Source organism: Undibacterium sp. Xuan67W (assembly GCF_049340165.1).
GTDB lineage: Bacteria > Pseudomonadota > Gammaproteobacteria > Burkholderiales > Burkholderiaceae_D > Undibacterium.
The window spans coordinates 1-57,671 of the sequence record NZ_JBMPPN010000005.1 but is presented as its reverse complement, the minus strand read 5'-3'; the positions used below and the strand labels follow the sequence as shown (position 1 = coordinate 57,671).

At 48.6% G+C, this 57,671-nt stretch carries 48 protein-coding genes, 1 other RNA gene and 1 pseudogene (1 of these 50 running past the window's edge); 28 read left to right on the top strand and 22 right to left on the bottom strand.

Annotated elements, in window-relative coordinates; all coding sequences use genetic code 11:
* The 5 genes from ACO0LE_RS06180 to ACO0LE_RS06160 form a co-directional block, all read left to right on the top strand.
* Positions 1 to 833, top strand: partial view of a UvrD-helicase domain-containing protein gene (locus tag ACO0LE_RS06180; RefSeq protein ID WP_422959547.1) — the final stretch only. It extends 2,563 nt beyond the left edge of the window; the window shows 833 of its 3,396 coding nt (coding positions 2,564-3,396); the start codon falls outside the window, past its left edge; the stop codon is at positions 831 to 833.
* Between the two features lie 57 nt (positions 834 to 890).
* Positions 891 to 1,109: a DUF904 domain-containing protein gene (locus tag ACO0LE_RS06175; protein WP_422959546.1), complete on the top strand. Its 219-nt coding sequence runs from the start codon at positions 891 to 893 to the stop codon at positions 1,107 to 1,109.
* A gap of 11 nt (positions 1,110 to 1,120) precedes the next feature.
* On the top strand, positions 1,121 to 1,432 hold the full coding sequence (locus ACO0LE_RS06170; RefSeq protein ID WP_422959750.1) for a cell division protein ZapA: 312 nt from the start codon (positions 1,121 to 1,123) through the stop codon (positions 1,430 to 1,432).
* A gap of 76 nt (positions 1,433 to 1,508) precedes the next feature.
* Positions 1,509 to 1,687, top strand: a non-coding RNA gene (ssrS, locus tag ACO0LE_RS06165) — 6S RNA.
* Between the two features lie 118 nt (positions 1,688 to 1,805).
* Positions 1,806 to 2,258 (top strand): EVE domain-containing protein, encoded by a 453-nt coding sequence (locus ACO0LE_RS06160; RefSeq protein WP_422959545.1) that lies wholly within the window; start codon positions 1,806 to 1,808, stop codon positions 2,256 to 2,258.
* A gap of 43 nt (positions 2,259 to 2,301) precedes the next feature.
* On the opposite strand, the gene lgt is transcribed toward ACO0LE_RS06160, so the two are convergent.
* From lgt to ACO0LE_RS06145, 3 genes are all read right to left on the bottom strand, one after another.
* The gene (gene lgt, locus ACO0LE_RS06155) at positions 2,302 to 3,105 is read right to left on the bottom strand and encodes a prolipoprotein diacylglyceryl transferase (protein ID WP_422959544.1); all 804 of its coding nucleotides are present in this window, start codon (positions 3,103 to 3,105) and stop codon (positions 2,302 to 2,304) included.
* Positions 3,099 to 3,998 carry a LysR family transcriptional regulator gene (locus tag ACO0LE_RS06150; RefSeq protein ID WP_422959749.1) on the bottom strand — a complete coding sequence of 300 codons (900 nt, stop codon included), beginning with the start codon at positions 3,996 to 3,998 and terminating at the stop codon, positions 3,099 to 3,101. Before ACO0LE_RS06150 ends, lgt begins: the two co-directional genes overlap by 7 nt.
* 149 nt (positions 3,999 to 4,147) lie before the next feature.
* Entirely contained in the window at positions 4,148 to 4,384 is a 237-nt protein-coding gene (locus ACO0LE_RS06145; RefSeq protein ID WP_422959543.1) for a TIGR04438 family Trp-rich protein, read from the bottom strand.
* Between the two features lie 132 nt (positions 4,385 to 4,516).
* Between ACO0LE_RS06145 and ACO0LE_RS06140 the strand changes: the two genes are divergently transcribed.
* Complete coding sequence (locus tag ACO0LE_RS06140) at positions 4,517 to 4,825, top strand: c-type cytochrome (protein WP_422957061.1); 309 nt, start codon at positions 4,517 to 4,519, stop codon at positions 4,823 to 4,825.
* 259 nt (positions 4,826 to 5,084) lie between these two features.
* Here the strand turns inward: ACO0LE_RS06140 and ACO0LE_RS06135 are convergent, their stop codons facing one another.
* Positions 5,085 to 6,230, bottom strand: coding sequence for a branched-chain amino acid ABC transporter substrate-binding protein (locus ACO0LE_RS06135; protein ID WP_422959542.1), 1,146 nt, complete (start codon positions 6,228 to 6,230; stop codon positions 5,085 to 5,087).
* A 146-nt stretch (positions 6,231 to 6,376) separates the two neighbouring features.
* Here ACO0LE_RS06135 and ACO0LE_RS06130 point away from each other — a divergent pair, with 146 nt between their 5' ends.
* Positions 6,377 to 6,886 carry an Lrp/AsnC family transcriptional regulator gene (locus ACO0LE_RS06130; RefSeq protein ID WP_422959541.1) on the top strand — a complete coding sequence of 170 codons (510 nt, stop codon included), beginning with the start codon at positions 6,377 to 6,379 and terminating at the stop codon, positions 6,884 to 6,886.
* A 530-nt stretch (positions 6,887 to 7,416) separates the two neighbouring features.
* Here the strand turns inward: ACO0LE_RS06130 and ACO0LE_RS06125 are convergent.
* The 7 genes from ACO0LE_RS06125 to ACO0LE_RS06095 form a co-directional block, all read right to left on the bottom strand.
* Positions 7,417 to 8,721, bottom strand: a complete 1,305-nt coding sequence (locus ACO0LE_RS06125; RefSeq protein ID WP_422959540.1) for a D-amino acid dehydrogenase — start codon at positions 8,719 to 8,721, stop codon at positions 7,417 to 7,419.
* A gap of 144 nt (positions 8,722 to 8,865) precedes the next feature.
* Positions 8,866 to 9,237, bottom strand: coding sequence for a hypothetical protein (locus ACO0LE_RS06120; RefSeq protein ID WP_422959539.1), 372 nt, complete (start codon positions 9,235 to 9,237; stop codon positions 8,866 to 8,868).
* A gap of 12 nt (positions 9,238 to 9,249) precedes the next feature.
* Complete coding sequence (locus ACO0LE_RS06115) at positions 9,250 to 9,675, bottom strand: DNA polymerase III subunit chi (protein ID WP_422959538.1); 426 nt, start codon at positions 9,673 to 9,675, stop codon at positions 9,250 to 9,252.
* Positions 9,676 to 9,802: 127 nt separating this feature from the next.
* Positions 9,803 to 10,444, bottom strand: a complete 642-nt coding sequence (locus ACO0LE_RS06110) for a glutaredoxin family protein (protein WP_422959537.1) — start codon at positions 10,442 to 10,444, stop codon at positions 9,803 to 9,805.
* A 15-nt stretch (positions 10,445 to 10,459) separates the two neighbouring features.
* Positions 10,460 to 12,523 (bottom strand): M3 family metallopeptidase, encoded by a 2,064-nt coding sequence (locus ACO0LE_RS06105; RefSeq protein WP_422959536.1) that lies wholly within the window; start codon positions 12,521 to 12,523, stop codon positions 10,460 to 10,462.
* A gap of 75 nt (positions 12,524 to 12,598) precedes the next feature.
* Complete coding sequence (gene folD, locus ACO0LE_RS06100; RefSeq protein WP_422959535.1) at positions 12,599 to 13,444, bottom strand: bifunctional methylenetetrahydrofolate dehydrogenase/methenyltetrahydrofolate cyclohydrolase FolD; 846 nt, start codon at positions 13,442 to 13,444, stop codon at positions 12,599 to 12,601.
* A 377-nt stretch (positions 13,445 to 13,821) separates the two neighbouring features.
* On the bottom strand, positions 13,822 to 14,352 hold the full coding sequence (locus ACO0LE_RS06095) for a helix-turn-helix domain-containing protein (protein ID WP_422959534.1): 531 nt from the start codon (positions 14,350 to 14,352) through the stop codon (positions 13,822 to 13,824).
* Positions 14,353 to 14,973: 621 nt separating this feature from the next.
* On the opposite strand from ACO0LE_RS06095, the gene tagH reads away from it, so the two are divergent.
* The 8 genes from tagH (at position 14,974) to ACO0LE_RS06055 (ending at position 27,392) form a co-directional block, all read left to right on the top strand.
* Complete coding sequence (tagH, locus tag ACO0LE_RS06090; RefSeq protein WP_422959533.1) at positions 14,974 to 16,224, top strand: type VI secretion system-associated FHA domain protein TagH; 1,251 nt, start codon at positions 14,974 to 14,976, stop codon at positions 16,222 to 16,224.
* Between the two features lie 15 nt (positions 16,225 to 16,239).
* Positions 16,240 to 17,043: a PP2C family protein-serine/threonine phosphatase gene (locus ACO0LE_RS06085; protein ID WP_422959532.1), complete on the top strand. Its 804-nt coding sequence runs from the start codon at positions 16,240 to 16,242 to the stop codon at positions 17,041 to 17,043.
* 41 nt (positions 17,044 to 17,084) lie between these two features.
* Entirely contained in the window at positions 17,085 to 18,788 is a 1,704-nt protein-coding gene (locus ACO0LE_RS06080) for a protein kinase domain-containing protein (protein WP_422959531.1), read from the top strand.
* Between the two features lie 11 nt (positions 18,789 to 18,799).
* On the top strand, positions 18,800 to 19,285 hold the full coding sequence (locus tag ACO0LE_RS06075) for a TssQ family T6SS-associated lipoprotein (protein WP_422959530.1): 486 nt from the start codon (positions 18,800 to 18,802) through the stop codon (positions 19,283 to 19,285).
* Positions 19,286 to 19,781: 496 nt separating this feature from the next.
* A complete protein-coding gene (gene aceE / locus ACO0LE_RS06070; RefSeq protein ID WP_422959529.1) occupies positions 19,782 to 22,478 on the top strand; it encodes a pyruvate dehydrogenase (acetyl-transferring), homodimeric type in 2,697 nt (898 codons plus the stop codon).
* 136 nt (positions 22,479 to 22,614) lie between these two features.
* On the top strand, positions 22,615 to 23,937 hold the full coding sequence (gene aceF, locus ACO0LE_RS06065) for a dihydrolipoyllysine-residue acetyltransferase (RefSeq protein WP_422959528.1): 1,323 nt from the start codon (positions 22,615 to 22,617) through the stop codon (positions 23,935 to 23,937).
* 14 nt (positions 23,938 to 23,951) lie between these two features.
* On the top strand, positions 23,952 to 26,039 hold the full coding sequence (gene lpdA / locus ACO0LE_RS06060; protein ID WP_422959527.1) for a dihydrolipoyl dehydrogenase: 2,088 nt from the start codon (positions 23,952 to 23,954) through the stop codon (positions 26,037 to 26,039).
* A gap of 231 nt (positions 26,040 to 26,270) precedes the next feature.
* Positions 26,271 to 27,392, top strand: a complete 1,122-nt coding sequence (locus tag ACO0LE_RS06055) for an HD domain-containing phosphohydrolase (RefSeq protein WP_422959526.1) — start codon at positions 26,271 to 26,273, stop codon at positions 27,390 to 27,392.
* A 57-nt stretch (positions 27,393 to 27,449) separates the two neighbouring features.
* Here the strand turns inward: ACO0LE_RS06055 and ACO0LE_RS06050 are convergent, their stop codons facing one another.
* Positions 27,450 to 28,241 carry a substrate-binding periplasmic protein gene (locus ACO0LE_RS06050; RefSeq protein WP_422959525.1) on the bottom strand — a complete coding sequence of 264 codons (792 nt, stop codon included), beginning with the start codon at positions 28,239 to 28,241 and terminating at the stop codon, positions 27,450 to 27,452.
* Between the two features lie 400 nt (positions 28,242 to 28,641).
* On the opposite strand from ACO0LE_RS06050, the gene ACO0LE_RS06045 reads away from it, so the two are divergent.
* From ACO0LE_RS06045 to ACO0LE_RS06035, 3 genes and pseudogenes are all read left to right on the top strand, one after another.
* Positions 28,642 to 29,658 carry a GGDEF domain-containing protein gene (locus ACO0LE_RS06045; RefSeq protein ID WP_422959524.1) on the top strand — a complete coding sequence of 339 codons (1,017 nt, stop codon included), beginning with the start codon at positions 28,642 to 28,644 and terminating at the stop codon, positions 29,656 to 29,658.
* Positions 29,659 to 29,844: 186 nt separating this feature from the next.
* Positions 29,845 to 30,683 (top strand): annotated as a pseudogene (locus tag ACO0LE_RS06040) (DUF2189 domain-containing protein).
* Between the two features lie 251 nt (positions 30,684 to 30,934).
* Entirely contained in the window at positions 30,935 to 31,798 is an 864-nt protein-coding gene (locus tag ACO0LE_RS06035) for a tetratricopeptide repeat protein (protein ID WP_422959523.1), read from the top strand.
* A gap of 65 nt (positions 31,799 to 31,863) precedes the next feature.
* On the opposite strand, the gene ACO0LE_RS06030 is transcribed toward ACO0LE_RS06035, so the two are convergent.
* A complete protein-coding gene (locus ACO0LE_RS06030) occupies positions 31,864 to 32,811 on the bottom strand; it encodes an alpha/beta fold hydrolase (protein WP_422959522.1) in 948 nt (315 codons plus the stop codon).
* Positions 32,812 to 32,850: 39 nt separating this feature from the next.
* Positions 32,851 to 36,231, bottom strand: coding sequence for a S41 family peptidase (locus tag ACO0LE_RS06025; RefSeq protein ID WP_422959521.1), 3,381 nt, complete (start codon positions 36,229 to 36,231; stop codon positions 32,851 to 32,853).
* A 325-nt stretch (positions 36,232 to 36,556) separates the two neighbouring features.
* On the opposite strand from ACO0LE_RS06025, the gene ACO0LE_RS06020 reads away from it, so the two are divergent.
* A complete protein-coding gene (locus ACO0LE_RS06020) occupies positions 36,557 to 38,338 on the top strand; it encodes a glycoside hydrolase family 44 protein (RefSeq protein WP_422959520.1) in 1,782 nt (593 codons plus the stop codon).
* Between the two features lie 85 nt (positions 38,339 to 38,423).
* On the opposite strand, the gene ACO0LE_RS06015 is transcribed toward ACO0LE_RS06020, so the two are convergent.
* From ACO0LE_RS06015 to ACO0LE_RS06005, 3 genes are all read right to left on the bottom strand, one after another.
* Positions 38,424 to 39,044: an FMN-binding negative transcriptional regulator gene (locus ACO0LE_RS06015; RefSeq protein ID WP_422959519.1), complete on the bottom strand. Its 621-nt coding sequence runs from the start codon at positions 39,042 to 39,044 to the stop codon at positions 38,424 to 38,426.
* A gap of 53 nt (positions 39,045 to 39,097) precedes the next feature.
* On the bottom strand, positions 39,098 to 40,309 hold the full coding sequence (locus ACO0LE_RS06010; RefSeq protein WP_422959518.1) for an acetylornithine transaminase: 1,212 nt from the start codon (positions 40,307 to 40,309) through the stop codon (positions 39,098 to 39,100).
* A gap of 276 nt (positions 40,310 to 40,585) precedes the next feature.
* A complete protein-coding gene (locus ACO0LE_RS06005; protein WP_422959517.1) occupies positions 40,586 to 41,611 on the bottom strand; it encodes a CDP-6-deoxy-delta-3,4-glucoseen reductase in 1,026 nt (341 codons plus the stop codon).
* Positions 41,612 to 41,634: 23 nt separating this feature from the next.
* Between ACO0LE_RS06005 and ACO0LE_RS06000 the strand changes: the two genes are divergently transcribed.
* Positions 41,635 to 42,570, top strand: a complete 936-nt coding sequence (locus ACO0LE_RS06000) for an NAD-dependent epimerase/dehydratase family protein (RefSeq protein WP_422959516.1) — start codon at positions 41,635 to 41,637, stop codon at positions 42,568 to 42,570.
* On the opposite strand, the gene ACO0LE_RS05995 is transcribed toward ACO0LE_RS06000, so the two are convergent.
* The 3 genes from ACO0LE_RS05995 to ACO0LE_RS05985 all read right to left on the bottom strand — a co-directional run bounded on the left by ACO0LE_RS05995 (position 42,531) and on the right by ACO0LE_RS05985 (position 47,952).
* A complete protein-coding gene (locus ACO0LE_RS05995) occupies positions 42,531 to 45,224 on the bottom strand; it encodes a CHASE domain-containing protein (protein WP_422959515.1) in 2,694 nt (897 codons plus the stop codon). The two genes, ACO0LE_RS06000 and ACO0LE_RS05995, sit on opposite strands and share 40 nt — an antisense overlap.
* A gap of 99 nt (positions 45,225 to 45,323) precedes the next feature.
* Positions 45,324 to 47,105 carry a GspE/PulE family protein gene (locus ACO0LE_RS05990; RefSeq protein ID WP_422959514.1) on the bottom strand — a complete coding sequence of 594 codons (1,782 nt, stop codon included), beginning with the start codon at positions 47,103 to 47,105 and terminating at the stop codon, positions 45,324 to 45,326.
* 22 nt (positions 47,106 to 47,127) lie between these two features.
* A complete protein-coding gene (locus tag ACO0LE_RS05985; protein ID WP_422959513.1) occupies positions 47,128 to 47,952 on the bottom strand; it encodes a methyltransferase domain-containing protein in 825 nt (274 codons plus the stop codon).
* A 280-nt stretch (positions 47,953 to 48,232) separates the two neighbouring features.
* Between ACO0LE_RS05985 and ACO0LE_RS05980 the strand changes: the two genes are divergently transcribed.
* Positions 48,233 to 50,278: a M13 family metallopeptidase gene (locus ACO0LE_RS05980; protein ID WP_422959512.1), complete on the top strand. Its 2,046-nt coding sequence runs from the start codon at positions 48,233 to 48,235 to the stop codon at positions 50,276 to 50,278.
* A gap of 147 nt (positions 50,279 to 50,425) precedes the next feature.
* Here the strand turns inward: ACO0LE_RS05980 and ACO0LE_RS05975 are convergent, their stop codons facing one another.
* Positions 50,426 to 50,926: a DNA-deoxyinosine glycosylase gene (locus ACO0LE_RS05975; RefSeq protein ID WP_422959748.1), complete on the bottom strand. Its 501-nt coding sequence runs from the start codon at positions 50,924 to 50,926 to the stop codon at positions 50,426 to 50,428.
* A gap of 284 nt (positions 50,927 to 51,210) precedes the next feature.
* On the opposite strand from ACO0LE_RS05975, the gene ACO0LE_RS05970 reads away from it, so the two are divergent.
* From ACO0LE_RS05970 to ACO0LE_RS05940, 7 genes are all read left to right on the top strand, one after another.
* Positions 51,211 to 52,476, top strand: coding sequence for a YjgN family protein (locus tag ACO0LE_RS05970; protein WP_422959511.1), 1,266 nt, complete (start codon positions 51,211 to 51,213; stop codon positions 52,474 to 52,476).
* Positions 52,477 to 52,484: 8 nt separating this feature from the next.
* A complete protein-coding gene (locus tag ACO0LE_RS05965) occupies positions 52,485 to 53,537 on the top strand; it encodes a M48 family metallopeptidase (RefSeq protein WP_422959510.1) in 1,053 nt (350 codons plus the stop codon).
* A gap of 173 nt (positions 53,538 to 53,710) precedes the next feature.
* On the top strand, positions 53,711 to 54,184 hold the full coding sequence (locus ACO0LE_RS05960; protein ID WP_422959509.1) for a DUF962 domain-containing protein: 474 nt from the start codon (positions 53,711 to 53,713) through the stop codon (positions 54,182 to 54,184).
* Positions 54,185 to 54,351: 167 nt separating this feature from the next.
* Positions 54,352 to 54,768, top strand: coding sequence for a glycine zipper 2TM domain-containing protein (locus tag ACO0LE_RS05955; RefSeq protein ID WP_422959747.1), 417 nt, complete (start codon positions 54,352 to 54,354; stop codon positions 54,766 to 54,768).
* 152 nt (positions 54,769 to 54,920) lie between these two features.
* Positions 54,921 to 55,526 carry a DUF4337 domain-containing protein gene (locus tag ACO0LE_RS05950; RefSeq protein ID WP_422959508.1) on the top strand — a complete coding sequence of 202 codons (606 nt, stop codon included), beginning with the start codon at positions 54,921 to 54,923 and terminating at the stop codon, positions 55,524 to 55,526.
* Positions 55,527 to 55,664: 138 nt separating this feature from the next.
* The gene (locus ACO0LE_RS05945) at positions 55,665 to 56,438 is read left to right on the top strand and encodes a transporter (protein ID WP_422959507.1); all 774 of its coding nucleotides are present in this window, start codon (positions 55,665 to 55,667) and stop codon (positions 56,436 to 56,438) included.
* A 47-nt stretch (positions 56,439 to 56,485) separates the two neighbouring features.
* Positions 56,486 to 56,581 (top strand): hypothetical protein, encoded by a 96-nt coding sequence (locus tag ACO0LE_RS05940; RefSeq protein WP_422959506.1) that lies wholly within the window; start codon positions 56,486 to 56,488, stop codon positions 56,579 to 56,581.
* A 317-nt stretch (positions 56,582 to 56,898) separates the two neighbouring features.
* Here ACO0LE_RS05940 and ACO0LE_RS05935 read toward each other — a convergent pair whose 3' ends face one another.
* Positions 56,899 to 57,435, bottom strand: a complete 537-nt coding sequence (locus tag ACO0LE_RS05935) for a hypothetical protein (protein ID WP_422959505.1) — start codon at positions 57,433 to 57,435, stop codon at positions 56,899 to 56,901.
* Positions 57,436 to 57,671: the final 236 nt, after the last annotated feature.

Below are 57,671 nucleotides of genomic sequence, written 5' to 3'. Positions count from 1 at the left end.
GCAAAGATCAGCGCGGTGCTGCAAGGGACGCTTTGTTCGCTCAGGAGGAGGCGCAGGCGGAGCAGGAGAACTGGAATTTGCTCTATGTGGCTGCAACCCGGGCTAAGAATCTACTGATACTAAGCGGTATCTCCAGTGAGAAGGGCAAAAAAAATAAGGCTGCCAAAAAAAATCCTGAGCCAGATGTCAGCTCTGACGAGGCGAATACAGGTATGCCGGGCCTTATTCAAGGTAGCTGGTACGAGAGGCTGAGTCAGGTCCCGCCAACCGAGTTACAACAATCGGAGAGCCTGCTGTCGCAAGCGCATGACGAATTCGACGTGGCATTGTTTAATCCGCCGGATCTGGCTTTGGCTGATGTTGAGGTCACTCCGGTGCTGACAGAGGTGCAGATTGAGGGAATTGCCTTGCACGCTTTGATGGAGCGGCTGACTAATCGGGTGCAGACCTGGCCACTCATTATCCCTGACACTGACGCAATTGCCTCGTGGTTACCTTGTCCAGGCGGCGTTGCTTCAACGATACGACTGCAGGCGCAGGCGATATTGTCCCAGCCCGAGCTTGAGAAGTATTTTAGACCAGAGTGCTATTTGTATGCACGCAACGAGATGGATGTTCTGTTTCAACAACAGACGTTGCGTTTGGACAGAGTCGTATTTTTTGAGCATGAAGTCTGGATACTTGACTATAAACGCGCTTTGCTCAGTAGTGAGCGCGAAGGCTACCGGGCTCAGTTGCAGGTTTATGCGGATGCGTTGCAGGGACTGGTCGGTACTAAAAGAATCAAGGCTGCTCTGATTTTAAGTGATGGTGACTTGATAGAAATGCTTTAGGGTCTGATTTCCATTTATAATTTAAAACCTAAAGTCTGGTCTAACCAAAGTGATGAGATGAATTCTGAATTTGAATTACTTGCTGAAAAAGTCGCACGGCTGGCAGAGCTGACGGATTTTTTACGTCGCGAAAATGCGGAGCTACGACGTGATATCGTCGCGCTGACTGAAGAGAATGGTGAATTGCATCAGCGCATGGATGAAGCGCATGGTCGTGTGACTGCCTTGCTCGCACATTTGCCTGCAGAGGACGATATAGACAAGGAAGCAGCATGAAGGAAACTACGGTGATACAACTTGACGTCAATATCATGGGGCAGGCTTACAAACTGAGCTGCAAGGAAGGCGAAGACAAAGCCTTGCTGACCGCTGTCGCTTATCTCAACGATAAAATGTCTGCGATTCGCGATGCAGGTAAGATCAAGGGAAATGACAGGATCGCCGTAATGGCCGCCTTGGGTGTAACAGCTGAGCTATTGTCGACCAAGTCACCGGAAGGTCCTCTATCCGGACTCTCTATTGCAGAAGTGAGGCAAAAAATTCACAATATGCATGAGGTTTTGGACAAGGCGCTGACACCCCAAGAAAATCTATTTTGAACCGTGCTTGTATTGGTTTAATCAATCAAAAAAACTTAAAAAAAGCTGTACGAAATCCCGGATAGGAGTAAACTTCAATTCCCTACCGTGTTCGCCAATGTCATATATTCCTTGAACCATTTATGTGCATAGGCTGTAGAAATTGTTTGATGGGTGTGAGCGTCGCTAGTCCGATGAACCCGAAATTGAACTGACTGTAGCCAACTTGAACCGCCAGGTTCAGGATGCCGGCATAGCGGCATTGGTGGGGACTTATTTTAAAGCACTGACAACGAAAGTTGCCAGTGTTTTTTTCATTAAGAAAATTGATTTTGCGCTTGCCGGAACGTATGCTGATACGCTTTTACTACGTTCACTCATTTGAGAGTTACTTATGGCTTATTGGCTGATGAAGTCGGAACCTGATGAAATCAGTATTGATGACGCGTTAAGCGCATCGACGATCCCTTGGTTCGGCGTAAGGAATTATCAGGCACGTAATTTCATGCGTGACGCGATGAAAATTGGTGATGGCGTTTTGTTCTATCATTCAAGTTGTGCTGAGCCGGGTATTGCCGGTATCGCTGAGGTTGCCAGTACGCCTTATCCTGACCACACGCAATTTGATCCTGACAGTAAATACTACGATCCCAAAGCAACACTTGAGACGCCGCGCTGGATGATGGTCGATATCTGCGCAAAGCGCAAAACACGCTTACTCTCTCTTGCCGAATTACGAAAAAACGAGGCGATGGCAGATATGGTCTTGTTACAGAAAGGTAGTCGATTATCGATTACTCCTGTGACTGTCTCAGAGTGGAAGCTCATTCAGAAACTGCTTGCCTGATCATACTTTCGCTACTTCGCACTCTGATGGATTGCTGGATCGGTTACTTGGATATTGCGGACGGTTTTTTATAGGCGATCCACAATAAAATGATGCCGCCGGCAATCATTGGCGCTGATAACATCTGACCCGCTGAAATCGTCACGCCGAATGCGCTGACCACATAGTCAGGTGTTCTGAAATACTCGGTGAAGAAACGGGTGCATCCATATAACAGCACAAACATCGAGCCGACCGCTAGACGGGGCCGCGGTTTGCTGGCAAACCACCATAGAACGATAAATAGCAAGACGCCATCAACCAGCGCCTGATAAATCGGCGAAGGATGGACTGGTTGTTCCAACCCCGGCCACATCATGGCCCAGGGCAAGTCTGCAGAGGCGATTCGTCCGGGCAGCTCATGGTTGATGAAGTTGCCTATACGGCCAGCGGCATAACCTAGGGGAACCAAGGGGGCAATAAAGTCATACACATCGGCCAAATGGCGACCGCTGCGGCGCGACCACAAGTACATCGCTATCAAGACTCCAATGAAGCCACCATGAAAAGACATCCCGCCGTGCCACACCATGAAGAGTTCTAAAGGGTTGCTGAATAATTCAGCGGGACGATAAAAAATGAATTCACCTATTCTGCCGCCAAGAATGACACCTAAGACACCGTAAAACAACATGTCGTCAATATCTTCCTTTTTCCATCCGATTACGGAGACATGGGGTAAGCGTATGCGCAAGCGCCCCAGTGCAACAAACTGGACAAAGGCGACGAGATACATCAGGCCGTACCAATGCACGGATAAAGGGCCTAATGTAAATGCTACCGGGTCAGGATTCGGGTGTATCAGCATGTTGTATCTTTCGTTCGTAGTAAGTTCAGAAACGCGCGTAATACCGGAGACGCGTTATCTTTGCGCCACGCTACTCCGATTTCTACTGCGGCGCTTAATTCGGGGAGATTCAGATAGGTGACACCCGCGCGTTTTAAATTCGAGACAGATTGTGGCACAAGCGCGATCCCCATGCCAGCCGAGACCAGGCCTATAATCGTTTGCATCTGTATCGCCTCCTGACCAATCTCTGGAGTAAGGCTGGCTTCACGAAAACAGCCGAGGATCAGGTCATGCAAAGCTGGTGCAATTTTTCTGGGGAAAATGATGAGCGGATGTTGCTTAAAATCTTGTAGCGAGGCGGATTTTTTATGTTGGCTTAAAGAATCTGGTATTGCCAGTATTAATGGCTCTGATAATACTTTCTGATAGTTAAGTGTGCTCGTCAGATAATCTGGTACCGGCGGAATCATCAAGCCGACATCAATCTCCCCTCGCTCTAAAGCCGAGAACTGCACATCACTGGTAGCTTCGCGCAACTCTATGGCGACAGCAGGGTGAGCATGGCGGAATTCCCTCAGGTAAGGCGGTAGCACACTGTAGTCGGCTACCGAGACGAAAGCCAATGACAGGTGACCACTGGCGCCATTCGCTGCACGTTGCACCAGCTGGGCTAAGTTTTGGGTCTGTAAGACGATGCGTCTCGCTTCCGGCAACAGAGCATGTCCTGCGGCTGTCAGCAGGATGCTTCTGGTGCTGCGGGTAAACAATGCTGCCCCCAGACTTGCTTCAAGTGCTTGTATAGCCTGTGAGAGCGGAGGTTGCGTCATATGCAGCTTGGATGCTGCACGGCCGAAATGCATTTCATCCGCCACGGCCAGGAAGTAGCGTAGTTGTCGTAATTCGAGATTCATATTCACCGCGTCTCAATGATGGGTGAATCATATATTTTGCTCAGGGTAGAGAGCAAGACAAATTATCTCTGGTTAAAAGCCAAGCTCGGATAGTTGTGTTGAAAATGGAGCTCATCTACAGCGACTACAGTAGCTAATGTGATGAGCGTCTATCGCTTACCGTTTTTTTTATTGTCGAATGCGCGTTTGACGCGCTCGTTTTTGATTTTTTCAAAATGTGCATGGTCCTTGCGTTTGTCGAGACCCAGCATGCGTTCAAAAAATTCAAACCATAAAAACGCAGCAAAGGCGAGTCCAACAATCCACCACCAGGATAAATTATCCAGGAAGCTGACCTCCAAATATTTAAGCAGTGACAGCAGGGCAATAACGATAATGATAGGCATAATAATTCCTTTGGGTAAATAGTAGAAGTAATTCGCGCCATGGTCAACCGCATGTTGTCTGAGATCGTTTGCTACTGACGAAACAAAACGCAGTAAAATGCGATATGTAGTCTTTAACCTGGAGAAAAAGCAATGAAATATTCTTTGTTGATAAGCGCCGTGCTGGCATTCGCTGCATCTGGTTCTGCAATGGCAAACGCAGATTTGGCGAAAGCAAAAAACTGTATGGCATGCCACGCAGTTGCTAATAAAGTAGTTGGCCCTGCGTATAAAGACGTAGCGAAAAAATATGCTGGCGATAAAACAGCAGAAGACAAGCTAGTTAAAAAGGTGATGGCTGGCGGTACTGGCGTTTGGGGTGCTATCCCGATGCCAGCAAATCCTCAGGTTACAGAAGCTGAAGCACGTACTCTGGTGAAATGGGTGTTGGCTTCTAAGTAATGCATGTTAGCTGAACAAGCTAAAGAAATGACATAGGTCAATATCAAGCTTAAACAGTTGAATATGATCTGACACGATCACTTCAGCAATAATGTAAAAGCCCGGCTCGCCGGGCTTTTATTGTTTGTGTCACAGACATAAAGACATAAGGAAACATCGCTTAATACAATGGCGATAGCGGAGTGAAAAATAAAAAAACGCGACGAGTCAAAGACAGTCGCGTTTTTTAAAGAAGGCCGGGTAAGCAGCCTGTCTGGAATTACTTCACAACTTGAACGATCTCACGTTTGCCGCCTTTGTATGTGTACAAAGTCAGAGTTCCGTCTTTGATGTCGCCTTTAGCATCGAATTCGATGTCGCCAGTGATACCTTTATGTTTGATCTTCGCCAGGAATGGCAGGTACTTAGCTGGTTCTGCAGATTTTGCCTGAACCATTGCGTCTGCCATCGTCATCACCGCATCATAAACATACGGTGCGTAGATTTGTACTTCGATACCGAATTTTTTCTTGTAAGCAGCTTTCCAGTCATCGCTGACTTTTTTCTGCGCTTCCAACACACCACCAGCTTCAGCACAAACTACTTGACCTTCGCCAATGCCGTCACCAGCGAGTTTGACCAAGTCAGCGGAGCAGATGCCGTCGCCGCCCATGAATTTAGCAGTAATGCCCAGGGCCTTCATCTGACGCAGCATAGGACCAGCAACCGCATCCATACCACCGAAGAAAATCACGTCTGGATTTTTTGCTTTGATTGTGGTCAGGATCGCGCTGAAATCAGTAGATTTGTCTGTTGTATGCTCAGTTACGACAACTTCAGCACCTTTAGATTTTGCACCTTTAATAAATTCAGCAGCAACACCTTCGCCGTACGCTGTTTTGTCATCAATTACAGCGACTTTTTTCGCTTTGTTGATTTGCACCGCATAGCGACCCAAAGTGCCGCCCAATTGGCCGTCATTCGCTACTACGCGGAACGCACCTTTGTAGCCTTGTTGTGTGTATTTTGGATTTGTTGCAGATGGGGAAATTTGAGGGATGCCAGCATCGTTGTAGATTTTTGAAGCTGGAATTGTTGTACCAGAATTCAAGTGACCGATTACGCCGTTTACTTTCGCATCAACCAGTTTCTGTGCTACGGTTGTACCTTGTTTTGGATCTGCGCCGTCATCTTCGGTCAACAGTTCGAATTTTACTTTTTTACCGCCGATCATCACGCCTTTAGCGTTCAGTTCTTCGATCGCCATTTTGGCACCGTTTTCATTGTCTTTACCCAGATGGGCAATCGCGCCGGAAATTGGACCTACGTGACCGATTTTAACAACTTGTTCTTGAGCAGCCGCAGCACCAGCGAAAGCGAAAGCAATTGCGCCAGCCAGTGGAATCATTTTAGTTTTGAACGACATGAACATACTCCTAAGGTTTAAAAAAGTAGGACAACATTACTGCATCTCTGACTTATTCAGATAACTGAATAGCCAGAAGGTACAACAGAAAAATTAATTCGCAAAGCTATTTTGTTTGTTTTTTTGGTAAATACGACGATTTTTATATGCCCCAATATCGAGCACTTGACAAGGTAGATCGCAAGCTTTTGAACTTGCTGCAAAAGGATAATCAGACCCCCACCAGAGTGCTTGCCGACAAGCTGCACATCTCGCAGCCTACATGTCTGCGACGCATCAAAGATTTGCGCGAAGCGGGCATCATTAGTGCAGAGGTCGCTATGGTCGATCCGTTTGCACTGGGATATGGCATGCTGGCTTTTCTCGAGGTGTCGCTGACGAATCAGTCTGATGAGCATATGCACGCATTTGAAGCAGGTATGAACAAAGAAGCCGAGGTCATGCAGTGTTATTTTGTGTCTGGCGAATACGATTATTTTTTGGTAGTACATGTGATTGATATGGATGCCTATTATCAATTTGTGCGACGCGTCATTTCCGGTTCTGGTAATGTCCGCCATTTCCATTCACGCTTCCCGATGAAGCGCGCTAAATTTGCAACACGCATTGTGTTCGACGAAAAAGCGACCGAGCTGCCGGTTCGGGTTGCTAAATAAGCGGCTTCGGAATCGCGCCAGTGATCACTATTGCCGGGGACTTTTAACGCCTGTGCCTTCGTGTAGATAACGCAGGTGCACTGCAACCGGATGACAGAGATCACAGAAATCAATTCTTTAGTTCAGGCATGGTGCAGTCGTGAGGATGCGATATGTTGGTGTAGTGGTGTAGTGGTGTATTGATGAGTTGACGATGGATATAGTCGTTCATCAATATGAGCGGCAGTTTTTAGTATGGCTTTTGTAAAGTCCACCACTGAGATGCGATGTGGTGTAAGACAGGATCGCACTAGTCTTGACGCAGCAATATATCGTTATTGCGAGACTTTTAAATGGGTAATGAAACGATGTGATGCGGTTAATGTAGGCTTATTTAGAAATCGCCGAAACTGAATCCGCTGTTTTGATGCGGACTTGCAGAGGAAAGCCTGCTGCAAGCCGCATTCAGACTAGGAGTTCATGCCCGGCATCTGAAAAAATGAATTGTGGTGAGTTTTTTCAACGAAGTTGTTTTGAAATTTTTCCGTTGTTCAGACGGGTACCAACATGCCACCTGGATGACGCTTGTCCATGCCGGTGAATGCGAATTCAACGTCAGGAATCTTGCCCGAGACGATATCGGCAATCGCGCGTCCCGAGCCTGCTCCCATAGTCCAACCAAGAGTGCCGTGACCGGTATTGAGAAATAAATTACTGAATTTGGTTTTGCCAATATAAGGTACGTTGGATGGTGTCAGCGGACGCAAGCCTGTCCAGTAGGTTGGGTTGTCGTAGTCACAGGCGTTTGGAAATAGTTCGCGGGTGCGACGGGTAATTGCTTCACAGCGGGCCGTATTTAAATCGCGTCCGTAGCCGTTGACCTCACAGGTTCCAGCCACGCGCAGGCGGTCACCCAGGCGAGAAACCACCAATTTGTAGCCATCGTCAGTCAGGGAGATCGTGGGGGCCTCGTCGGGGTTGGTAATCGCATAGGTCGCTGAGTAGCCTTTGCCCGGATAAACCATCAGATTGATACCTAGCGGTTTGAGTAAGGGCTGTGAAAAACTGCCCATCGCCATGACGAAGGCATCTGCCCGCAATACCTTGTGGCGGCCAGCGGCATCAATGACTTCGACCCCGACTACTTTGGCACCGGCACCGCTACCTTCGGTCAGCAATCGTGTGACGCTGGTATTGTATTGAAAGTCGACTCCAGCCTCCGCTGCTTTGGTGGCTAAGCCGCTGGTAAATTTATATACGTCGCCGGATTCGTCAGTTTCGGTATAGTCGCCGCCGACGATTTTGTCACGGATACATGCTAATGCCGGCTCTATGCGGACAACTTCGTCAGCACTGATGGAGTCGCGCGGGCAGCCAAGGTCGCGCATCAGCTTGGCGGCGGGAAGAGAGTCGTCGAACTCTTTTTGTTCAGTATAAAAATGTAGAATACCTTTGGTCAGGCAATCGTAATCGATCCCTGTTTCTTTGCGCACAGCCTGCAAGGTCTGGCGGCTATATTCTGAAATGGCGACGATCTGGCGGATATTGTCTGCCGTACGGGCTGGCGTGCACTCGCGCAAAAAGCTCAGTCCCCATATCCATTGCAGCCATTCGGCACGCGGACGAAATAGCAAGGGCGCGTCCTCTTTGCCCAACCATTTTAATACTTTCAGTGGTGCTGACGGATTAGCCCAGGGTTCCGCATGCGATACCGATATCTGGCAGCCATTGGCGAAGCTCGTTTCTTGTGCCGCACCAGGTTGGCGTTCGATTACGGTGACGTCGTGTCCTTCTTTTTTTAAAAACCAGGCAGATGCGGTGCCGATGATACCTGCGCCTAAAACGATAACCTTCATGGGGCGAATCTCCTATTGTGCGATAGCGAGATTGTAGAAAGTTATTGAATGTTAATGTATTCAATAGCTGGCGGGATATTTTTATTTTTAGAAGAAAATATTTAAAACGTGTTGTTAAAACAAAAAAATAAAAGATTTAATGACTTATTTCGAAATTTTTGCTTTGGTGATTTCTTGCGTGACTGCACGGGTAATGACCTCCTCTATGGTTTTGTGTAAACCACCGCGGATGTCCAGTGCAAGACCTTCAACAGCGGTTTGCAAAACATCGGCCAGGCTATCTCTGACGCGGTGTTCCAAGACGAAGTCCACGCGTGCTAATACCTGGCGCAGTACGTTTTCCCGTAAGGTCTGTTCCAGTTTTTGCCATTCGTCTTCACTGATACTTTGTTGCGACATTTGATCAGATGCCGCCGTCGCTATCACTGCAGCGCTATTTTGTGTCAGATCAAACTCATTGCCCGGTTGAATAATTTCAGTAAGGACGGGGATGCTTGCATCGATTTGATTACTCATAATGAGGATGATTTACGTAGTTTTGGCGGTAGTGTGAGACAAGGTATGCCCCTGCTGCTGATAAAAGCGATAGCGTTCCCGGCCTGCCAGTTTCGCATTTTCGTCGATGGCGATGATTTCTATCATGCGCTCAAATTGATCAAAATGCGCAGGTGATACATCCGTCAGATTAATTAAAATATCGTGATGCGGTAGTGGCACCGTATCGTCGTGCGTGAGAATAACCGGCGTCTGCTCAGCCAGATGGTCACCAGCCATAACATGAGGCAAAAAATCGGCTTCTGAAAACGTCCAGAGTGCATTATTTAATGCCTCAAGCTGCGCCTTGTTGCTGTCAAACACTACAATCTTACATTGTGCCGCTCTGGCCTTGCGGATCAGGCGACAGGTGTAATTGAGCTTGTCCGGCACATTGCTATGAAAGTCGATGCGTGTCATTGGGTCTCATTGGGTGTCATTGAACATGATTGAGGAGGATTGAAGTTCAGTTCCAGACTACAGTGATATCGCTCTTTGTATTGTTTTTTCGTGTGACTGAAAATTTCATTCACTATGACGTGAAATGTCAGAACCGGAAACCAGATTCAGCGCTGGCAGGCGGTGGTGGCGGTGCTTTACGTTTTTTTCTATTAGGCGTTGCATTGTCTTCGGCGGTGTCGTTTTTTGCGGCAGGTGCCGGTGCAGGCGCAGCAGATTCTGCAGCGGCGTAACGATAATCTTTAGGCAGCTGATCGGTCTCCGGATAGCCTGCCTTGCTTAATGCCGCGCGCCATTCGCTAGTATCCAGGCCGCGGAATTTGACGTTGCTAATCACAAGTAAAGGTAGTTGCGTGTCACCGCTGACTTGTTTCAATTTGTCGGCATCTTCTGGCGTCTTGATAGTTTTCTCGGAAAAAGGAATGCCATTACCTTTCAGGAAGACCCGTCCCTCATTGCAAGGTGTGCAATTGGCGGCGGTGTATAAGGTGACCGGATTTTTTGCGACGGCTGCCGCCAGCTCTGGTGGTAAATTGCTCGCAGGGCTGCCGCCATCATAAGACTTGGATTGAACTTGTTTTATCGAGGAGGGCGGTGGGACGTCGCTATAGGTGACTTTGCCGTCAGGGCCTACCCATTTATACAATTGTGCCTGTGCGCTCGCTGCCATCAGCAGGCTGATGAGTAAAAAGCTTACTTTCAGTGCGGGATTGATTGATTGACGTTTCATCTGTTTCTCCAAAAATCAGGCTGCCATACCGTGATGGCGTAATAAAGCATCTACCGTAGGTTCACGGCCACGGAAGGCCTTGAAGGATTCCAATGCCGGGCGTGAGCCACCGACTTCTAATACTTCCGCCTGGAATTTTTGCCCTACGCTACGCGATAGTGTACTGCCTTCTGCCTTGCTTGCCTCTTCAAACGCTGCATAAGCATCGGCCGACAACACTTCAGCCCACTTATAGCTGAAATAACCCGCAGCATAACCACCAGCAAAAATATGCCCGAAAGAATGCTGAACACGGCTGAAATCCGGTGGTGTAAATACGGATACCTGTTCCCGCACCGTATTCAGAATTGCCTGCACGTCATGTTGGCTACCGGTGCCGACTTCATCATGCAGGCGCATGTCAAATAGAGAAAATTCAACCTGACGCAGGGTTTGCATACCCGACTGGAAGTTCTTGGCAGCGATCATTTTGTCGTATAGATCGCGTGGCAGCGGCGCACCGGTCTCGGCATGCGCCGTCATGCCTTGCAACACATCCCATTCCCAGCAAAAATTCTCCATAAATTGCGATGGCAATTCGACCGCATCCCACTCGACGCCAGAGATACCGGAGACTGATAATTCATCGACCTGCGTCAATAAATGATGCAAGCCATGACCAAACTCATGGAACAAGGTGATCACGTCATCATGTGTGAACAAGGCGGGCTTGGTGATGCCGTCAACAGTCACCGGCTCATTGAAATTGCAGGTCAGATAGGCAACCGGAGTCTGGATGCCATATGCCGTGAGACGGCGACCACGTACATCATCCATCCATGCACCACCGCGTTTGCCATTGCGTGCATACAGGTCGAGATAGAATTGGCCCACCAGCTTGCCGTCTTTTTCTATGCGATAAAATTTGGCATCCGGATGCCAGACCGGTGCGCTGTCTGACTTGATGTTGACTGCGAACAAAGTCTGGATCACATTAAATAAGCCTGCGATGACCTGCGGCTCAGCAAAATACTGCTTTAACTCTTGTTCGGAAAATGCATAACGCTGTTCACGCAATTTTTCTGAAGCATAAGTAGTATCCCACGCTTGTAGCTCTGCGATGCCCAGCTGCTCTCTGGCAAACTGGCGCAGTTCTGCCAGATCTTTTTCGGCGAACGGACGGGCCCGGTTCGCCAGATCAAGCAGGAAGGCGCTGACTTGTGCCGGTGTGTCCGCCATCTTAGCGACGAGCGAAACCTCAGCAAAATTCTGATAACCGAGCAGGCTGGCTTCTTCCTGGCGCAGCGCTAATAATTCAGAGATGATAGCGGTGTTATCCCATTCAGGATTGCTGCCTAATTCCGACGCTTTCGTCGCATTCGCGTAATAGATTTTTTCACGCAATTTACGATTGTCCGCATATTGCAGTACCGGAAAATACGAGGGGAAGTGCAGGGTAAATTTATATCCCGTCTTGTCGTCTTTTTCTGCTGCTGATCTGGCCGCTTGCAAGACGTCTTCTGGCAAGCCTTTTAATTCGGCGATGTCATCAACGAACAGTCCATAATCATTGGTCGCATCGAGTACGTTTTCGGAGAATCTGGTGGATAAAGCCGCTTGTTTTTCCTGTATCTCGGCATAGCGGATTTTTTTGTCATCAGACAGCTCTGCGCCGCCCAGGCGGAAATCGCGGATGGCATTATTGATGATCGTTTTTCTGGCTTGTGAAAACTGGTTGAACACTGGACTGGCTTGCAGCGTTTTGTATTTATCGAACAGCGCAAGATTCTGGCCGAGAGATGTCCAGAATTCGGTCAGCAATGGCTGATTTTCATTGTAGGCAGCGCGTAATTCCGGCGTGTCGACGACAGCATTCAAATGACCGACGATACCCCATGCGCGTCCGAGTTTTTCGGTCGCGTTTTCCAGTGGTTCAACAAAATTCTCCCAGGTGACCCGCGCCGCAGGAGCTTCCAGAGCAGCGACGACCGCACGGTTCTCTTCTAGCAAACTGGCAATTGCGGGGCTGACATGTTCTGGTCTGATTGCTGCAAATTGCGGTAAATCGCTAAAGTCGAGCAGGGGATTTTGTTGAGTCATCTGTTTACTTTCATAAAATCAAACGGGTCCGGAGATTGCCGTCGGTTGCATGCGATTAAATACAATTAAGTACGATTAAATACGTTCGGCAGCTTCGATTGTATTGACTAGCAACATCGTGATCGTCATCGGTCCGACGCCGCCCGGTACCGGAGTGATGTAGCCTGCCACTTCTTTGACGTTGGCATAATCGACGTCACCGCATAATTTGCCTTCATCGTCGCGGTTCATGCCGACATCGAGTACGACGGCGCCTGGCTTAACCATGTCGGCAGTCACAATATTGCGTTTGCCGGTTGCCACCACGAGAATGTCCGCATTGCGTGTATGTGCGCCCAGATCGCGGGTCTTGGAGTTACAGATGGTGACGGTAGCGCCCGCTTGCAAGAGCAGCATCGCCTGTGGTTTACCAACAATATTCGATGCGCCGACGACGACGGCATTCGCGCCGCGTACCGGATAATCGATGGACTCCAGCATTTTCATGACACCATATGGTGTGCAAGGGCGGAACAATGGCTGACCGGTCATCAGCAAACCAGCATTGCTGATATGAAAACCATCGACGTCTTTGTCGGCGGCGATCGCTTCGATAACTTTATTTGCGTCAATATGCGCTGGCAGAGGGAGTTGCACCAAAATTCCGTTGATCTTGCTATCGTTGTTCAGGCGGTCGATGTGCGCGAGTAAAGCCACCTCACTCAAATCGGCATCGTATTTTTCCAGTACGGAATAAAATCCGCAGTCCTCACAGGCCTTCACTTTGTTGCGCACATACACTTGGGATGCCGGATTTTCTCCGACCAGAATCACTGCCAGACCGGGTTGTTTACCTTGCGCAGTCAATACGGCTGCGCGTTGTGTGACTTCGGTGCGAATTTGTTGGGAGAGCTGGGTTCCGCTAATGATGTGGGCTGTCATGATGGGCTTTGCAAAAGAAGATCAAGGCGAGATTATAAATTATGCGATGCGTCGCGGCGGAACAATACTTGATTAAGTGAAGGCGGAGATGGATTGACTTGACGTTCTATCGCGCGGGAGCCGTATCGGTGGTGACGTAATGCCTGATTGCCAGTCGTCTCGTCGCTTATCTGTACCTCATTATTGACTAAATAGATGCAGATAGTAGATGTAAAGAATTAAATACTAGGGATAAGTATATTTTTGTCGCCTATATAACGCGCGTGGAATAGGGCATATTTTATATGTCGATGGGGGGAGTATAGTTATCTCCGGCATTAATGCCGTCATCGCCACCAGATAAAATGCCCGGCGGGCAAATCTATTCTGCGCCTGATTCAGTGCCGGTATTGCTTAAACGCAAACCAGGCAAGAGCCAGTAATCCGCAGGCGGATACGAATAGCAGAACCTTCAACGATATTGACGGCGATTTGCTCTGGCCAGATGAGGTGGAGGAGCGCCGAGATCTTGTGCTACGAGGGTTTGATGTGCTGGTGGTGTTTTGGGCGAGATCTGCGGTCAGCAAGGCAAGCAATGGCGTCGGGTCGAGTTTGAGCAATTTAGCGTAAGCGCGGACAAAGCCTTTGACGATGGCCGGCTCGGGCAAGCTGGCATAGTCTTCAGTCTCAAGTGCGCGTATCTGACGAGGCGCCAGCCTTAGTTGTGATGCCACCTGTTCTATAGTCCAGCCCAATGCGTTTCTGCCGGCGATCAGTCTGTTGCCCGGTGACTTGGCTAATTTTTCCGCATCGGCGAGGGACAATTCGGGTGCGATCGGCTGCCCCAGGCGGGACTTGATTAGTTCCTGATATTGAAAACTACCTGTCGGTTCAAACGACACTGGATCGCCTGATGTTGGATCACTCATCCAATCCTCACATGAAAGATAACATTTTAATAAAACACAATCTCACTATATCATCATAGCGTACGTTTTTTAAGCCTGAGTCTGATACTAAGTGTTACCAGAAGTTCAGTAAACCGAGTTTAGGTTCGGGTCAAGAGAGATATGATAAGTCGCTTAAAAAAGAATGACTACGGCTTAGGTAGAACTTCCCTGCAATATCGATTGGTCTCGCATCGCTGAATTGGGGCTGCTTGCAATACTGCCTGCATTATTGATACTTATTTGCGCTCACTGAGTCATCGTCTTGGCGTGGTGTTTTATCCGACTTGCCCGAATTGTCGTAAAACCAACGCGTGATTCGCATTTATGGACTTAAGCCTGTCGCTGATTTGCCGAGAATCAGGTAAGCTGCCGTACTCTCAGGCAATATTCTCGCCGGGTGGTGTGCCAGTCTGATGCTGTAAAGAAAGCTTATCTGCTTCTGCTGCAAAATCAATCATCGCCACTGTCATGCAGATCTGCTTTGTAGGAGAAAACAGAGAGATAATTTAGTCGCAATGGTAAAGAAATGATGTGCCGCCCGTTTTGATGATGGCTGTGATCTGATTTGCTGCTGCCCCTGCGTCGTTTTTGGATAAAACAATGATTAAAATTGCTGTCGTTTCTTACAATGATGAAATCCCCGCGCAGCCACTGTCTGCTACGTTTGGTGCGGATCAAGCGACCATAGGACGGAGCGACGATAATTTTTTCGTATTGCCTGATCCTAAGCATTTTGTATCTCGTTCTCAGGCAAAAGTATGGAGCGACGGTACGCGTCATCAGTTGATCAACCTGAGTCTCGCTAATCCTGTTCAGATCAATGGCAAAGAAATTGATGCCGAGCGTGCTTATGATATCCATGCCGGTGATCAGATTCATATTGGTTTGTACCTGCTCCGTGTCTGTGCGGCAGATGAAGAGGGTAGCGTGGTCGATCCACAGACGCAGATTCAAACTACCGGCACAGAACAAAGCAACACGCTTGTTGATCAAAAAAACCCCGCACGTCCTGCTTTAGCGATGCCGACGCCGAAACTTCAGGCGACAGCCAGTAACAGACAGGTCCAGCCACCGCAGTTTTTATTGCGGCCCGAAACCAGCGAACAGCCGAAAGTCGCTAACCCCATGGCAGCGTTCAGTCCGGTCGTCGCCTCAGATAAGGCGGCAACTCCTGTAGCGGCAAGCATAGCGACCATTGAGCCACAAGCAGCGGTTAAAGGTTCCGAGATATCCAGAGCGCCTGCTGACGCTAGCGATTTGCTACAAGCATTTTTAAAAGGCGCCGGTCTTCCTGATCTGAACCTGTCATCGGGACTGACGCCCGAATTGATGGAAACCATGGGCAAGCTGATGGCAACCTCGGTGAAAGGCACGATGGACTTAATTTCCCAGCGCGCCTTAGTGAAGCGCGAAGTCAATGCTGAACTCACGATGGTGGTATTGCGGAAAAATAATCCCCTCAAGTTTTTCCCCGACAGTGACACTGTATTAACTCAGATGTTGCGTAAAAAGATGCCCGGTTTTATGGCGCCCGATGAGGCGATGGAAGATGCCTATCTTGATTTGCATGCACATCAGATGGGTGTCGTGGCGGGTATGAAGGCAGCGATGGATGCCTTGATGCATAAACTCGAACCAACTGGTTTTGAGAGGCGCGCCGGTGTGCCCGGATTCTTTGATGCGCTTAATCCGGCTCGTCGCAAGGCGATGATGTGGGATCAGTTTGTTGACGTATTCGATACAATCTCGCTGGAATCCAAAGACGAATTTCAATCTTTGTTTGGTAAGGATTTCTTGCTTGCGTATGAAAATGAAGTCGAGCGTGCTAAACAAGATACCAATCTCGCCTGATGAATTGACTCCCCAATGCGTCTCGACATTGCTCAAATTACCGGTATCGGTGACAGGCAGACTAATCAGGATGCACTTGCCAGTGCTATTGAAGATGATCTCGCCTGCTTTGTGCTCGCCGATGGGACTGGTGGTCATGCTGGCGGTGAGTTAGCCGCGCATCTGGTCACGGGCAGTATCGTCGAAAAATTTTTACAAGAAGCTTCCTTCAGTGCACGAGCTTTGCGTTCTTATGTGGATTGGGCGATATATCAGGTCGCACAGCGTAAGTTAGACAATGCCCGGCAGCAGCAAATGAGCGCTACTGTTGCGGCCTTACTCATTGACCAGAGTAATCATTGTGCTTTATGGGCGCATCTTGGCGATACACGCATCTATTTGTTCAGAGATGGCAAAATCATCGCAGTGTCTAAAGACCATAGCCATGCACAACGCTTGGTTGATGCCGGGTACGCTGAATATGAGGTTCTGCGCCAGCATCCTCAGCGTAGCGTATTATTTGCAGCGATCGGTGCCGAGGGCGATAGCCATCCAGAAGTTACTCTGGAGGCAACTTTATTGCAGCATGGCGATGCCTTTTTGCTTTGCAGTGACGGTTTGTGGGAATGGATACTTGAAAACGAGATGGAGCAAGTACTGACGTTCGCCGGCAATGCAGACGCATGGTTGACTGCGATGGCGGATATTGCCGGTCAGCACAACATGGCAAGTCGTGCTGACAGAGATAATTTCTCTGCTTTTGCTATCATTGTCCGGGATGAGAATGAAGATATCGCTGGCCCAGTGGATACAGACTGGCGTCCTGAACAGTCAGACTAAATAAAGTACAAAGTAAAACCTAGAATTCTTTCGGATAAGTTTTGAACACAGAAAAAATACTCCCAGACGGCACCTCTACTGCAGCATCGGCGCATGCTCCCGGGGAGAACTGTCTCGCCATCGGTACGCGGCTGAATGATTTTGAGGTTACCGGTGTTCTGGGTGAGGGTGGTTTTGGTATCGTCTATCTGGCATTTGATCATTCTTTGCAACGTACCGTTGCAATCAAAGAATACATGCCTGGCGCTCTGGCAGGACGCACATCGGATGCAAGTGTTGTTGTACGTGCCGAGCGTTATAAAAAGACTTTCGACGCCGGTCTGAAAAGCTTTATTAACGAAGCGCGTTTGCTGGCGCAGTTTGATCACCCGTCGCTGGTGCACGTGTACCGGTTTTGGGAAGAGAATAAAACAGCCTACATGGTCATGCGTTATTACGATGGGCAGACGCTCAAGGATATCGTTAATACCAGGCCAGAAGTCATCACCGAAGACTGGCTTAAGGCGATGATCAAGCAAATTCTAGAGGCGCTGGATACCTTATATCGCGCCAAAATCCTGCACAGAGATATCTCGCCGGATAACATCATTGTGCAAAAAAATGGTGATGCGGTATTGCTTGATTTTGGTTCTGCGCGCCAGATTATCGGCGATATGACACAGGGAATTACGGTGATTTTAAAACCCGGTTATGCGCCGGTAGAGCAATATTCTGACGACTGTGAAATGGAGCAGGGGCCATGGACAGATATCTATGCTTTGGCCGCAGTCATTTATTTTACGATTGTCAAAAGCTCGCCGCCGATTTCGGTCGCACGTGTCATCAAGGATACTCTGGCGCCGTTGCAGGGACGAATTTCGTCAGGATTTACAGAACAATTTCTGATGGCGGTTGACCGCAGCCTGGCGATACAACCACAAGACCGGCCGCAGAGCGTAGATGAATTTCGTCAGTCGCTTGGTATCGGCGAGCTTGATACCTCCCGCAATGCACAGTCGAGGCGCGCCGGTGTCGATGTGGATGATGAGGTGGCGAGAATCGCCCGTATCAAAAATGCGCCCTATACGGTAGCCGCCACCTCGGCTGTTACCTCTGCCACATCGCTGTCATCGTCAGCTCAGGTAGATGGCAATCAGCGTTTGATACTCAAACCTCAGATCTTAGCGCTTGCTTTGCTCGTGCTGATACTGGCGGGTGTTGGTATTTATTTTTCTGCACGCCCAGATGCCTCAAAAGCGCGATTGCCCGTCTCTGATCGGCAGCAGCCAATTTCGCCAGCCAGCACTGGCATCGCCAATACAAGCTCTCTGCCAAAGCCAGCAGCAAGCGTACCCGAGCCGAGTCAGGAGCAACTCGCATGGTCAAAATTAGAGAACGATACTGAACTTGCGCCAAAAACGATCGCCGCATTTTTACAGCAATATCCAGATGGACAATTCGCTGACGCTGCCAGAATAAAGCTGGTTGAATTAAATAAGCTTGCCGCGCAACCGAAGCCGCTTGCCATCGCATCCGAAGAAAAAGCGATCCGTAAAGCTAACATCAAACTTGCGATCAAGCCTTGGGGTACGGTTTTTGTCGACGGCGTACAAGCTGGAGCTAGTCCGCCTTTAAAACATTTAAATCTTTCCTTGGGGAAGCATAAAATACGAGTAACGAATCCGGGATTCCCTGATTTTGTCACCGATGTCGAGGTCAAGAAAGATGTCGCCGGTAATATCGACCATGAGTTCGTTAACAAATAAGTTTGATCCACATGAACAGTATTTTTAAATTCAGTCAGCTTTGCCTGCTTTCGGTTGTGATCATGATGTCCGGCTGCGAGAGTTTGCAAAAAATAACAGCGCCACTACCACCCAAGCCAGTCGTTAAGCAAAAAGAAGTCAAAGCTGCACCGCAACCGGTGGCTGTCCCGGCGGAAGCCCCTGTAACGACTCCGCCCGTCAGTAATTACGACGCCGTTGCCTTAAAAGAGGGCTTAAGTTTATATAACGACGGCGATTACAACGGCGCGATTAAGAAGTTGAGCGGCACAGAGATATGGAGTGGACATAATAAAATCATCCAGTTAAGCGCCTTAAAAACGATGGCATTCTCCTATTGCGTCACGTCGCGGGCTCAACTATGCCGTCAGCAATTTGAGCGTGCCTTAAAACTAGATCCCAACTTTGATTTATTACCTAGCGAAATTGGACATCCTATCTGGGGCCCGGTATTTTTAAAGGCGAGGAAGGCAAAGTGAGCTGAGTCCTTTAGTTCTGTTGAATCTTATTTAATAAACTCCCTAAAAAACTCCGGTGAAGCTAATGGTGAATTGGCTTCACCGGAGTTTTTTTGTATGCGGTGCGCTGGCTTTATTTTTTCGTAGCTCCGCGCTGATCAAATGTGCGCTGAATTCCATGAGAGCATTAAGCTCGATGAGCCTGGTGAACTTTTCAGTATCTCTACGCTACTTTTACAGAGTAATCCCGCCAATAGACTTTCATTCACTCCCCCTGACGCATTGTGCCGCGCTTCTCCTATGAGTGAAGACGATTATCGTGTTGAGCCTGCTCGATATTGAAATGTTGCGCCGCACACAAAATATCACATTATGAAATCATATATCGCTATTTGAAAAATTAAAAAGTCCTGTTAGAATGCCTTCGCACACAATTAATATGATGTAGATACAAGCACTAATTTGTCGATTCGCCACCGCGCTTCGCTTCGAAAGCGCATTAACAGGAGACCGTGTTATGTCACCCCAGATAGACCAAGTTCTGGCGCAAGCCGTCAATGATCCCGATGTGATGGAAACTAACGAGTGGCTGGATGCCCTTGAATCGGTGATCGAAAACGAAGGGCCGGAACGTGCCCATTATCTGATGGAGCGCATGGTAGATCTGGCGCGTCGTCGCGGTGCCCATATTCCGTTTTCCAGCAATACCGCATATGTGAATACGATCCCGGCAGATATGGGTGAACATTGCCCGGGTAATCTCGAAATTGAAGAAAAACTGCGTTCCATGATGCGCTGGAATGCGATGGCAATGGTGGTGAAGGCTAACCGCGTTGATGGCGACCTTGGTGGTCACTTGTCCAGTTTTGCCTCGCTGGCAAATATGCTGGGAATAGGTTTCAACCATTTCTGGCATGCGCCGACGGAAGATCACGGTGGTGACTTGCTCTATATTCAAGGTCATTCTTCTCCTGGTATCTATGCACGCGCTTTCCTCGAAGGTCGTCTGACTGAAGACCAGTTGCTGCATTTCCGCCGAGAAGTCGATGGAAAGGGGCTGTCTTCTTACCCACATCCGAAACTGATGCCAGACTTCTGGCAATTCCCTACCGTATCCATGGGCCTGGGCCCGCTAATGGCTATCTATCAGGCACGTTTCCTGAAGTATCTGCATGCACGCGGCATTGCCGACACAGAGAAGCGCAAAGTCTGGGCTTTCTGCGGTGATGGTGAGATGGATGAACCGGAATCCATGGGCGCAATCGGCATGGCTGGTCGCGAACAACTGGACAATCTGGTCATCGTCGTCAACTGTAACCTGCAACGACTGGACGGCCCGGTACGTGGCAATGGCAAGATCATCCAGGAACTGGAATCTGATTTCCGTGGCGCAGGCTGGAACGTCGTCAAAGTGATCTGGGGCAGCGGCTGGGATGAATTGCTGGCGAAAGATAAAGACGGCATCCTGCAAAAAGTGATGATGGAAACCGTTGATGGCGAATACCAGAACTACAAAGCCAAGGATGGTGCCTATGTACGCGCCAACTTCTTTGGTAAACATCCAAAATTGCTGGAAATGGTCAGCAAAATGTCGGATGACGATATCTGGCGTCTGACCCGTGGTGGTCATGACCCACACAAGATTTATGCCGCATTCAAAGTTGCCCAGGAAAACAAAGGCCAGCCTACCGTCATCCTGGCGAAAAGTATTAAGGGCTTTGGTTTCGGTAAATCTGGCGAAGCACGCAATACCGCACACAATACCAAGAAGCTTGACGATGAAGCCATCAAGGCCATGCGTGACCGCTTCCAGTTGCCGATTGCTGATGCTGAACTGCCGAATATTCCTTTCTTCAAACCGGCTGACGACACGCCAGAAATGCAGTACCTGCATGCGCGTCGCAAAGAACTGGGCGGCTATCTGCCACAGCGCCGTCAAAAAGCCGACGAAGCACTGGTGGTGCCTGAACTGACCGCTTTCCAGGCAATGTTGGAACCAACGGCCGAAGGCCGTGAAATTTCGACGACGGCTGCGTACGTACGTATCCTGACAGCTTTACTGCGCGACGGCAGCCTGGGTCAGCGCGTAGTACCTATCATGGTCGATGAATCCCGTACCTTTGGTATGGAAGGTCTGTTCCGTCAGATCGGTATTTTCAGTCAGGTAGGGCAGTTGTATGAACCGGTCGATAAAGACCAGGTCATGTATTACCGCGAAGATAAAGCTGGTCAGATCTTGCAAGAGGGTATCAATGAAGCCGGTGGTATGAGCTCATGGATCGCTGCGGCGACTTCGTACTCGACTAATAACCGCGTCATGATCCCGTTCTATACCTATTACTCGATGTTCGGTTTGCAGCGTATCGGCGATCTGGCATGGGCGGCCGGCGATATGCGTGCACGTGGTTTCCTGCTGGGCGGTACAGCCGGTCGTACCACACTGAATGGCGAAGGCTTGCAGCATGAAGATGGTCATAGCCATGTATTGGCCTCCACCATCCCTAACTGCGTCCCGTATGACCCAACCTTTGCACATGAAGTGGCTGTCATCATGCACGACGGTTTGCGCCGTATGGTCACCAACCAGGAAGACGTGTTCTATTACATCACTCTGATGAATGAAAACTATAGCCACCCAGGTTTGAAAGCTGGCCAGGAAGAAGGCATCATCAAGGGCCTGTATCAGTTACAAAAAGCTGAACAGACCACCAAGCATCGCGTGCAACTGATGGGCTCAGGCACTATCCTGCGTGAAGTGATCGCTGGTGCTGAACTGCTGCAAAATGACTGGGGCATTGCTGCCGATGTATGGTCTGCGCCGTCGTTTACCTTGCTGGCGCGTGATGGCCAAGATGCTGATCGCTGGAATATGCTGCACCCGACTGCAGAACCACGCGTGCCTTACATCGCTCAATGCCTGAAAGATACGACGGGCCCTATCGTCGTCGCAACCGACTATATGCGCACCTTTGCTGAACAGGTACGTGCCTTCATACCTAAAAACCGCAGCTATAAAGTGTTGGGTACAGATGGTTTTGGTCGTTCTGATTCCCGCGCCAAACTGCGTGAGTTCTTTGAAGTCAACCGTTACTTCGTGGTCATCGCTGCCTTGAAGACACTGGCTGATGAAGGTGCCTTGTCCGCATCCGTGGTGGCGCAGGCAATTGCCAAATACGGTATCAATGCAGATAAACCAAATCCGGTTACTGTGTAATTTTACGTCTGACACCCACTAACATTTCCTGCCACTTTCATTTTTAGAGAGGGGCAGGATGAGCGTGAAGACAGAGCATAAACCTGGCTTCACCCCAACCGCCCTGTGATAGCGCAGGGCGACAATGGAGAAAACTATGAGTAGCGTAGAAGTCAAAGTACCGGATATTGGTGATTTCAAGGAAGTTGAAGTCATTGAGCTGATGGTCAAAGTCGGCGACATCATCAAGGTTGATCAGTCACTGATCACCGTAGAATCAGATAAAGCCAGTATGGAAATTCCATCCAGCCATGCCGGTGTAGTCACAGAAATTAAAGTCAAGGTCGGCGACAAGGTTGCTGAAGGTTCTTTGCTGGTCGTGGTTGATGCTGCAGCAAATGCAGCGGCGGCACCATTACCTGCGGCTGCTACGGTAGCAGCTCCCGCGCCAGTAGCGGCAACGCCTTCACCAGCGGCCCCCGCACCTGCACCTGCTCCAGTCGCAGCAGCACCAGTTGCACCTGCACCTGTAGCAACAGCAAGCGCAGGCAAAGCGCACGCCTCACCATCGATACGCAAATTTGCACGTGAACTGGGTGTCGATCTGAACCGTGTTGCCGGTTCTGGTCAAAAAGGCCGTATCACACAAGAAGACGTACAAAACTTCGTCAAGGGCATCATGGCGGGCAGTACAGCTGTTGCTGCGGTTTCTGCTCCGGCAAAAAATGGCAGTGGCGTTGGTCTCGATGTATTGCCATGGCCATCGCTGGATTTCAGCAAGTTTGGCGCGACCACGACATCGCCTTTGTCACGCATCAAAAAACTCAGCGGCCCGAATCTGCATCGCAACTGGGTCATGATCCCGCATGTCACGCAATTTGATGAAGCCGATATCAGCGACCTCGAAGAATTCCGTAAGTCTTCGAACGAAGCCCTGGTTAAATCCGGCGTCAAGTTGACCATGCTGGCCTTCGTCATCAAAGCCAGTGTTGCTGCGCTTAAAAAATTCCCGGCATTTAATTCTTCGCTTGATGCGACAGGCGAAAACCTGATCCTGAAGCAGTATTACAACGTCGGCTTTGCAGCAGATACGCCTAACGGCCTTGTGGTGCCTGTCGTTAAAAACGCAGATCAGAAAACTCTGTCGCAAATCGCTGTTGAAATGGGCGAGTTATCTGCCCAGGCACGCGATGGCAAACTGAAACCTGCTGATATGCAGGGCGCAACCTTCACCATATCTTCACTCGGTGGTATTGGTGGTACTGCGTTCACGCCTATCATCAATGCGCCTGAAGTGGCGATCCTGGGCTTGTCCAAATCCAGTATCAAACCAGTCTGGGATGGCAAGCAATTCCAGCCACGCCTGATGCTGCCTTTGTCGCTGTCGTATGATCACCGCGTCATTGATGGTGCTATGGCTGCCAAGTTCACCGCTTATCTGGCTGATGTCCTGGCTGATCTGCGTAAAACCCTGCTGTGAACGGAGACCAGACTATGAGCACTATCGAAGTCAAAGTACCCGATATCGGTGATTTCAAGGAAGTTGAAGTCATTGAATTGCTGGTCAAGGTGGGTGACACCATCAAGGTTGATCAATCACTGGTGACGGTCGAATCTGACAAGGCCAGCATGGAAATTCCATCCAGCCATGCGGGTGTCATCAAGGAATTGAAAGTCAAACTGGGCGATAAGATTGCCGAAGGTAGTTTGTTGCTGGTGGTCGAAGCTGAGGGTGCGGCGGCAAGTGCAGTGCCAGCGGCTCCCGCAGTTGCTGCTGCTCCTGCGCCAGTTCAGGCTCCCGCTGCCGCCGCGCCTGTCGCAGCAGCAACTGCTGGGCCGGTCGGTATAGTCGAAGTCAAAGTACCAGACATTGGTGATTTCAAAGAAGTTGAAGTCATCGAAGTCATGGTCAAAGTCGGCGACAGCATCAAGGTGGATCAGTCGCTGATTACCGTCGAATCGGACAAGGCCAGTATGGAAATTCCATCCAGCCATGCCGGTACAGTAAAAGAAATCAAGGTCAAGGTCGGTGACAAGGTTGCTGAAGGCAGTTTGCTGTTGCTGGTCGAAGCTGCAGGCCAAGCAGCGTCTGCTCCGGTCGCCGCGACTACTGCACCAGCAGCCCCTGCGCCAGTTGCGTCCGGTTACACCGGCAAGGTCGATGTTGAATGCGACATGATGGTATTGGGCGCTGGTCCTGGCGGTTATTCTGCCGCTTTCCGTTCTGCTGATCTGGGCATGAATACAGTACTGGTCGAGCGTTATTCCACCCTCGGAGGTGTATGTCTGAATGTCGGTTGTATCCCATCCAAGGCACTGCTGCACGTGGCCGCCGTGATTGATGAAACTGCATCCATGGCAGCACATGGCGTGACCTTTGCCAAGCCGGAAATCGATATCGACAAACTGCGCGGCTACAAGGAAAGCGTCATCAAGAAAATGACGACCGGCCTCAATGGCATGGCAAAAGCACGCAAGGTCAACGTAGTGCAGGGTGTGGGCCAGTTCCTGAGTCCTAATCATATTGAAGTCACAGCGGCGGATGGTAGCAAGAAAACCGTGCAGTTCAAGCAGGCGATTATCGCTGCGGGTTCTTCTGTCGTGAACCTGCCTTTCGTACCAGCTGATCCACGCATCGTTGACAGTACAGGCGCGCTGGAATTGCGCCAGATACCAAAACGCATGCTGGTCATCGGTGGTGGCATCATTGGCCTGGAAATGGCAACCGTGTATTCAACTCTGGGTTCACGCATTGATGTCGTTGAAATGCTGGATGGTCTGATGCAGGGCGCAGACCGTGACATGGTCAAGGTCTGGCAAAAATTCAATGAAAAACGTTTTGACAACATCATGTTGAAAACCAAAACGGTTGCCGTTGAAGCCCTACCAGAAGGTATCAAGGTGACATTCGAAGCCGCCGAAGCTGGCGCAACTGCACCCGCTCCACAAGTCTATGACCTGGTGCTGGTGGCAGTGGGCCGCAGTCCTAATGGCAAGAAAATTGCTGCCGACAAGGCAGGCGTGGCCGTGACTGACCGTGGTTTCATCAATGTTGACAAGCAGATGCGCACCAATGTGCCGCATATCTTTGCGATTGGCGACCTGGTTGGCCAACCCATGCTGGCACATAAGGCCGTGCATGAAGCCCATGTGGCAGCAGAAGCTGCAGCCGGCGAAAAAGCCTACTTCGATGCCAGCGTGATTCCATCCGTTGCTTACACCGACCCTGAAGTCGCATGGGCGGGTATGACGGAAGATGAAGCTAAGGCCAAGGGTATCAAGCTCGAAAAAGGTCACTTCCCGTGGGCAGCTTCTGGCCGTGCAGTGGCGAATGGCCGTGATGAAGGTTTCACCAAGTTGCTGTTTGATGCTGACACCAAACGCATTGTCGGCGGCGGTATCGTCGGCACGCATGCCGGTGACATGATAGGTGAGATTGCCCTGGCCATCGAGATGGGTGCGGATGCGGTGGATATAGGCAAGACCATCCACCCACATCCTACCCTGGGTGAATCGATAGGCATGGCGGCTGAAGTGTATAAAGGTGTCTGTACTGATTTACCACCGATGCGAAAAAAATAGGCTATCTGAAGTAATCGAACCATATAAAAAAACCTGAAGCGAGTATCTGCTTCAGGTTTTTTTGTTTCGATGTCGGGGTTGTCTGTCGTTAACGTTATTAACGGTACCAAAGTTGCTGAAGCATATAAATTACATCGCAGGTAAGCGATCTTTAAAGATTTACCTGATATTCTAAGTAGTCGTTATAATTTTTAAAAATATTGATTCAAGGTAATAATTTAATAAGACTACTTGAAGGGCTTGAAAATGAATGCACCGGCACATGTTGCAACATTCAGCTGTCCAGAGTTTTTGGCGATGGAAAGAACCATTATCGACGACTTTGTCGACTGTACCCGAGAGTGCTGTGAAGAGGCAGAGACTTGCGTTAAGGCGCTGAATCATGAGGGTGGAGCAGATTATATTCATCGCCTGTTCCGCTCCTTGCATTCGCTCAAGGGGAACTGTCAGATGGTTGGCCTCGCACCCTTTACAGGTTTATTGCATCGTATTGAAGAAATTTTCGCCCGCGTTCGTTCTCGCCCTGAATCGTATTTTTCTGAGCTGGGTGAGTTTTTATTAATTGCAACAGATGAAGTTGAAGATCTGCTGACAGAGTTGATTAATACTGGTCAGGCCAATAACAACAGACGGCAAAAACTCTACGATATTTGCGATGCCTTGCAAAAAAACAGCGGCGATCAATTAGATCCGCAACAATTCAAGGATGCGATTACTGCTCTTGGTGGGAAGCTTTCTGCTAAAGGCAGTGCGGCGAAATCACCCAAAATCCATCTGGAACTTCCTCCAGATATGGAGTTGATGCAAAAACTCTCATTGCAAATCGATAATCTGAGTATTTATCGCAAGAATCGCAGCGATCAGGTTGTGCAATTGATGGAGTCACTGAATGAGGTACTCGGTTTCCCGTTAGATACGGAGCAATTAAAAGCAGCTTCGCTGATGCATGATGTTGGAATGAGTTTTATCCCCCACAATATTTTTAATAAAGAAGGTGTATTGTCAAAAGAAGAACTGCGTTTCATTCAGGAACATGTCGTGACAGGCAGTCAGTTATTGCTGCGTTTTGGTGGCTGGAATGACGCGGCTCGCATGGTGCTCGATCATCATGAAAAATTTGACGGATCGGGTTATCCCAATGGTTTGGCGGGCGAAAAAATACATCTAGGCGGGCGCATGCTGGCGATCATCGATACGTTTTGTTCTGTGACGACGGAGCGTTCTGATCGCACCTACAAGAAAAGTTTATTGAGTGCGATCTCTGAGATCAATGCCAATATCCATATTCAGTTTGATCCTGCAATAGTGACGGCGTTTAACGACGTAGTACGAAAAATGATGATGAAACAATGATGCGATAGAGCGATATAGCGCCTGAAAAACAGGTAGCAGTTGTAATTCTTTGCAGGCTCAACGTGCCGGTTTAAACAGTGCCGGAAGTTCACCCGACTTGCGTCCTTTGGTGATCGCGTAATTAATCCGCTCAATTACATCGAGATTATTTTGTAAGCTGGATACGAAGTGAATATCATCAGCCAAAAAAGGTTTGTTTAATACTTTGACGGTGTAATTGATTTGTCCTGGACTGCGGATTTTTTTATCTTTGATATATTGATTTAATTCAGTTTCTAATTCTTTTGCATTGGCAGTACGCGAATTAAAAAGCAAAACATCCATGCGACCTGACAGTAATTTTTTTAGTCGCGAGCTGGTTTGTGGTTGATCTTCTTCTACTTTAAAAAAACTGCCCCGCTTGTTATCAATCTCATCTCCGTAGCGGATTCCTCTGACGATGCCGACAGATTTTCCTTGCAAGTCTTGTAGAGAATCAAATTGAATGGTAGCGTCGCTTCTTGCAACGACCCATACAAAATCCGTAAAGACAGCATCGGAAAAACGCATCGAGCTGAGGCGGTCATTATTTTTGGACAGCCCAAAACCAATGCCTTCTCCCGTTTTTACATTTTCCACCAGACGTGGAAGCGGATAGCGGCGTATCTCAAACTGAAGTTCAAGCGCTTTCTCAAAGTAGTCGATAAGTTTTTGATTTTCAGGCCGGATCGGTGCCATTTCACCGCGCTCATCTCGGGTCTCCGCTACCAGCAGAGGTAGCGTCGCAGCTCTCGGAGAACCCGATACACTCGCCAGCAATGTGAGCGATAGCATAAGATAGAAGCGATAGATCTTTTTAACTACAAACATAAAGACTGCTTCCTCAGGGTGTGCCTATTTGCCTGAATGGTAGTGGGTCAGTGTAACAAGATGGTTCGACATAGATTGATCAATGACGGGATATTCTTAATTATGTTGGTAAATTAACTTCACTCCGTAAACGACGAGACGAAAAAATAATCCTGATATGACGCTGATTCACATCATTATAAGGTTTATTCACAGTCGGTATTGACATGCGGCAATGTAAGTTATTGTTACGGCGTTGTGAAATTAGCGACTTGCTGCCTGCATGGCGTCATTGCATTGATGCATTAGCCCATAATTTCATCCATAATCAAAGTAACAAAACTCCTCCCGACCATCGGAACATAAGCTTGGTCAGTAAATCTGCGGAGTTACCTGACTGACCTTTTAATAGGCTGGAACGATGCAAAGAACTCGCGCAAGTGACCCCTCACATTTTGATTTTTCCGTCACAAAACGGAACCGGTCAAAAGAAGAATTTATCCTCCTGATGCTTTGTGCTCTGAGTATTCCCAGCATCTTACCGTTTGGGATTATTCGCCTGTTCCAGGCTAACTGGATGTTGGCGACGGTTGATCTTGCGATCGTTACCGGCATGGTTGCGATTTTCGTCTTTGTCTGGCGAACCGGTCGCGTACAGAGCGCCAGCCTGATTGTCACTGTGTTCTATTCTGCGGGTATGCTGGCAGCGATTTACCTCAAAGGTGCGGCGATTGTGTATTGGGTATATCCAACCATGATTGCTGCGTTCTTTATGTTGAAGGCAAACCATGCTTTGCTGATCAATACTTTTTCCCTGTCTATCTTGCTGTTGATTTTGAACAGACAAATGACGCTTTTCGATTTGTCCTCGATTGCGGTTACGTTAGTGCTGATTAATCTTTTTTCTTATATTTTTTCATACCGTACCAGCATTCAGCATAATGAATTAAATCAGCAAGCCGAGCGAGATTTTCTGACCGGTGTTGGTAATCGCCGCGCTTTGGATCGTGCTCTGGAAGAGTTCTCGGATACAGAGTTGGTCAGTCCTGAATCTTGTTTACTATTGCTGGATATCGATCATTTTAAGAAGGTTAACGATCAGTTCGGACACGCAGCAGGTGATCATGTACTGACAAAATTGTGCGACGTAGTCCGCACCAGATTACGTACTACTGATGGAATTTTTCGCTATGGTGGCGAGGAGTTCGTCATCATTGCCGTTGGCACCGATTTGTCGACAGCCAGTGCTCTTGCCGAAGAGTTGCGGTTGAAAATTGCGTCATCTTCATTATATAAAGATCTGACTCTCACCGTATCAATCGGGGTTGCAAAAATCACGCCTGCCGAGACTGCATCCATATGGTTTCAACGTGCCGACGCGATGTTGTACGAAGCGAAGCAAGCAGGCCGTAATACTGTCAGAGTGGCTAACGAATAGTCCTGCTAGATTTCAACAGGTTTTCCTGGGAAACATCTAAATAAATAATGCATCTTGCTAAACAAAATTTTGTAAGTAGTGCATCGTGCAGCAGCTGCTATTGTTTGTCCTCATTTTTTCCGTTGAGATTCATTCCCAAAAACGACTAAACTTCAATTATATGATCTCAAATATTGAGGAGACAATATGAGCGGGAAGATGCAAGGCAGGTCAGCCGATAGCGCGCCACCAGATATTAAGTCTGTCATTGATGCTGAATCCCCTTTTCCTCCAATAAGGCGGATCCGTATGTTGAGACCTCTGTTATGGTTGATGCTAGGCTGGAGAGATTTTCGAGCATCAGGTGGGGCCAGTATTTTTTATGGGATTTGTTTTACCTTAATGGGGGCCTTGCTCAAAGTTGTGCTGAATAAGGCGCCAGAGTATTTATCTGCATTGACTTGTGGATTTTTGCTGGCGGGGCCCTTACTGTCATTAGGTTTGTACGATATCAGCAGACGTCTGGAAAGTACCAGATCAGGTTTGTTGGGAAGCGTTTTTTCGATGCGAGGGCGATGGAGCACAATATCGGTGTGCTTGCTCTGGTATTGGCCATCATTATGATGGTCTGGGCTCGTGCTTCTCTGGTGCTTTTTGCTTTGTTTTATAACAAAGGGATGCCAACCATGCACGGATTTTTGTCACAATTATTTTCCCTGAATAACCTTGAATTTATTGCCGTCTACGCTTGTATTGGTTTTATTTTTGCCAGTATCGTATTTGCCATTACTTGGGTGTCTATTCCTTTGATGCTGGACCGAGATACTGACGCCATTACCTCCATCATTATCAGCACAGTGGCATTGTTTGTGAACGTTCCTGCGACAATCTTCTGGTCTTTTTTAATTGTCGGTCTAGTTGTGCTGAGTTTTATGAGCTGGAACCTGGGATTTTTGGTTGCTATGCCTGTCGTCGGTCATGCAACCTGGCATGCGTATAGAGAAGTTGTTGGCAAACACGGTGATCCGGCTGAGTTCCGAGAATAGCCAGAACGCGTTTCCACTTGTGAGATGAGCTTTGGTAAATACACACGTCAACAGAAAAACTAACAAATTACCTACAATTCGTTACGTTTCCAAATAGTTATGAAACATCCTTTTGTTACTGTATAGAATTGCTTGACATTGCTTGTTCTTTCAATAGGTCTGTCAAGTGCTATTCCTGCATGTTTTCGCTGTCTTGGATTTTGGATAGACAAGATGCGCAGGTTTGTCCTAGTTCAGTGAGGGAGACGACAATGAGGCGTGTCAAAAAGGGATTGTTATTTCTTGTCGGTTTAGCGACCTTCACTACGGCCTTGGGTGACGGCATGATTGGTCCCTTACATATCTCCGATAGCGGAAATTCTTCGGTAACTCCAGATCTGATCACCTTAACGCAATTGGCAAACAAGGGCGATGCACATGCTCAGACCAAGCTTGGAGTGATGTATTTTCATGGTGACAGCGTTCAGCAAAATTATCAGCAAGCCATGCATTGGTTCCAGAGGGCTGCGGACAACGGGCATGCAGGTGCACAAACGAATTTGGGTTTGATGTATAGCAATGCTCTGGGCTTGCCTCAGGACTCCCAAAAAGCTGCGTACTGGTATCAAAAAGCGGCAGCACAGGGTTACTCCGTTGCATATCTGAATCTGGGCGTTTTATATTCATTGGGCGAGGGTGTCCGGCAGGATCTGAAACAAGCACTGATCTCCTATAAAAAAGCTGCATATCAGGGTAACCCGCATGCCCAGTACCGTTTGGGCACGATGTATGCAAACGGCAATGGCGTGCCTCATGACGATAAGAAAGCGGTATTTTGGTATGCAAAAGCTGCCGGACAAGGCTTGTCCAGCGCGCAGTTTAATCTGGGACTTAAGTATCTCAATGGTGAGGGAGTATCACAGGATGTGATTGAGGGATACAAGCTGATGATGATGGCGAGTTTTGATGCAGGTAAAAAATCTATGGATAGTCGCGACCTGGTGAGCGAGGGGGCGACTCAGGATTTGATTGACGACACCCAGCGCGTTTCAGAAACCTGGACACTAAGCTCTGAGACACAAGCTGATGATCAATCAAATATCAGTTTAATTGCAGAAGATATGCCTGATATCTAAGTGCTAGGATATGAGATCAGATGACGGTTCTTCGTATATCTGATTTTATACTGACGTATTTATAATTAGCGCAAGAAATCCTGCACTACTTTGAGCGTTGCCGCAGGATCTTCTTCTTGCGGAACATGTCCCAGCTGGTCAAAAATTTGTAACTGACTCCCTGGTATATCCCGATGAAATTCTTGTGCATATTTAACCGGTATCAGTTTGTCTTTTGCACCCCAGATGATCAATGTGGGTAGGTGCAAGGATTTAATCTTATCAGATCCGGCCCCGGCATCTAACTGCGAAAAACGCCTGACCAGTGCATGCCGGTTGCCCGCACGTAGCGTGGTTGCTATATATCGATCAACCAGTTCTGCTGTTACTTTACCCGGATTGCCGTAGACATTACGCACGCTCTTTTCCATCATATCTCGCGGTAAAGTTAATTCCACTAATTTATTCAACACCGGAGTGCGGGCAATTCTGAATCCTAGCGGAATAGATTCTGGAATAAATGCATAACCGGCAGCATCAACCAGGATTAATTTTTCTACCCGGTCTGGCCTGCTGGCGGCAACTTGCCATGCGATTTCACCACCGAGTGAGTTACCACCGAGGATACAGCGTTTTATTCCTAATTGATCCATCAGTTCGATGATGAAACGCACATACACCTGATTGCTGTAATCGTCTTGTACATTGGGGCCGGTTAAGCCAAAGCCAGGCAAGTCCATGCTGATAACCCGATGCTGCGTCTTCAGTACATCTGTCCAGCCTTCCCAGGTATGAAGGCTGGATGAGGTTCCATGGATTAAAATTATTGGCACTGGGTCGGAGGCGATACCCTGATCCCGGATATGTACATTCAATCCATGGAGATTGATGAAAGCCGAGGGTGCCGGAGCCCATTTTTGCTTTAAGTTCGCAAGAGGCTGATCAGGCGCCCATGTTGTGGCAACAAGCACGATCATAAAGAAAATAAGCGCAAGAAGCAGAATGCCAATGAATTGCATGCTTCGTTTTAGCATTGCTGCCTCCTAAGTTTATATATGTGAACCAAGAATCGATTATTTCAGGCTTGGTATTGCTTGTGGTTTCAAAGCCTTAACCGGTTGCTCTTTCAATTGACTATTCAGCATTTTCAACGCGACTTCCAATTGCTGGTCTTGCCCTGCAAAAGTCGCATGCGGAAGATTATCAACCTCAACGTCGGGAATCACACCCACCCCCTCGATCAGCCAGTGACCATCCATCGCAAATTGACCGTTTTCGGCAACTCTGACCATGCCATTATCGGCGAGACGATTATTGTCTGATAGCCAGACACCCGCACCCGCTGTGCGTTTCCCGACTAATGGTGCAAGTTTTAATGCTTTAATCCCTGCGGCAAAAGTTTCACCATCAGAATAGGTCAGTTCATCAATCAGGACAACCAGGTGGCCACGGAATGTTTGCTGCATGTTGGTGGAGGGTTGATTGTTCGGAGATGACCAGAAGGCCCAGGCTTTGCGCAATAATTTCTCAATAATCCAACTGTCGATATTACCGCCATTATTGCGGCGGACATCAATGATCAGGCCGTCTCGATCAATATTGCTATAAAAATCACGTGCAAAGCTGGCGATATCACGTGATCCCATTGCACGTAAATGTAAATAACCTATTTTGCCTTGAGATGCTGTATTCACGCGGTCACTGCGTGCTTGCTCCCAATCGCTATAACGCAGATTGTTTTGCTTGTCGATGTTGATGGGCGTGACGATGACTGCTTTAGCCGCGGCCTGTCCTCGCTGTATGTGCAGTAAAACCTGTTTGTCCGCCTGGTTTAACAGCAGATCAGAGATATCCCTTACGTCGGTCGTCTTCTTGCCATTGACCTCGGTAATCACATCGCCGTCTTTGATGTCCAGATCCGGTTGAGACAAAGGAGAGCGTCCGGCAGGTAATTCAGGTTCGCTATGGTAGATATGTTCAATGCGATAACCGTCTCCAGTTCGCGTCAGCACTGCTCCCAAACTTGCTGCCTGACCGTCTGGAGCCGCTTTGCGAATATCGCCAGGAGCGACTTGTGAATGCAGGGCACTGACTTCGCTGACCATCATGCCGAGTATGTCGTTGAGCTCTGTTCTGTCGGTGACACGATCAACCAGAGGGGCGTATTTATTGCGGATTTTGAGCCAGTCGACACCACGCATTTTGTCGTCATATAAAAAATCCCGGTGCATACGCCAGGCATCCACAAACATTTGCTGCCACTCTTCACGTGGGTTACTGTTAAACGACCAGTCATCAATTTTGACTTTCGCTTTACTAACGTCAGAGGGCTGTTTGGCACCCGCTTCCACAATCAGAAAGTCACTGGGAGCATGCGTCGCAAAGCTGCGGTAGTACACATGCTTTTTATCTGACGACAGGTCAAACTGACGCACGCCATTTGCAAAGACTTCCGGCTCAGGTGAGGTCTTGGTAATTGCCAGAGTTTTTAAAACGGCGTTACCTTCATTACCGTCTTGCTCCATGAAATACAGTCGCTTATCGTCTACCGCCAACCCGCGATAATTGCCAGATGCCAGTGGTACTTGATACAGCCGGTCGGCTAGTCCCGTATATTGGATAGCAGGCAGAATTTTTACAGCCGCATCGGTTTTTTTATCATCTTTAGTATCACCGGCGGGTTTGCCGGATGTTTTATCAGTGCTTTTGTCATCAGTTTTTTCCTTTGATTTATCTGCCTCTTTTTCGTTTGCCTTGCTTTCCACCTTATTTTCAATCTTATTTTCAATTTTACTCAGCTCGTCATCAGCCTTGAATGGAAAACGATTTGCTGACTGCAGAGCCAAGGCGTATATACCGCTGCGCTTGTCAAAAAACGGACCCATATTACGATCGCCCCAAGGTGATGGCGCCGTTGCCTGAAATGTTCTGGCAGATAAAAAATACAACCACTTTCCGTCAGGGGACAACGTCGGGGAGCGAGACTCATAGCGATCACTGGTCACGAATTGCCATTGCCTGGTAGCGACATCGTATAGACCAAGCTGTTCACGTTGCAGTCTGGAATTAGGCCGGGTGACTGCAATAGTTTTACTATCGGGTGACCAGACGATTTCTTCATGCCGGTCTACACCTATTTTTCCTGCATCATCAATGATGACATTGGATTTACTCGCCAGATCGAGGAGCCAGAGTCTGCCACGTTTATCGCTATGCGCCAGCCATTTGCCGTCAGGGGAGGGGACTAATTGCCAGCGATGCACATCGCCGTTATGAGTGAGTGCCTCAGCTTTGCCACTGCCGTTAGCAGGGAAGCGCCAAATCTCGTTTTCACCAGTGGCGTCTACGATCGCATAAACCCATTTGTCATCATGCGAAAATACCGCGGATCGTCCCCGTGCACCTGCTGGAAGCGCAATATCGATGCGCCTTTGTACGCCTGTACCTGCGATCGTCAAGTGTCCGCGAGCGGTGAATAGCAGGCGCTCTTCTTTGCCCGCCAATTCAACTTCAGTCAATTGTTCCAGTGGATTTTTTATTTGTCGATTGCGTTGCTGATCAAAGTCGGAGAGCGGATCAATATTGATACCTTGGTCCTTATTGCTTTCGATCTCGAGTACATGTAAATCGGCGCCAAGCTGATAGACGATTTTACCGTCACCTAGGGCTGCATTCCGGACATCCCAGTCCGCATGTTTACTCAGCGCCTGGATATTTTTACCGTCGGCATTAGCCGTCCATATGTTATAAGCGCCCTGGCGATCGCTCACGAAATAGAGCTGGCCTTTCCACCACATGGGACGTTTATTATTACTTTTCTCTTCAGGAAAAAGATTGATCGCTTCTGATTTTCCCTGCAGATCATATTTCCACAGCTGTGCATAGGCACCGCCACGATATTGTTTGGCGTTGTCGCCGGTCATGTGCAGACCATAACGTGTGAAATATAGGGTTTGACCGCTGTCATCGAGTACCGCTTCATTGGCATCGGCAACAGGAAATACTTGTCGTTGCAGAGTGAGCGGGTTGATCGCGGCGACTACCCGGTGTGCTGACGGACCAATTGAATTTTGCATCGTCGTCAGGACGTCACCTTGTTTCGACCAGCCTAATACGGTGACCACGCCATTCTCAAAACTGATGCGCTTAGGCACACCACCGGACAGCGGCATGACATACGCTTCCATCGCACCCTCATATGAAGCAGAAAAAGCTAACCATTTGCCGTCATGCGAGATTGCCGAGTTCAGTTCTGTCGCCGGGTGCGTGGTAAGTCTTTGCGCCTGCCCTCCGGTCTCAGCGACTTTCCATAAGTCACCTTCCGAGGTGAACACGACAGAGCCTCCTCTGATAGCAGGAAAACGCGGATAAGCCGGCACTGCATTGGCGAATAAGGACGTGGCAGCCAGTGCACAAAGAATAGGGGCTTTTAAACGCTGTGGTGAAATTTTCATGGGCGATAGTCGATGTCTGGGTAATGGTCTGGTGGATGATTTGGCGTTCGTGGTCTCGTTCAGTGATCTTGTGTATTGAGACACTTATTTTCTTGCTAAATCAGAAAATTATTTTGTCATATTTTCTTTTTATTTCCACCATTTGAGTATTTTTCTACACAAATTGAAGCTGAAAGGTAAAAAATAGTTGATGTGCGGCAATTATTTGGGGGAATTCCGGCGCATAATCGTATTAATAAATTTCCACATGGAAATAAATTTAACTGATGTGAGCAGGATTACGCGGCTAAACAAGGCTGATAAGACCGATTGATGCGAGGATGTCATGAGACCCAACGATGTGATGAAAGTTCTGATGCCTCTGGGCTTATTGTTGGGTGGAGTGAGTGCCCATGCGCAAAGTACCAGTTTTACGATTAACACGAGTCTTGAGCGTAAGGCGATCAGTCCGCTGATTTATGGATACAACGCTTATGCGGATGGTACCAACCGTGCGGGCTGGGAGAATCAGGGCGGGCAAGCCTCCCTGCAAAGTTTGAATCTCGCATCCAGACGGCTTGGTGGTAATTCCATGACCAGCTATAACTGGGAAAATGGTGTGAGTAATTCCGGTGAGGATTGGTGTAACTCATCCAATGCGGCTGTCAGTGCAGTCGCTGGCGCAGGTAATCCATCAACGGCGGCAGGGCTGGCCTATTACGCTCCCGGAGCTGCTCTGGTCAGCTTTCATGATCAATCACTGTCGTTAAATACCTATTCTTTATTGCAGCTTCCCGTCGCTGGCAAGCTCCCAAAAGACATCGTCAATCTGTATCCGCCAAGTTCATGCCAGGGATATGATTTGTGGCAGAGCTCAGCGGGGCCATCGAATATCGACACTGCCCGCTGGTTGACCATCGTGAACGATAAGCCAGCGTCTTTGGGGAGTTTATCTACAGCGCCGACTTTATCAGATGATTTTGTGTATCTGGATGAAGAATTGAATTTCCTGATTCAGAAATACGGCAACTCACAAACAGCAAGCGGGATAAAAGGCTATGAGCTGGATAACGAGCCGGATCTCTGGCATCACTGGGCAGATGCCAACAATGGCAGCGGTACGCATCCGAACTTGTATCCTGCGTTCACTACGGTCGCAGATGTCGTGCAAAAAAATATTGCACTGGCCTCGACGATCAAGAGAATGGATAGCTCTGCACAGACCTATGGGCCTGCGATCAGCGGTTATCTTGGCCTTTTTAGTCTTTGGGCTGTTTGGGATGGCACGCAATCCCATCAGCCTGCAGACTGGTCTAGTTATAACGTAGAACCATTTGTCAGCAACTCGACCGGCGATCGTTATCGTTACAACGGGATGACGATGGCAAATACCTACCTGTCAGCGATGAAAAATGCTTCGCAGCAAGCGAATAAGCGCTTGCTCGACGTATTTTCATTTCATTATTATCCGCAAGCCTCATACAACTCAATAGATCGGGTGCAAGCGACACGTAGCCTGTGGGATGCCAGCTATGTCGAACCGAGCTGGATTACACAAACCGGCAATGGATTTACAGACGGGCGCGGCTTACAAATCGTGACCAAGCTCAAACAGGCCATCAATGATTTTTACCCCGATACCAAGTTGGCGATTACGGAATACAACTTCGGTGGCAAAGATGACGTCTCCGGTGCAATTGCACAAGCCGATGCCTTAGGCATATTTGGCAAGCAAGGCGTCTACCTGGCGACGTATTTTGGTGATGCTGAGGGATTCGTTGCGTCTGGGTTCAAGATCTTCCGTAACTACGACGGCAGAATGTCGAGCTTTCCAGAGATATCCGTACAGGCACTGGCCAGCAATAATGCAAATGGCGCAGTCTATGCCGCAGTCAGTGCGGCCGATCCCTCTACTTTGCATATCATTGCCATTAACCGGCTCACTACCGCAATGACGGGCAACTTTCAGATTACCAATCCGGTGAATTTTAAAACGGCACAAGTTTGGGGCGTGAGTGGAACGACCACAGCAATTACCGCACAAACAGGCCTGAGCAATATTAAATCCAATAAATTCAGCTACCGGATGCCTGCCAGCTCAGTTTTGCATTTTGTTCTGAAGCCGTAAAATTCATGTAATCTCAAAAAACACTGGTGGCGTAACAGTTGTGACCTGATGGGAATGTGGAGTCATGGACAAGAAGATTCTGTATTTACTCCCAATAACCCAAGCGTCGCATCCACGCCGCGATATCGCGCTGACTCTCATCGCCAGTGTTATACAGAGTCTGTTTTGCGTCCGGAATATCTTCCGGTAAGCGATGTTGGCCAAGTTTAAATTTTCCTTCCAACTGATCAATCTTGATGCGAAAGGCCACTATGCCTTTTAATAAACCATCTCTTGCAGCATCCGGCATTTGATCAAAATTTAACTGGAAGTCAGGTTCATGATGAGTGATGAGCTTTGTCAGTACTGAAAGTTTTTCGGTCGCTTCGTGCATAACGCTCGCTTTGCCGCTTGCGTGAACGCTGATGTAGTCCCAGGTTGGTACCCGGTTACCTGGCTTGAATAAACCAGGTGAAACATAGGTATGCGGTCCGTGGAAAATCGCCATAGTGCGGTTTCCTTTTTCCATGGCTTGCCACTGTGGGTTGCTTCGTGCCATATGACCATCGATCACGATGTGTCCTTCATGTGCCTCTGCAAGTACCGGAATGTGACTGGCAAACGGGGTGCCGCCGATGTCACAGACCAGACTGACGAAGTTGTAGCGACGCATGACTTCCAATAGCAGCGCGGGATCATCTTGTTTAAAGTGAGGAGGAAGGTACATGCCACTGACTTTCTTATCGCAAAAGAGAGAGGGTACTGCGTCATGTCGTTACGTCACGCAGTACGGAGAGATGAGTTTATTTTTGGTTGTGTCAGCACTAGGCCGAGCATCACGATCATCTGGTCGATTTCTTCGGTGCTGACATTCAATGCCGGCATGAAGCGCAACAGATCCGGGCGCGGTGAATTCAGCAACAAACCAACAGGCTCCATATCGCGGGCGATTTCAACGATTTTTGCACCGATGTCGCTGCCGAGTTTAAGCGCACGCAATAAACCTTCGCCGCGCTCACCTTGCAGACCGAATTGCTCAGAGAGTTTCAGCAGTTGCTGGCTCAGATAGTCACCCTTTTGATTGACAGATGCTAAGAATCCCGGTGCCAGTAATTCTTTGATTACTGCTACACCAACTGCGGTAATCAGCGGATTTCCGTTATAGGTCCCACCTTGGTCTCCGGGTACGAAGCATGCAACTTCTTCACGGCATAGTAGTGCTGCCAGAGGTACGCCGCCGCCAATGCCTTTGCCTAGCGTCATGATGTCAGGCTCAATACCGGACAACTGATAGCCGAACAACTCGCCGGTGCGACCCATGCCGGATTGCACTTCGTCGACGATCAGCAGCACATTGTGTTGTTTGGTCAATGCGCGCAGTGCTTGCATGAATTCACGGCTCGCAGGGAGCACACCACCTTCGCCTTGAACCGGTTCCAGCATGACTGCGACCGTTTTATCGGAGATTAATTTTTCGACCGAGGCGATGTCGTTCAGATCGGCTTTTGGAAACCCTGTAACTTGCGGTGCAAAAATCGTGTCCCAGCCAGGTTTGCCAGAAGCTGACATCGTCGCCAGAGTACGGCCATGAAAACCGTGATCAAAAGTGATTATCTCGAACGCACCATTCTTGTTTTTCTGCCCCCATTTACGTGCCAGTTTAATGGCACCTTCGTTCGCTTCCGCACCGCTATTGGCAAAAAATACGCGGTCAAAACACGAATTGTCGGTCAGCAGTGTCGCCAGCTCGATTGCCGGTGCATTGTAAAAAGCAGGCGAAGGATTAACCAGTTTTTTTGACTGAGCAACCAAGGCATCTGTTATACATTGCGGTGAATGACCGAGGCAATTCACTGCCCAGCCTTGTAAATAGTCGAGATAGCGCTTGCCCTTGTGGTCAGTCAGCCACATACCTTTGCCTTCGGTAAAAACTAGCTCTGGCCTAGGTGTGATGTACATGAGGGCATTGACATTGTACTGACTGAATTCCATTTCAAAACTCCTGATTAGGGTGAAGGACGATGACTAGAGTGAATCGATAAAGCGAGCAGATATAAAAAAAGCCACAGGTGAGGCCTGTGGCTTAGATATGCTGTGCGGTTATTTGACGCGCACGTTCACTAACACATCTGCCCAGGCTCGCAGAGCGAGATACGACGTCGCGCGATATTTGGTGAAGACATGTCAGTAAAATTTTTCATAAAACGGATAGTAGGACGTTTTTTGCGATGCGTCAAAATGTTTTTTCAGTTTTTTTAACAGCAAGATTTATACTGCCAGATCCGCTTCTGAGGTGAATGAGTCAGCATAAAACTCGTCTTCCGGTAACTGACACTGTTTGACAAAGTCCCGTTTGGCAGAATCTACGACAACCGGAGCGCCACATGCGTACACCTGATAGCCAGACAAGTCTGCATGATCGGCAATCACGGCTTGATGCACAAAGCCAGTCCTGCCAGCCCATTGATCTTCTGCAATGGCATCGGATACCACTGGTATATAAGTGAGATTAGGCAGAGTTGTTGCCCATTCCTCGCACAAGCCATGCATATACAAGTCTTGCGGACGGCGTCCGCCCCAGTACAAAGCGACCGGACGTGTCGACTTGGTGTAGATCAGATGCTCAACGAGCGCTTTAATCGGGGCAAAGCCAGTACCGGATGCCAATAAGATAATTGGTTTTTCAGAATCTTCACGCAGGAAAAAGCTTCCCTGAGGGCCTTCGAAGCGCAGGATGTCGCGCTCTTTCAGCGTACCGAATACTTGGTCTGTGAACAGGCCGCCTGGCATGTGACGCACGTGCAGCGTAATTTGCTCGTCCATATGTGGCGCGTTCGCCATACTGTAGCTACGACGTTTGCCGTCACGCAGCATGAACTCGATATATTGTCCTGCGCGGTATTGCAGTCTCTCGTTGGCGGGTAACTGCAATGCAATCAGCATCACGTCGTCAGAAAGTTTTTCTAATTTTGCGACGCGGCTAGGCATTTTCTTCAGGGGATAATCGCCGCTTGCTGCGATCTCACGGGCTTCAATCGTAATATCTGCATCAGGTCTGGCGCAACAAAACAAGGCCCCCCCTTGTGCTTGCTCTTCGTCTGATAAGGCTCTTTGCTGGTGATTGCCATGGGTTACACTTCCGGCAATCACTTTACCTTTGCAGGAGCCACAGGCGCCGTTTTTGCAGCCGTATGGCAAACCTATGCCTGAACGCAAGGCGGCTGCTAAGACGGTTTCGCCTTCATCACAGCTAAACTGATGGCCACTTGGAGTAACAGTTACTTGAAAAGTCATACAATCCCGAATAAATAATGTCGATGAAAAATACTGTGGAAAAAAATACCAGAATCCGCTTCGCCAAACCCCGCCTGTTAATTCTCGGCTGCGGAGATGTCGGTATGCGCTTGCTACCTTTGCTTAAAGATCAGTTTCGCGTATTTGCTGTCACGAGTCAGCCTAGCAGACATGCCGAGCTACGTGCTGTCGGTGCCATACCGCTTACCGCTGATCTGGATCAGGTGCATACGCTAAGGCGTCTGGCAGGGCTGGCATCCCATATTATTCATCTTGCACCGCCGCGCAGTGAAGGGACATATGATCAGCGAACCCGAAATTTGATCGCCATTTTACCTGACAAGAGCTCGCTTGTTTATGTCAGCACGACGGGCGTCTATGGCGATTGTTCTGGTGTGGTCTTTGATGAAACACGGCCATTGCATCCACAAAACGCAAGGGCGTTACGTCGGGTCGACGCAGAAAATCAATTACGACAGTGGGCCAGGCGCAGTCAGTCTCGCCTCAGTATTTTGCGTGTCCCCGGTATTTATGCTGCAGACCGCCTGCCTCTGGAACGTTTGAATAAGGGAACTCCGGCACTAATTGACCGTGATGATGTCTATACCAACCATATTCATGCCGAGGATTTAGCTTATCTGATCCGTCTTGCTTTGTTTCGCGGCAGTGCCAACCGCGTTTATCACACGGTCGATGACAGTGACATGAAAATGGCGGCTTACTTTGATTTGGTTGCCGATGTGTTTGAGTTGGCCCGTCCACCGCGTTTAGCCCGCAGCGAACTTGCGCAGCAAGTATCACCGGTGTTGTTGTCGTTCATGTCCGAGTCCCGTCGTTTGCTGAACCAACGTATGAAATCCGAATTAGGTGCGCGCCTGACTTATCCGAATGTGCAGTACGGTGTAGCTGCAGCAAAATCTCAGCTATTAGCAGAGGTGACGATCGGCAAATCCAGATAAAAGCGAGAGCCGCGGCCCTCGATACTGGTAAAGCCGATTTTGCCGCCCATTTTTTCAATCATGGATTTCGATAGACTGAGTCCCAACCCTGTCCCTGCGTATTTACGTGCTGCCTTTGCATCTTCCTGACTGAATTTCTGAAAAATATTTTTCTGGAATTCAGCCGAAATGCCGATGCCATGGTCAATCACCTCCACTCTGACCCAGTCATCCAGCCGATTAATCTCTACGGCAACCTGACCGTTCTTCGGTGAAAATTTAATCGCATTAGAGAGCAGGTTGGACAGTACTTGCGTGAAACGTTGGGTGTCGACCGTCACGAGCATATCGGCAATCTGTTCTGCGTCAAACAGTAGTTTGATGGAAAAATTCTGCGCATAGCCTATATTGGCATCGACCGTCGATTTAACTAGGTCACGTAACTGGATGCTCTCCATCTGGAATTGCATGCCGCCGTATTCAAGCTTCTCAAAATCCAGTAAATCATTGATCAGTAAGGTCAGGCGTGATGCGTTATCGTTCGCCATCTGTATCAATTTTTTGATTGGCTCAGGTAAAGTGCCGCTGACACCTCCCATCAGCAAGCCGAGCGCGCCGCGAATCGATGTCAGTGGCGTACGTAATTCGTGTGACACGGCGGACACAAATTCACTTTTCAATTTTTCGATACGTTTTTGCTCAGATAGATCATGCAAAATCAATACCAGTAAATTTTGTGTTCCTAGTTCGACTTTTGCCAGCGCCAGTTCAAGAGGGAAATCGATATTGCCCCGTTTTTTGCCAATCACTTCCATGCGTGTAGGAATGCCATGATGCACATATTCTTCTGATAAATAACTTTGCAAGTAAGTGTTCGCGGTGTGATCCGGGAATAATTCTTTGATGTTGTGACCAAACAGCGTGCCTAGCGGATAAGCGAAGAGCGCTTCTGCTGACTGATTTGCCGATGCGATAAAACCACGCATATCCGTTGTCACAATACCTTCCGCGGCATTGGAGAGAATCGCACTCAGGCGCTCTTCGCTGTCATGGAGCTGACTGGTACGTTGTGCCACCAGCGTCTCTACATTAAAGGTGTGCGCTGTTGCGACAAGCAAATAAATACCCAGCAGACTGGAGAACATCAAGCCGCCTATCATGGTCGACCAGGTAATCCAAGAGATATGACTATCCCAGTAACTACGTGAGGGCTGTGCCAGAAACGCATATTGCCGACCGCCGAAATCAATCGTCGACTGGAACAAAAAAGTCAGGTTTATTTCAGAGATGGTGTCATAAAAAATACCATTCGCTCCAGGATAGGAAAGATCATAAAATTTCAGCAAGAAGAGTTTTTTTTCCTCTGGTGTGAGCAAATCGGCGATCAGGTTTTTGATACTGACGATGCTGACAGCCGCACCTCTAAATGCATTCTCCCGATCTTCTGTGGTGGTCAGCGCCTTACCCTGCTCATAGACAGGTGCAAATAGCATAACGGAGGAGTGAGAATCTTTTTCAGATATAAAAGCAATCGGATCGGTTGCTACTACATTGCCACTATCACGTGCCTCTTCGATGGCATTGCGCCTGGCGGTACTGGTGCCGATGTCATAGCCAAAAAAAGTTAAGGCATTCGCAAATGGTTCAATAAACGTTACCGGAAAATATTCCTTGTAGTCCTTTGCTTTGACGAACTCGCCTGAAGTGTTTTTTTCAGTAATCTGAAAATTGATAAAACCTTCTTGCAGCACTGCATTCTCAAATTTTTGCCTGTCTTCGCGTCCCACTCTCGGAATCCACAACAAGGCGGAGATTGCCTTATGCGTTTGCAGCGTATATTCATTAAAGATATTGAAGTCGGTGCGAGTGACGCCTTTAGATGCTGCAAATAAGCGTTCAATATTTTTCACCGCATCCGCATGCACATCCAATTGATTTTGCAGGCTCTGGCTCAATCGTGCTGCCTCCAGACGGAATTCAAGGTGTTGCTTTTGTTCTTCACGATGACGGATAAAAATAAACGCGACGAAGACCATCAGTAGGCAGATGGTTAGCGGCAGCATGACGCTATAGCGCCGTGAAAGCCAGATCTCACGAGGCTTCGCGAGGGGAATCAGTACGATCGGCGTGATCGTCAGCACACCCAGAGTATCGCCTATCCACCACGTGACCCAATGGCTGAGGATTTGCTCTGACGAGATCACGTCGAGGTGGTACAACGAGACGATACCAACGCTGGCACTGGTCAGGCATCCGATTAATCCTCCCCATACAAAGAACCGGAAAATCTCACGATCAATATTCAATGCCAGATTGTTCTTCAGTCTGGTGCGCACCAGATACGTGCTGATATAGGCTTGTAAGCATGCGCCGGTTGCGAGTAATGCGGGCAACAGCAGGCTTGTGAACTGAAATGATTTTGCATTGTCAGATCCGATGACGACATTGACCAGAAACGCACCGAGGAATACACCGGGCAGCAGCCGGTAGCCTTGCGTCAAAATGATACCTAAGGCCAGGCCGGCAGGCGGATACACGGCAATCGCATAACCGGGCGGTATGGCAAGCAGTAATGACAATCTACCCAGCACGGCATAAGCGATAGCTAAAGTCAGTATTTGAACAATCAAATTTGACTTCAGACTATGAAGTATGCGCTGAGCTAAAGCGGGCATTAAGATTCCTTAAGGATCATAAGCTGTCGACCTGCCGGTTTGGCATAGTCGATGCAAACACATACCAGGCAAAATCATACGACCAATACAAACACGTGATTACACTAATGACGATGTCACTTTGAGTACTTCATCCGCTGTGGTTAATCCCTCGATGATTTTATATGCGCCAGCAATACGCAAAGGCTTCATCTGATCTGAAACACTTTGTGCTCTGAGTGCATGAATATCAGACTCAGGACGAATCAATTTACTGAATGCCTGGGTTACGGTCAACAGCTCATACAGGCCTGTACGGCCTTTATAGCCGGTTAAACGACACTCGGGACAGCCTACCGGACGGTAAATCATTGCCGGTTTTGGAATTCCCCATTCTTCGGTCAGGCTTTTCCATACGGCATCCGGCATTTCACCGTCACCGGATTTACAGTGTGGACAAAGCGTTCTGACCAGACGCTGCGCCAGAATGCCTATCATGGTTGCTTCTAGTAAATAGTAGGGTACACCTAGTTCGAGCAGACGCATGATCGCTGATGGGGCATCATTGGTATGTAAGGTAGACAGTACCAGATGGCCGGTCAAGGCGGCCTGAATCGCCATCTCGGCTGTCTCCAGGTCGCGAATTTCACCGACCATGATGATGTCAGGATCCTGCCGCATCAGTGCGCGTACGCCGTCAGCGAAATTCAAATCAATCGACGACTGTACCTGCATCTGATTGAATGCTGGTTCTACCATTTCAATCGGATCCTCGACGGTACAGACGTTAACGTCAGAGGTGGCCAGGGCTTTTAGTGTCGTATATAGCGTTGTTGTTTTACCTGATCCGGTTGGTCCCGTGACCAGAATGATGCCATGTGGCTTGCTGGTCAGCTGATCCCAGCGCATCGCGTCTAACGGCGGAAAACCAAGTTCCGGCAATGTCTTGACGACGACTTCCGGGTCGAAAATACGCATGACCACTTTTTCGCCGAATGCTGTTGGCAAAGTCGATAAACGTAATTCGACCTCCTGGCCATCGGCTGTGCGTGTTTTGATACGACCATCTTGCGGGCGACGTTTTTCAATCACGTCCATACGACCTAGTAACTTGATCCGTGCGGTCATTGCAATCATGACGGTTGCCGGTACCTGATAAACCTGATGCAGCACACCGTCAATCCGGAAGCGAATTACCGCCAGTTCACGTTTTGGTTCCAGGTGAATATCCGATGCCCGCTGATCAAACGCAAATTGCCATAGCCAGTCAACAATGTTGATAATGTGCTGATCGTTCGCATCGACCTGTTTATTCGCCTTGCCTAATTCAACTAATTGCTCGAAGTTATTGCGTAAGGCAGCGTCGTTGTTACTCGATTTTTTCGCGTCTTTAATTGATTTTGCCAGAGAAAAAAACTGGGCGATGTATTGAGAAATATCAAGTGGATTTGCCAGTACCAGGCGGATTTCCTTGCGGGTGATTTTGGCGATCTCTGCCTGCCATTCGGTATTGAACGGATCCGTTGTGGCGATTGTCACGCTATCCGGTGTCGATTCGACAGGCAGAATGTTAAAACGTGTCGCGTAGGTCGATGACATCACATCCGAGACACGGGTGAAATCGATCTTTAATGGATCAATCCGGTAAAACGGGAGCTTGACCTTGTGAGCAGTCCACTCGGTGAGCCAGTCCAGCGTCAATTGCTGATGAGGTTTTTTGGCCGAATGCAATTTCGCCTGAGCCACGGCCGTCAGCGTATGCATGGCCGCCGGGCCGTTGCGCAAGATGGCCTGCGCATTGTTGAACTCTGTTTTCGCATTTTCCTTGAGGATGACGCCATCTGCCATCAGCCAGGTAAAAATTTGCTGCATGTTCAACGTGTGATGTGCTGATTTAGTCATGGTGCTCAGTTCGAAAAATAGTTCATGCAGGATCAGTCGCTGTCAGGAGTGCTTTGACCCAGGACTTGGCTGGCAACTTGGTCAGTGCCTTAATGTTATCGGCGCGTTGAGTTAACAAAGAAAAATCAGGTTTGATTGCCTTCTTGAAAGCGATCGCGACGACATTCCCGTCATGCACTTGCGGCAGGCACAGCACCTGATCGAATGCGTAGCGCAATGCCTTCAGGTTCTTTGCGTAACTCGGGTGATCACCAAATAAATTAACGGTCAATATGCCGTCTGGCACCAGACATGCCGCACACGCTTCGTAGAATTCTGCACTGTCCAGCACGGGGCCGCGTGCAGTTGCATCATATAAATCGACTTGTAAGACATCGAATTGCTCTAGATTCGCCGGGTCATTAACGAATTCCAGCGCATCCATTTCGATTACCTGAAGGCGATCATCATTGGCGGGGAGCTTAAACATGCTCTCGCAGATCGCGATCACAGCAGGATTCAGGTCCACGGCAGTGACTTTGGCCTGTTCAAACTGGCGATGACAAAACTTGGTCAGTGCACCGGTTCCCAGTCCCAGTTGCACGATATGGCGCGGTTCGCTGATAAACAGCATCCACGTCATCATTTGTTGCGCGTATTCGAGTTCTATCCAGTCGGGTTTGCGCAGGCGCATTGCGCCTTGTACCCATTCGGTACCAAAGTGCAGATAACGAACGCCATCAAGTTCGGACAGGGTGATGGGAGTAAACTTAGGTTTGCGGGCAGCCTTGGGGGACGCGGTCGCTGCGGCTCTGGGGCCTGAGCGATGGTTGGCTTCGGCTTCTATGGATTTTCTTTTGATCAGCATTTGTCCATTTTACCCAGTACAGGCAGAGAAATAGTGAATTCTTCGCAGGTCTTTACAAAAATTCGTACCTTAAGCAGGCCATCATCCGTCGATTTTGTAAAAAAGCTGCGAATATCACCATCGCGTTTCTCTGAAAACCGTGACAATGCTATGCGATATGGTGCAAAGCCGCATCGGAATAAGCCGGCAAATTGGAACCTTTTGTTACATATATAATCGTATGCTTACTATTTCTGGCTACCAGCCCATTTATTGACTCTTCCCCAAAAAGGACAACGCTGTGAAAAGACATCTCCTAAGTGCACTGACCTTAAGTTTGCTTGCCGGTTTCGCCTCTGCTGCTGACGCACCTAAAACGACAAAAACCGGGCCACTCTCTGGCATTGATGTTGAATATATCGAGCCTTCCGTACGTGCCCAAGATGATTTTTTCACGCATTTGAATGGTAAATGGCTCAAAACCACCGAGATTCCTGCGGATAAATCCAGCTGGGGCGCGTTTGCGAAATTACGTGATGACACGCTGCCACAACTGAAAAGCCTGATTGAGACAGCGCAGCTAGAAAAGAAAAAAGCGGGTTCCGATGAGCAAAAGATCGATGATTTTTACAGCAGCTACATGGATGAAAAAAAGCTAGAAATCTTGGGTTATAAACCGCTGACCGGCGAATTGCAGGCGATACGTGCGATCAAAGATAAAAAAGCGATTCCAGCCCTGATCGCTCACATGAATCAGATCGGTGTTGGCGCGCCTTATGCGATCTATGTCGGACAAGACGCCAGAGAATCAAGCAAGTATGCCGCCTACCTGACTCAGGGAGGTCTGGGTTTGCCGGACCGTGATTATTATCTGAAAAAAGATGACGCAAAACTCGCCGATGTCCGCGCGAAATACGAGAAACACATAGAAAAAATTCTTAGCCTGGTCGGTGAGAAAGATGCAGCCGCGCGCGCCAAAACTATTGTAGCCTTAGAGACCGCCATTGCAGAAGTCCAGTGGACAAAGGTAGAGAACCGCGATCCGGTCAAGCGTTATAACAAACTGGCAATTGCGCAGCTCGACGGTATCGCACCGGGCTACGATTGGAAAACTGCCTTGTCCTCATCAGGCATCGCGAATAAAGTCGATTACGTCATCGTCAGTCAGCCAAGCTATGTGACGGGTTTTAATCAGGTACTCAATAATACCGATCTGGCCACTTGGAAATCGTATTTTGAGTGGCATCTCCTGCGCAGCTATTCCGAGTATTTGTCTAAAGATTTTGTTGATGCAGATTTCGCGTTTTATGGCACGACGATTACAGGTGTGACCGAAATGCGTCCTCGCTGGAAGCGTGGCGTTGCCTCGGTCGAAGGTGCTTTAGGCGAAGCCGTGGGGAGAAAATATGTAGAACAATATTTTCCGGCTGAGCGCAAAGCGCGCATGGAACAATTGGTCAAAAATTTGCTCGTCGCCTATAAGCAAAGTATCGACACTCTGGACTGGATGAGTCCGGAAACCAAAAAAGAAGCGCAAGCCAAACTCGCTAAATTCACACCAAAAATCGGGTACCCCAACAAGTGGCGCGATTATTCCGCGCTGACTGTGGTCGCCGGTGATCTGGTCGGTAACGCTATGCGCTCCAGTACCTTTAGCTACAACCGCCGCATCAATAAACTAGGTAAGCCGATTGACAGAGAAGAGTGGGGCATGACACCGCAAACAGTGAATGCGTATTACAGCTCTACCATGAATGAAATCGTCTTCCCCGCCTCGATTTTGCAGCCGCCATTCTTTGATATGCGTGCCGACGATGCCGTAAACTACGGTGCAATCGGCGCCGTAATCGGTCACGAGATCAGCCATGGTTTTGACGACAAAGGTAGTCAGTCGGATGGTGACGGCAACCTGCGCGACTGGTGGACCAAAGAAGATCGTAAAAACTTCTCCGCAAAGACCGACATGCTGGTCGCCCAATACAATAGCTATAGCCCATTACCCGGTTATAACGTGAATGGCGAACTGACGCTGGGTGAGAATATCGCCGACAATTCTGGTGTTGCCATTGCCTTTAAAGCATATAAATTGTCATTGAATGGCAAGGATGCACCGGTGATCGACGGATTGACTGGCGATCAGCGGTTTTACATGGGATTTGCACAGGTATGGCGCAGCAAAATGCGTGATGCACAGCAGATCGTCCAGGTTAAAACCGACCCGCATTCACCAGGCCAGTTCCGTGCGAATGGTACGATGGTCAATCAACCCGGCTTCTACGAGGCGTTCGGCGTGAAAGAAGGCGACAAAATGTATCTGGCACCTGAGAAACGCGTGATCATCTGGTAACACTCGGATAATTCGTCTGCAGTCAGCAACTTTGCAATGGCCTAATGAACATTAGCATCCGAATACCGGGCTGGTAGCCCGGTATTTTTTTGCTCGTTTGATTGGATGGAGAAAATGAATGTAATGCAAATTGAATTAACTCATTGGTCAATTCGATTGGAGCTGCTTCCACTCCATTAATTTTTCCTCAAAACTCCGCATCGCATTAGCTGGTGATGATGATGGCAAAATCATCGTAGTAAAACCTAGCGCTTCAAACTGTGGTGCAAACTTACCCGACGCCTTGCCATTAAAAGCCATACGCTTTAGTGCCGGATACTGTTCGCGCAGCCATGCAAATTCGTTTGCCTGGGCATTGCGGATATTGGTATCCAGACTGCCTTTACGATGACAGGTATCGATCACATCCCATAGACCAAAACCATGCACCAGCAAGCGTGGTAGCCGTTCTTCATACGTCAGCGATGCCAGATCCTCCTCCGTCACTGCCGATATCAGCCGCCAGAACTGGTTGTGCCGGTAGGCATAATATTGCCGTGCCTCCAGCGATGCGACCCCGGGAAAACTGCCCAGTATCAGCGTATGTGTCTGTGCATTGATGACCGGCGGGAAGCCGGATAAATTGCTTACATCGTTTGCAAGATCCATTTTCATAAAAATCTGGCCATGCGCGGCTTCTTGAATAAGGGGAATACAAATAAGATTTTTAGTCGATCCAAAAAAACACCGTCAGCGATTCAGGGCAAATTAAAGTTGACGCACTAAAAATTTTTAACATTTTTTAACAAAATTTCTTTAATACTAATTATGATCCAGTCTCGCCAAAAATAAATCCCTCACGATCTCGTTTGAATCAGCGTAAAAGCCGATGGCGACTGACAGAGATGAGGCGCAAGACACGATAATTCGACGATTACATGCAAATGGACCAAATGGACCAAATTGATCATATGACAGATCAGACTCCCGTTGACGCAAGCGCGCTGGCAGGCACTCCCAACCCTTCGAACTCCGCTGATTTTTCGCCAGCGATCACATTAGCAGCGTATGCGGATTCGCTACACGATCAAGTCGCCAAGACATCGCCGGTCACGAATCAGGATATCTATTTTACTGGTAGTGGCAAAGAATATTTCCGAATCTGGATAGTGAATCTGTGCCTGACGATTGCAACCTTCGGTATTTATTCTGCCTGGGCTAAGGTCAGGCGCTTGCAGTATTTTGACCGTAATACGCAGTTGTCTGGCGCTGTCTTCAATTTTCACGGTGATCCGGTGGCGATTCTGCGTGGCCGCCTGATCGCTGTCGTACTGCTGTTTGCGTATCACTATGTATTCCAGTTATCCAAGACGATAGGGATTCTCGTTGTTGCCTGTATCTTGCTTGGAATGCCGATGATGTTACGTAGTGCGCAGCGTTTCCGTTTGCGTAATACCAGTTATCGTGGCTTGCGATTTAATTTTCACGGATCGGTGACGGGAGCGTATCTGACTTATCTGCCGGTCGTTACTGTATTTTTATTACCCGGACTAATTGGTGCTTTGTACCCACACAGGCCGCTATGGATTTCTGTTTCCCTACTTAGTTATCTCGCCTGGCCGTGGTTGCATGCCAATATGAAGCGATATCAACATGGGAATTTTTCTTATGGAACCCTGCAGTCTGATTGCACATTAAAAAGATCGGCGTTTATCTCCACCTATGTAGTCGCTGGATTCTTCATGCTCGGCGTCGCTGTCGTTGTTGGCATTGCCTCTGGCGTTGGCGTTGCCATTTATCAGCATATTGTTGCGTCCAATGCGGATCCTTTATTACGCAGTCAATTTTTTGTAACCGTTCTGGTCGCCATTGCTGCCTTACTTTTCGCTTACTTCGCTTACCTCGTTTGTGGACCGTTTGTGCAAGCGACGATCTGGAACAAGGTATGGTCATCTACCTTGCTTACCGGATTTACGATTCACTCCGCAGTACCTCGCTGGAAATATCTGAAGTTGCAATCCGTGAATGTCATCCTGACCTTATTGACACTCGGCTTATACAGACCGTTTGCCGTAGTACGTGCGTACCAATTCAGGTTGAAACATGTGCAGATTGCTGGTCCGGGTTTTAATGCGATTCAGTCCGGAACCGGTATCGCGAGCAATAGTGCCGCTGGCGACAGCTCAGCAGATTTCCTTGGTTTTGATCTTTCCTGGTAGGCCAGACAATGATGAATGTAAATTATTTTGATGGCATACACGCGAAAATTCAGCAGGCAACGCTCGCAATCAGGGCGACTGACGTGGTGTTGATTGGTGAGGGCGTCAATAAGACTTTTTTATCAAAAAACATCTCTATTGAGGAGCCATTCTTTAATGCGCCTTGTTTTATTTCATTTCCTGATGGCTCGCATTGTGAAGTAAACGATCTGGAGTCGCGCCGCGAATTACTAACGCAACTCGGATATAAAAAATCTTTGGTAGAGCGCTGGCAAGATCAGTGGCTGGCATCATTGATCGCCATTCTCGCCATGGCAGGAATACTGTTTGCTGCGCATCATTGGGCGATGCCATGGATCTCCGACAAAGTCGCAGTAGTTGTACCTGATGAACTGGAAAAGAAATTAGGCGCGCAAATTATAGTTGCCCTGGACGACAGCATTTTGCAGCCGAGCAAGCTCAGCGATAAAACGATTAGTCAGGCAGACCAGTTGTTTCGTCGCTTGGTGCCGAAAGACAGTCGCCTGCCAATTCATCTGGAGGTTCGTTTCTCGAAACAAATAGGTGCTAACGCATTTGCACTGCCCGGTGGAACCGTGGTTGTGACCGATCAGATGATGGATCTGATTGTCGGCGTCAGTGGCAACGATATCTCTGGCGCTCTTGCGGGCGAGCTGAGCGGTGTATTTGCACACGAGATCGGACATATAGAAAAACGACATGCCATGAGAGGACTGATTAATGACTCTTTCATCACCGTAGTGATGGGAACTTTATTCGGTGACTTTAGCGGCGTAGCGGCTTTCGCACCGACGATCTTGTTGAGAACAGAGTATTTCCGTGCGATGGAGTCGGAGGCGGATGAATATGCGATTCAATTGCTGAAGGCAAATAATATTTCACCGAATCATGTCGCCAATCTCTTTGAGTTCCTTAGTGAAGAAAATCAGCGTAAGCGCAAAGTCAATCTACCTACATGGCTAGAGAAGGTCTCGAGCTATACCGCAACGCACCCGCCAACAAGGGAGCGGATGGCGCGTTTTCGTCAAGCCGTGGAGTAGCACCGATGAGAGGGTGACTTGTCTGGTTGCAATGCAAGAGGGTTGAAGCGTTTGAGGTCTATGAGGCCTCCGCCGCGTCTATCTGCGCCTATTGGTGATAAATCCGAGTTTTCTTTGTTTGTGGATTAGAATAATCAGATAACAGCAGTTCACTATGATAGAGGAGACAAACCATGAGCAAACCCATTAGTAACACCAGTGCAGAACAGCAAGCATCTGGCCGTGCCGTCGAGCAGTTGTTGGAAAAATATGCCGAGAGTCATCGCAATCCGACCAATGAATATATTCATTTCGTCTGCGTACCGGCGATTATGTGGACAGTGCTGGGGCTGATCTGGGCGATCCACCCGGTAGTTGCGGTCGGTGCCGCGCTGCTGGCGCTGATTTATTACGTGTCCTTGTCCATACCGTTTGCGGCCGGTATGAGCCTGATGGCGGCGGTAATGCTGGGGATTCTTTATGCCTTACCTGCTAGCTGGATTTTGCCTTTATCCGTCGGCGTCTTTGTTGTCGCGTGGATATTTCAGTTTATCGGTCATAAGATCGAGGGCAAGAAACCCTCATTCTTTGACGACCTGCGGTTTCTGTTGATCGGCCCCTTGTTTGTCCTCGGTTTTTTATATCGCCGGCTAAAAATCTCGTATTAATTTGTTACAGTTATAGCTGATGATCTGCGCGACAATTTGTCTGTAATCGGAACGTTTTATTACTCGACGCGTCCAATCGTCAGTTCAAACACCGTAAGGAGAGTATCGTGAAAAAAAGTCTTATCCTCAACTCCATCACCGTCATCACTGTTGCTACTACGGCTGCTATGCTCAGTGCCTGCGCCGTTGCTCCAACTTCCAGCAATGTGTATCGCACCAGCCAGACTCAGAACGAACAATCCGTTCGTATGGGCGTGGTTGAGTCCGTGCGTGAAGTGCTGATTGATAAAGGTCAGAGTGGCGTAGGTACTGCGGCTGGTGCCGCCCTGGGCGGTATTGCAGCAGGTTCCAGCATCGGCAAGGGTAACGGCTCTCTTGCTGCCGGTATCATCGGTGCAGTCGCCGGTGGCATGATCGGTCAAAGCGTTGAATCCAATATGAACAATCGTAAGGGCTTTGAAATTACGGTGCGCCTCGATAATGGCGAGATGAAGGCCATCACCCAGGATGCCGATGAATTATTTCGCGCAGGAGAGCGCGTACGTTTGTTGTCCAACGGCCGGACAACTCGTGTGACGCACTAATTGTTACTCGCCACTAAAGCGAAAAAACAGGATCAGACCTCGTGATATACGAGGTCTTTTTCTATCTGAATCACATAAAAAAGCTTCATCACACAATCAGCTAAAAAGTAACTCATAACACGCTCACAGCACGCTCATAAGGGACGCACAACATGGATATTGACCCGTTAGAAACCGTTGAAAAACTCGAAGAATCGAAACCCGCAGATCGCACAGCGATGCGCCTCAATATGCTGGTTGCGATCACGGTAGCGATACTCGCTACCTTCATGGGAATCTGCAAAGTCAAGGACGACAATATCGTTCAATCGATGCAGCAGGCACAAGCGAATAAGCTCGACCACTGGGCGTTTTATCAGGCCCGTAACATCCGGGAGGAAGTCGCCAAATCAACCATCGTGCAATTACGCTTAGCCGCCTTATCAAAGTCTGCCGAGGACAAAGCTGCTTATCAGACCGCCATCGCCGATTATGAAAAAGTCGCTGCCGAACAATCGCGTAAAAAAGAAGAATTAAAAACCCAGGCAGAGCAGGATCAGAAGGATTATGACGCCGCCAACTTTAAAGACGACCAGTTCGACTTGTCCGATGCCTTGATCGCGATTGCGATTTCCTTACTCGCCGTAACAGCGCTAACCCATCAAAAATGGCTGTACTGGCTCGCTCTCGTACCCACCGCCTGCGGCTTCTACATGGGGCTGGCAGGATTGCTGGGTTGGGCAACACATCCCGATAGTCTGATTCGCTTATTGTCGTAATGGATTGGTTTTTAGACGTTTTTAACATCGAGCAAGCAGGTTTTATGCGGCTCCTAGCCTGATATAGGGCTGGAAGCCGCGTCAACATTGCGGATTCATTTTTAGAATTTCCTTTTTCAATTTAATCAGAAAGCAGCCATGTCCTCATCTCACATCCTCAAATGGCTCAGCGCCAGCGCACTCGCCAGCCTAAGTCTGATTGCCTTGGCTGATGATGACGCAGGTGTCACGCCATATCGTCCCTCCGTATCAAGTCCCGCACAGTTACCGCTGCCAGGACAACTGGAGCTAGAAATGGGGCTGCTGAGCAGCAAGCAAGGTGACGCACGACGTGGCAGCCTGCCATATCAACTCAAGCTCGCGTTCAATCCTCAGTGGGGCATTCTGATTGGTGGCGAAGCGCTGGTCTCCGCCAGAGACGACAGCGGTAATCGTGCACGCGGCCTGGGCGACACTACTCTGGTGCTGAAGCGCGCGTTCCTGATCGACGACAGCAGCGCACTCGGCCTAGAATTCGGCATCAAAACACCGACCGCCAAAGACAGCATCGGCAGCGGTAAAACCGACTACAGCATCAACGGTATCTACAGCCAAGACATCGGCAAAGTCCACATGGACGCTAACTTGAACTTCGTCCATCTCGGTATCGCAGACCCCGGAACCTCCAGCACGCAGACAGGATTATCCGCCTCATTCTCCACGCCTATCGCCGACAAATGGGGCGCGACAGCAGAACTCAGCGGCACCCACCGCAGCGGTAGCGACAACATCTCACAAATATTAGCTGCACTAGCCTACAGCCCCAGCAACCGAGTGACGATTGATTTTGGCGTCGCCAAAGGACTCAACAAGGCATCACCGGATTTGTCTTTGTTTACGGGGATTGTGTTGCCGCTGGGGCGCTTGTGGTGAGATTTTGTGGCGTTAGAGCGCGGTAATAATTCTGGCAAAGTGCAGAGATGTCTGCGCTGAATTTGTTACTTACTATTTTCAAAAATAGTCATGCCAATGTCATCTTTGTTTTACCTGACATCATCGGTAGTTTTTATCACTGAGATTTACTGGACAAACTTTGTTGACTGCGCATCTGGAAGATTTTAGTTACACAAAATATCCCCTCAGCGATCGCTGAGTCAGCGTTCAGGATCGTGGCTCGCATGGCGCTACTTCTGCCATGTACTGTTGGTCAAGCTTGTCCATGACTGATCCGCCGTATTCGTTGTGTCGGCGGCTCTATAGTATGTTAGGGGGGAGTTTTCGATGCCACGAGAGTCGTCTTTCCCGCCTAGTGCTTCTTAACGGTTAATTCACTGGACTATGTATCTTTTCACACAAGTTCGGTGGAGTAACGGGTTTTGCGTCACAGTGCTGTTTAGCAGTTTTTGCATACGGCATCCATTTTTCTGCAGAAGTGTTCCCACAACTGTTCGTCTGTTTGAATCTTCTCCGCATACTTATTAACTTCCTGTCGGAGTGCACAAAGAATTGCTGAGGCATTTATGGCTTTTTTTTCGGTATCAAGTAGTGGCCCAGATCTAAGAATGCGCCAACCACCCCTTGACTCGCTTTGATGCAAGATGCCACAGCGAATATCTTTGTAGAACCAGTCACCCGCAATGCCTAGAACTCGCAGGGAGGTATCACGTGCTAGAAAATCACGAAACATCTTCTTGCTTTTACCATCAGTGTCAGTCAAACCCTGATAGAAGGATTCCAATGTTTCAATAACAAGGCAAGCAACTGCAAGCATGGTAAAGCCGTGCTTATACGATGAATCAATAGGTTGAAAGTAACGCTCTTCATATCTTTCAACAAAAAAGTGAGTAAGCCTCTCACGGTCGTTCGCTGCCTTCCATTTTTTGTAGTCAGCAACGGAAGTCGATGAAGATAGTTTTGTGGAATCGGCCATTGCATTTTCTCCCTTATGATGGCGATAACAGCCAGCGCTTAGGCTAGCTAGTGGTGCCTAGGAACTAGATTTCACTGTCCCTAAACTTGACTTATTTCAACCTCATGCATGAACTTCCCAGCTTTCACTATACAGATTTAAGCCTCATAATCTAGTTCAAAGAAGAGGTGCTTATGTCTGGCAAACGATTTACTGAAGAATTTAAAAAAGAAGCGATTAAGCAGGTAACGGAACGA

Bases quoted from the DNA above. Each gene is read 5' to 3' on its own strand.
- ACO0LE_RS06175 (WP_422959546.1), top strand. From the start codon at position 891: ATGAATTCTGAATTTGAATTACTTGCTGAAAAAGTCGCACGGCTGGCA.
- ACO0LE_RS06160 (WP_422959545.1), top strand. From the start codon at position 1,806: ATGGCTTATTGGCTGATGAAGTCGGAACCTGATGAAATCAGTATTGAT.
- lgt (WP_422959544.1), bottom strand. From the start codon at position 3,105: ATGCTGATACACCCGAATCCTGACCCGGTAGCATTTACATTAGGCCCT.
- ACO0LE_RS06150 (WP_422959749.1), bottom strand. From the start codon at position 3,998: ATGAATCTCGAATTACGACAACTACGCTACTTCCTGGCCGTGGCGGAT.
- ACO0LE_RS06145 (WP_422959543.1), bottom strand. From the start codon at position 4,384: ATGCCTATCATTATCGTTATTGCCCTGCTGTCACTGCTTAAATATTTG.
- ACO0LE_RS06140 (WP_422957061.1), top strand. From the start codon at position 4,517: ATGAAATATTCTTTGTTGATAAGCGCCGTGCTGGCATTCGCTGCATCT.
- ACO0LE_RS06135 (WP_422959542.1), bottom strand. From the start codon at position 6,230: ATGTCGTTCAAAACTAAAATGATTCCACTGGCTGGCGCAATTGCTTTC.
- ACO0LE_RS06130 (WP_422959541.1), top strand. From the start codon at position 6,377: ATGCCCCAATATCGAGCACTTGACAAGGTAGATCGCAAGCTTTTGAAC.
- ACO0LE_RS06125 (WP_422959540.1), bottom strand. From the start codon at position 8,721: ATGAAGGTTATCGTTTTAGGCGCAGGTATCATCGGCACCGCATCTGCC.
- ACO0LE_RS06120 (WP_422959539.1), bottom strand. From the start codon at position 9,237: ATGAGTAATCAAATCGATGCAAGCATCCCCGTCCTTACTGAAATTATT.
- ACO0LE_RS06115 (WP_422959538.1), bottom strand. From the start codon at position 9,675: ATGACACGCATCGACTTTCATAGCAATGTGCCGGACAAGCTCAATTAC.
- ACO0LE_RS06110 (WP_422959537.1), bottom strand. From the start codon at position 10,444: ATGAAACGTCAATCAATCAATCCCGCACTGAAAGTAAGCTTTTTACTC.
- ACO0LE_RS06105 (WP_422959536.1), bottom strand. From the start codon at position 12,523: ATGACTCAACAAAATCCCCTGCTCGACTTTAGCGATTTACCGCAATTT.
- folD (WP_422959535.1), bottom strand. From the start codon at position 13,444: ATGACAGCCCACATCATTAGCGGAACCCAGCTCTCCCAACAAATTCGC.
- ACO0LE_RS06095 (WP_422959534.1), bottom strand. From the start codon at position 14,352: ATGAGTGATCCAACATCAGGCGATCCAGTGTCGTTTGAACCGACAGGT.
- tagH (WP_422959533.1), top strand. From the start codon at position 14,974: ATGATTAAAATTGCTGTCGTTTCTTACAATGATGAAATCCCCGCGCAG.
- ACO0LE_RS06085 (WP_422959532.1), top strand. From the start codon at position 16,240: ATGCGTCTCGACATTGCTCAAATTACCGGTATCGGTGACAGGCAGACT.
- ACO0LE_RS06075 (WP_422959530.1), top strand. From the start codon at position 18,800: ATGAACAGTATTTTTAAATTCAGTCAGCTTTGCCTGCTTTCGGTTGTG.
- aceE (WP_422959529.1), top strand. From the start codon at position 19,782: ATGTCACCCCAGATAGACCAAGTTCTGGCGCAAGCCGTCAATGATCCC.
- aceF (WP_422959528.1), top strand. From the start codon at position 22,615: ATGAGTAGCGTAGAAGTCAAAGTACCGGATATTGGTGATTTCAAGGAA.
- lpdA (WP_422959527.1), top strand. From the start codon at position 23,952: ATGAGCACTATCGAAGTCAAAGTACCCGATATCGGTGATTTCAAGGAA.
- ACO0LE_RS06050 (WP_422959525.1), bottom strand. From the start codon at position 28,241: ATGTTTGTAGTTAAAAAGATCTATCGCTTCTATCTTATGCTATCGCTC.
- ACO0LE_RS06045 (WP_422959524.1), top strand. From the start codon at position 28,642: ATGCAAAGAACTCGCGCAAGTGACCCCTCACATTTTGATTTTTCCGTC.
- ACO0LE_RS06035 (WP_422959523.1), top strand. From the start codon at position 30,935: ATGAGGCGTGTCAAAAAGGGATTGTTATTTCTTGTCGGTTTAGCGACC.
- ACO0LE_RS06030 (WP_422959522.1), bottom strand. From the start codon at position 32,811: ATGCTAAAACGAAGCATGCAATTCATTGGCATTCTGCTTCTTGCGCTT.
- ACO0LE_RS06025 (WP_422959521.1), bottom strand. From the start codon at position 36,231: ATGAAAATTTCACCACAGCGTTTAAAAGCCCCTATTCTTTGTGCACTG.
- ACO0LE_RS06020 (WP_422959520.1), top strand. From the start codon at position 36,557: ATGAGACCCAACGATGTGATGAAAGTTCTGATGCCTCTGGGCTTATTG.
- ACO0LE_RS06015 (WP_422959519.1), bottom strand. From the start codon at position 39,044: ATGTACCTTCCTCCTCACTTTAAACAAGATGATCCCGCGCTGCTATTG.
- ACO0LE_RS06010 (WP_422959518.1), bottom strand. From the start codon at position 40,309: ATGGAATTCAGTCAGTACAATGTCAATGCCCTCATGTACATCACACCT.
- ACO0LE_RS06005 (WP_422959517.1), bottom strand. From the start codon at position 41,611: ATGACTTTTCAAGTAACTGTTACTCCAAGTGGCCATCAGTTTAGCTGT.
- ACO0LE_RS06000 (WP_422959516.1), top strand. From the start codon at position 41,635: ATGAAAAATACTGTGGAAAAAAATACCAGAATCCGCTTCGCCAAACCC.
- ACO0LE_RS05995 (WP_422959515.1), bottom strand. From the start codon at position 45,224: ATGCCCGCTTTAGCTCAGCGCATACTTCATAGTCTGAAGTCAAATTTG.
- ACO0LE_RS05990 (WP_422959514.1), bottom strand. From the start codon at position 47,105: ATGACTAAATCAGCACATCACACGTTGAACATGCAGCAAATTTTTACC.
- ACO0LE_RS05985 (WP_422959513.1), bottom strand. From the start codon at position 47,952: ATGCTGATCAAAAGAAAATCCATAGAAGCCGAAGCCAACCATCGCTCA.
- ACO0LE_RS05975 (WP_422959748.1), bottom strand. From the start codon at position 50,926: ATGGATCTTGCAAACGATGTAAGCAATTTATCCGGCTTCCCGCCGGTC.
- ACO0LE_RS05970 (WP_422959511.1), top strand. From the start codon at position 51,211: ATGGACCAAATTGATCATATGACAGATCAGACTCCCGTTGACGCAAGC.
- ACO0LE_RS05965 (WP_422959510.1), top strand. From the start codon at position 52,485: ATGATGAATGTAAATTATTTTGATGGCATACACGCGAAAATTCAGCAG.
- ACO0LE_RS05960 (WP_422959509.1), top strand. From the start codon at position 53,711: ATGAGCAAACCCATTAGTAACACCAGTGCAGAACAGCAAGCATCTGGC.
- ACO0LE_RS05955 (WP_422959747.1), top strand. From the start codon at position 54,352: ATGCTCAGTGCCTGCGCCGTTGCTCCAACTTCCAGCAATGTGTATCGC.
- ACO0LE_RS05950 (WP_422959508.1), top strand. From the start codon at position 54,921: ATGGATATTGACCCGTTAGAAACCGTTGAAAAACTCGAAGAATCGAAA.
- ACO0LE_RS05945 (WP_422959507.1), top strand. From the start codon at position 55,665: ATGTCCTCATCTCACATCCTCAAATGGCTCAGCGCCAGCGCACTCGCC.
- ACO0LE_RS05940 (WP_422959506.1), top strand. From the start codon at position 56,486: ATGTCTGCGCTGAATTTGTTACTTACTATTTTCAAAAATAGTCATGCC.
- ACO0LE_RS05935 (WP_422959505.1), bottom strand. From the start codon at position 57,435: ATGGCCGATTCCACAAAACTATCTTCATCGACTTCCGTTGCTGACTAC.